Here is a 57,671-nt window from a genome sequence, read left to right as displayed (position 1 = left end):
ATAGTTACTACTTGGTACTTCAATGACTTTTTTAATATCCTCATCTATATTTATTGGATTATCAATATTATTGATTCTTAGCTTAATTACTTCTATAAACTTACCAATATCTATTCCTTCACTTTTTATTAATGTTCCACTTCTTCTAGTACATAAAATATCTATTGCAATATCATCTAATACACTTTGCATATTAAGGTCATTATATATTGACCTTGAATATTTGTGTAATATTACTGGAATGACATCTATTATAAGTTCATCATCTTGTTTAAGGAACCTAATAATAGAAGCTGCTGTAATAACAGCATTATTATCTTTTTGTCCAAGTACATAAAATTTTTCTGTTAATTGTGATGATTCAAATTTATAGAGATCAAATTTTAATTTCTTTATTAATTTTTTTTGTTGTTTATTCCATTGCTCTTCTTTTTCCTTATTAACATCATAATCAAAGATATCTAAATCTATTACTTTATCTTGCATATGATGTAACAATACCAACTTAATATTTTTATTGGAATAGAGTTCTGTATTAGTTAACATATTATTAGAGTCCCGATTAGTTGAATATTTTTCAGAATCATCTACTAGTTTACTTTTCTTATTTATTGTATTAATTTGTATACTCTCCTTGATTACACAATCCAATTTTCTTTTAGTCATGTTTAACCACCATGAAATAAGTTTAAAAAAATTATATCATCCTATTGCCATAATTTTAGTATTAAAATTATTAACTGTAAATTTATTTTAAATGCATTGAAATAAACATTAACAACTCAAAAATTATTGATAATCTTACGAAATAGTTAAAAAATCAAGAAGTTCTGAGACCTATACCAAACCTAATTACTAATATTATTGATTTATCCTTTACTATAACGACTCTTAGCAAAAGAACTATCTATAGTAACACTAATAGATTTAGCAATCATATTAACCTTCAGTTAATTCTTGACTCATATATTTTTATTTTTTGTAGCAATCTAATGCTGTATCATGAGCAATAATTTTTAATATCTCACCTTACAATTACTATATTCCTGTAATATTAACTTAACTGTTTAGTTCCATATTGTGATGCGTGAGTAAGAGGAATAAATTATACTGCATTATTATATAAATTTAATTTTTTATAATTTGCAGTTATATTTAAACAATGTGTGTGTAATTGTCTTGCAACATTTGGTATTTTAAGATAAGTAGCAACAGTTAAGAAGACCTGTAGAGTTTCTAAAATTGTTCTCCATCCTTTCTCAGGAGGTTTAGCTCCTACCGTTTGTATATTATGTAATCGATCAAATAATTTAATTAATAGTAAATCTTTTTTCTTCTGCTGATACAATATTTCAACCATTTCTGCTGAACTAATTTTTTTATCATTTTTAACTCGTGTTAAATCTTCAACCTGATTAGCAATTTTATAGCCAAATTCTTTTATAATCATTTCTTTAGTAAGCAATGTATCTTCAATACAATCATGCAATATGCTAGTTACTATGATATCCGTTCTAAATAAATAATCAGAAATCATATATGCTACTTCTAAAGGATGTGAGTAATAAAATTCTCCTGTTTCTCTTTTTTGCTTTCCGTGATACTTTTTAGCAAAATAAATTGCTTTTTTAATTTTATTAAGATCAATTCTATTTCTAGAAATCTTATTAATAAGCATGATCTTCGTTAATAGTCTTTTACTATATAGGCAATTTGATAGAGCTGTAATTTTTATTTTGTCTAGCTCAAAATCTATACCTTTAGGTTTTAACTTTCCTATAATAGGATCTATAGTTTTTTGATGATTTTCTTGACTTCTTGCCATATATCAATCCCTACTATAATTTTATTTAAGTGTAGCAAGTAAATCGCAATAATCAAGAAAATCATTATTATTAGTGAATGCATAATCATCAAAACCTTATAAGTCTCAACATTATGTATCATAAATCAGATCATCAAGAAGAGGTAACTTAATTGGTATATTACAGACAATAGTAGTACTTTTACCTTTTTCACTTGTTACTTTAATCTCTCCATTTAACTCACCAATTAGACGCTTTACAAAACTTAATCCTGATCCAAGTCCATGATATTGCATAGCAACATCAAATTTATCAATCTTTTCATGAAGATGTTGCCTGATTTCTTTACCAATACCACTATCATGCACTATAAATTGGAATACCATTTCTCTGTGTTGTTGTTCTAATTCTGAAACGGCTGGACTAATAGCAAACATGTTCACTGTTACCACAACTTTGCCTTCTTTAGTAAATTTAATAGCATTATCTATTAACTGCTCTAATATTGCCCCTATTCGATAAGTATCACTAATTATAGCATTTGTTAAATCATACTGAAAATTACAAGATAAATTTAATCCCTTACGTTGAGCTATTGGCATCGCTTTATCAATAATCTTATTTACTAGCTGTTTTGGATCAAACTTATTTAAAACTATAGGAGGTAATCCAGAATTATTCTGTAGATAACTAAGTATATTGTTATAATAATCTAGTAATTCTTCAGCACAATTTACTACACTAGCTAAATAATCCTTTTTTCAGGATTATCTTCTATTTCATAAAGAGCTGTTACTAATGAAAAAATTCCGTTACATGGAATCTTTAATCCATGTACCATATTTTGAACTACATCTCTTTTAAATAACTCAGATTCTTTCAATTTATTATTTGCTTCTTGTAATTCTAATTTATATTTAATTATATCAGCATAATTTGTGATCGTCGAGTTAATGATATTCTCTTCTTGCTGATATTGGTATTAATGTGACAGATATGGGAGATAATTGAAGATTCCAATTTGTTTTAGTAAGATTAGTAATATTATGATTATCTTTTGGTTGATTTTGATTTCTAATTGTCATAACATTTCCTTGCTGTTAAAGTTCAGAAAACAGCTCAGAGGTTAAGGTGATAAAATTTTGTTGTTTTTAACTTAGCCTCTGAACTCAGAACTGCACCATGCAGCTCTCAACAAGGACAGATATCACTACAATTCTTTGAAGTACAGAGGATTTAAAAGCTTTTTGACAGATTTTTATACAATTAGGCAAACAGTTGCACAAATGAGACACAGCTAAATTACTATTGTTTATTAGCTCAACTCTTTATCTATTACATCTAAATCCAAAGTAGCATTAATTATGCTACAAAAAACATCAGAAATCCCTTGTAATACAGTATTTTGCTGGCATTTAAGCCTACTTTATATTATAATTATAGTATAAATATTTTAATAATGATTTCATGTCAGTAAAAACTTTAGATAAACCGCAACCATTCTTACAATGGGTTGGCGGTAAAAGAAAAATAGTTGATCAATTAATGTCCCCTTTCGGGGATAAGAAATCCCTCGCCTTCAGGCGAAGGGAAGATATAATGAAATTGCTTTAGCAATGAATTTATGTCAAGAACTATGAGAAGTTATAGAAAGAATAGTCATAGTCAGTATGATTTAAAAGTGCATCTTATATGGATACCAAAATATAGGAAGAGAGTATTGATAGGCAAAGTAGCGGAAAGGGCTAGAGATTTACTAAGGCAGATTTGTATGGAACATGAAGTATATATAATTTCAGGGAAAATATCATGTGATCACGTGCATATGTTTATCTCATATAAGCCGCAAATATCTCTTAGCAAGTTAGTACAGTATTTAAAAGATAGTAGCTCAAGAATTTTATTGCAAGAATTTGCTCATTTAAGAAAACAATTTTGGGGTAATCATTTGTGGGCTAGGGGCTATATAGCTGTCAGCTCAGGTAATATAACTGATGAAATGATACAGCACTATATTGATGAACAAGAAGGTGAACCTGTGAATGATAATCGATTTCTAATCGATTCCACTTTATAACCCCTCAGCTTATAGCTGAGGGTTGTTTAGTTAAATTTATTCCTGCGAAATTAAACAACTACTATGAACCATTTCTTGGTGGTGGGGCTTTATTTTTTCAAGTTAGAGATAAATTTAAACAATGCTATTTATCTGATATTAATCTAGAGCTAGTAACGTCCTATAACACAATAAAGAAGAATCCAGAGCAAGGTCAGTAAACTATTAGACTCTCATAAAGAAAAACATTCTAAAGAGCATTATTACCAAGTTAGAAGTAGTAATGACAGTAATGACCCAACGAAGATTACTGCAAGATTTATCTATCTTAATAGATATTCATTTAAAGGCATTTACCGGATTAATATTGATGGAAAACCAGCTCAAACTTTCTCTGGTAGGAATTATAGTAAATCTGATCTTGCCTTTAGATTAAAACAGTGTAGTCAGCTTTTAGCTGGCACATTTATTTGTGCTATGGATTTTTCTTTCATTGAACCACAAAAAGAGGATTTTGTTTATTTCGATCCACCTTATCACAAATCTGGTGAGAAATTTTATACTAGATTGCCATTTGATGAACAAGGACAAACGAGACTAAGAGATTTTGCTAAGGAACTAGATAATAAAGCTGTTAAGTTTATGATTTCTAATAGTGATACTCCTTTTATTAAAAGCTTGTACAAAGATTTTAACATTAATATTATCAAGGTTACCTATTCTATGCCCCAAACAAGAAAAACTTCTGATGAAGTAATTATTACAAATTACTAGTTTTTAAGTAGTAATCTTGTAATTATCATTCCATCCAATTAATTCAAAACTACAATTTTGAGTTTGAAAAGCAGTTTTTAAGTCTTGCATGTGACGATTTCTAATGTAATAATCGTAAAAGGCGGAAGTAGATTTGAGAGTTACTTTTTTATTGATGTCGTCTTCTTGTACCACTATTAATTTACTAAAGGTAGCGATATCAATATATTTATTGTGTCGTTCAATTAAAAACTTTCTAGCTTTATACCATAATGAATCAGGATTTAATTGCTTAGCTAGTTCAAGCAAATAAGCATTGTTTTCATCTTTAGTATTATTTCCTTGTGTTGCTGATATAGATTGCTTGCATGGTGTAATTTGTAACTTTGTTATTTTATTACCATACACCATTTGTACTTGCTGTAATATTTTAGTTTTAATATGTTCTGATAAGGCAATATCTTTTAACAATTTGAACTGAAATTGATTTTCTACCACTTTACCAAATGCACAAGAAGTCAGTAATGAATAAGCTGTATCAGTATCAAAAATGCCAGAAATTTTACGTTTTAACTGAGCATGCCGACTAGTATCAGTACTATATTCTATCTTTTGTAAGTACTGCTCTTTAGCTTTATTGTCATTACTAGATTTAAATTGGAAATTGCTAGAATTAGCTTTAGTAGTTTCTCGTAGTTCATGGCTTAAAGCTTTAGCCATATAGTTCAACAGCACTTATCTTATGACCAAAATGATGATTTGAATATTCCCCAGCTAACTTTAATAACAATTTATTGATAAAGTCTAAGTTAAATTCTCGATTTGATTTAATCTGCAATAAATCAGCATCTTCTTGAGTTAGAGGATAAAAATCAGCTAATCTTTTTCTTCTGAACCAGCTATTTTTATGGTTTACAACTGGAATGCCTAAAGTATTAAAGCAATTTGATTTTACTACTGTCTGACGTTTCTGTAAAACTTGCGGAATAACTTTTTGTAATGTTGTACTGAGTGGCAAAGCAGTTGTCATAGGATTTTCAGTAGATGCTCTAGTATTATCAACTACTTGTTGTTCATCTGATAGTTTTTGTTCAGATTGTAAATTTTGTTCAAGCTGTTGTTGTGGTAATTGTTGGTTAATATTGATTTGATTTTGTTCATTTTTAAAAGTTTCAGATTTGGTATATCTAGATTTATTAGATATATCTTTATTATTATCTATATATATAGAGTGGTCAAAACTTTTTTGGGGTTGAGCCAAAAAATCTTTGGGGTTAGCCCCAAAAGTTTTTTGGGTTGAGTATAAAATTTTTTCATTTTCAGTAGAAATTGATTGAGAATAAGGCTGGAAATTTTTAGCAAGTTTAATACAAGGAGTATTACGACATTTAATGCCATATTTAACAACTGTTGCGTTGTAAACTTGAATAAAACCACTTTTTTGTAACTCAACTAGGCATTGTCTTACACGTTCTTGACAAACACTCAAGTGTTCTTGAAAGAAATGATAGGTTTCCTTAAGTTCATCAATGCTATTATTATGATAGATTTGCAAGCGAAAGACTATTAGAGATAAAAGATGCCTTGCAGTTTTACTTAATATTTTTCCATTATGAGATGAGAGATTATTCCATTCAGGTGGGATAAAATTGCCAACAAAATTATAGAAAATGATTGCATTTTGATCATCAAAGTTATGCATTGCACAATCATTAGTAAAATGCGATGAGCATATAGTGAGCATACGGAGTATGTAGGTAAAATTAGCAGATTAAGAAAAGCTTGGAGATATGGTGGTGGGCGATAGAGGATTCGAACCTCTGACCTTTACGATGTCAACGTAATGCTCTAACCAACTGAGCTAATCACCCTTAGAGGTATCTGTAAAGTAATTTTAACTGATAATTAAAGAACTTATTATAGCGAAAATTAATAAGTTTTTTGCTAGAATAGCTAGTTACTATTTCAAAAAAACTTATAATTTGTAGCAAAAAAGAACTTAATTAGCTTTAAAACTATTTTATAGATAGCCTCTTATAATTTTAAATTCTATATTTATTGCATAATGTACTAGATTTCAAGCTTTATTTCCATTATTTATAATATTTTATTATTTAGTCTATAATTTTATGGTGGATTTAAAAACTAAAGCCTTTGATATTTCTCAAAATTTTACTATTTCTCTTGATGGTCCTGCTGCTTCAGGTAAGGGGACTATCGGTTTAATACTGGCAAAGAAATTTTCTCTTAAATATTTTCAGTCAAGTATTGTTTATAGGCAGCTTGCTTTTGACTGTATTAGTCAAAAAATAGATATCACTGATATAGATGCAGTAATTGCTTTATCTAAAGAATTAAAGCTCGATAATACTAGACATCTTTCCAAAGTCGCTTATAGAGAGGAATTTAAAGGAGACACGGAACGCAGCACCGCAGCGTACACAAGCGATCGCGCAGATGTGAGTCTAGGCTCGACGTATAAATTACCTCTAGAAGTAGAATTTGGGAAGATGTCTAACCTTGACTTAGAGAATGAGAATATAGGAGATATAGCATCGCAAATTGCTGTAATAAGTGAAGTTAGAAATAATTTAAACAAATACCTGATTAATCTAGTAAAAACAACGCCTAGAATCATTATGGAGGGTAGGGATATAGGCACTGTTGTTGCACCTGACGCCGATTTAAAGATTTTTATAACTGCAAATCCTCAAATTAGGGCTGAAAGACGATATAAACAGTTGCAAGCAAAAGGAAAAACATGTATACTCGATGAGATTTTACGGCAAATAATTTTGCGAGATAAAAGAGATAAAGAGCGAAAAGCTGCACCGTTATTACCAGCTTCAGATGCTTTAATTATCGATACTTCAGAGCTTTCGGCAATGGAAGTCGTAGAAGAAGTAACAAATTACATAAAGAATAAAATAACTTGAAAGTAACCAGTCTTGTTGCCTGGCTCAAAAAACTTATCTGTCACCCCGTGGCTTGACCACGGGGTCTAGCTTAAAATACTAATTGGTATTTTAAATTGTTTTTTTGGATACCGTGGTCAAGCCACGGGGTGACATTTTGAGTACTTTTTGGTCCATGCAACAAACTTCATACAACTTTCAAAGTGCTAGGTTATTTTATTCAATTTTATTAACCTTTTAAAAAAAATTTATTAGTTTAGGTTCTATGAACATTTCTAATTGATTTGCTATTTTGAGGTATTTTTTAGCGAAAATTAATAAGATTTTTGCCGGAATAATTATTCACATTTCAAAAAAATCTTATAATTTGCAGCAAAAAATAACCAAAATTAAATCTTTTTAGAAATGTTCATAGAACCTAGGGCACTTTAGCTAATATTACGAGAAAAATATGCCAATAAAACTAAAACAACGATTTGTTCCACAACTTGCAACAATTAATCACGAATTTGAAGAAGATTTTTCTAAAATGCTTGAAACCGTTGATACAAGTCATATAAAAGAAAAAACGGTAGTTAAAGGTCAAGTAATCGAAATAAAAAACGATATGATTATTGTTGACGTTGGATTAAAAAATGAAGGTAGAATACCTAAGTCTGAATTTTTAGCTTTACCTGAAGTTGGGGACGTAGTTGAAGTTTTCATCGAAAAAATTGAAGGACGTAACGGCAGAACGATATTGAGCCGTGAAAAAGCAGTTAAAGAAGAATTATGGGGACAACTAGAAATCATGTGTTCCAAGGGCGAATTTGTCGACGGTACGATTTTCGGTCGTGTGAAAGGAGGCTTTACCGTGGATTTATCCGGTGTAGTAGCATTCTTACCGGGAAGCCAAGTTGACGTTAGACCTATTAAAGATCCTACTTCTATAATGAATATCAAGCAACCGTTTAAAATTTTAAGCATGGATAAAAAGCTTGGTAATATAGTAGTTTCAAGAAGAGCTATCTTAGAAGAATCACGTTCCGAAGCTAGAGATGAGATGCTATCTAAAATTAAAGAAGGCATGGTGTTAGAAGGAACTGTAAAAAACATTACTGATTACGGTGCATTTATCGATCTTGGAAGTGTTGACGGTTTATTACATTTAACCGATATTTCTTGGGGAAGAGTTAACCATCCTTCAGAAATGTTAGAATTTAACCAAAAGGTTAAAGTAATGGTTATTAAGTTTGATGAAAAAACCAAAAGAATATCACTTGGTATAAAACAACTTGATTCTAACCCATGGGAAGCAATTAAAGAAGAGTTCCCGGTCGGCAAAAAAATGACGGGTAAAGTTACAAATTTTGCTGATTACGGCGTATTTATAGAGTTAAAAGACGGGCTAGAAGGACTTGTTCATTCAAGCGAAATTAGTTGGTTAAAATCTAATCAGAATCCTAGAAAAACGCTAACTATCGGTCAGGAAGTAGAATTCGTAGTTTTAGAGGTTGATACCGAAAAGCATCGTGTTTCTTTAAGTATTAAACAATGCCAAGAAAATCCTTTAATAAAGTTCGCTGAAAATAATCCTGTTGGTACTGTAATTAAAGCACCGATTAGAAATATTACGGATTTCAGTATTTTTGTTGCACTCGGTAATAATATGGACGGCATGATTCATGAAAGTGATATTAGCTGGGAAGATAAAGGAACGGATCTATTAAAATCATACAAAAAAGGTGACGAAATAGAATGCAAAGTTCTAGCCATTAATATTGAAAAAGAACAAGTTAGTTTAGGTATAAAACAATTGTCGCCGAATCCATATCAAGAAATCAGTGATGAATATAAAAAAGGCACAATAGTTAAAGCCCTTATAGCAGAAGTTAAAGATGATGGACTCGAAGTATTATTAAACAATAAAGTAGCAGGTTTTATTAAAAGAACTGAACTATCGGATGAAAAAGACGAGCAGAAGCCTGAAATGTTTAAAATAGACGAAGAAATAGAAGCAAAAGTTGTTTCTATCGAGAAATCAACCGGTAGAATTTTATTATCGGTAAAAGCTCATAAAATAGCAGAACGTCAAAAAGCTCTCAAAGAATATGGTTCTAGTGATAATACTACCAATATGGGAGATATACTTGCTAATGCTTTAGAAGATAAGAAGTAATAATCTATAAGTCATTGCGAGGAGAAACTGTAAGTTTCGACTAAGCAATCTCAGGAGTTCTATGCTACTTCATGAGATTGCCACGTCGGTTCTCGCAATGACGAAAAGCTATTTAATTCATCAATTTCAGGAGAAAATATTAATGTCGTATGTACCGATAGTAATTGAACAAACATCACGCGGTGAACGTGCTTATGATATATATTCAAGATTGCTAAAAGAACGTATAATCTTTGTATGTAGTACTGTTGAAGATCATATGACAAACTTAATTGTTGCACAATTATTGTTTCTTGAAGCAGAAAATCCTAAAAAAGATATATATATGTATATCAATTCCCCCGGAGGAGTTGTAACCGCAGGTCTTGCGATTTATGACACAATGCAATATATAAAACCTAAAGTGGCTACATTATGCATAGGTCAAGCTTGTTCTATGGGTTCACTTTTACTTTGCGGAGGCGAGAAGGGAATGCGTTATAGTTTACCTCATAGCCGTATTATGATCCATCAACCGTCAGGAGGTTATAAAGGACAAGCTACCGATATAGAAATCCACGCTCAAGAAACCCTAAAAATCAAAAGGTTACTTAACGAATTGTATAGTAAACATACTAGACAAGAGTTAAAACATATCGAAAAAAGTATGGAACGTGATAATTTCATGTCACCGGAAGAAGCAAAAAAATTTGGAATAATAGATAATATAATTTCTTCTAGAGATGCTATGACAATGTCAGCAAAATAAAGATTAAATTTTATAAAAAAATCTTATAGATTTAGTTTTATTATTATATAAGAGATAGTCAATTCAGTGGGATTTGCATATAAGGAGCGAAGAGTTAAGTCTAAATAATGGGATAGCGACGAGTGACGATGTAGGCGAGTCCAAATCAATTGACTATATTGGGGTCATAGCTCAGTTGGTAGAGTGTTTGAATGGCATTCAAAAGGTCGGGGGTTCGATTCCCCCTGGCTCCACCACCTTACAATCAACCTTTTCGTACTTTGCTAATTTTTCCTCCATACTCTGTATGCTCACTATATGCTTATCGCGTTTTTAAAAATAGTACTATAATTGTCTTGAATACCTCTTCTAAACTAATGTTTAAGTCGAGGCCTTATGCTTACTATATGCTCATCGCATTTTACTAATGATTGTGCAAAGCATAATTTTGATGATCAAAATGCAATCATTTTCTATAATTTTATTGGCAATTTTATCCCTCCTGAATGGAGTGATCTCTCATCGCATAATGGCAAAATATTAAGTAAAACTGCAAGGCAACTGCTATCTCTAATAGTCTTTCGCTTGCAAATCTATCATAATAATAGGATAGATGAACTCCAAGAAACTTATAACTTCTTTGAACAGTCTTTAGGAGTTTGCCAAGAACGGGTTAGACAATGTTTGCTGGAGTTGCAGAAAGCTGGCTTTATTGATCTTCGTAAAGCAACCATAGTCAAATATGGCATTAAGTGTCGTAATGTCCCTTGTATTAAACTGGCAAGAATTTTCCAACCTCATTCTCAAAAAATTTCTAGTGAAGATGAAAAAATTTTAGACTCAACTCAAAAAAACTTTGGGGCTAACCCAAAAGAATTTTTGCCTCAACCCCAAAAAAGTTTGGATCACTGGATCACTATATATATAATAATAAAAATATATCTAATAAATCTAGATATGGCAAATCTGAAATTTTTCAAAATGAAAAAAATCAAGTTGATGCTAATGAAATTGATAATAACCAGCAATTACCACAACAACAGCTTGAACAAAATTTACAATTTGAACAAAAACTATCAGATAAACTACAAGTAGTTGATAATACTAGAGCATCTACTGAAAACTCTATGACAAATGCTTTACCACTCAGTACAACATTACAACAAATCGAGAATTTAACTTAGACTTTATCAATAAGTTGCTATTAAAGCTAGCTGAGGAATATTCAAATCATCATTTTGGTCATAAGAAAGTGCTATTGAACTATATGGCTAAAGCTTTAAGCAATGAACTACGAGAAACTACTCAAGCTAATTCTAGCAATTTCCAATTTAAATCTAGTGATGAAAATAAAACTAAAGAGCGGTACTTACAGAAGATAGAATATAGTACTGATAATAGCCAAAAGGCTCAATTAAAACGTATAGTGTTTTTGATACTGATACAGCTTATCAATTGTTAACTTCTTGTACATTTGGTAAAGTTCTAGAAGAGCAATTTCAGCTCAAATTGTTAAAAGATATTTCCTTATCAGAACATGTTAAAACTAAAATATTACAGCAAGTACAAATAGTGTATGGTGATAAAATAACAAAGTTGCAAATTATGCCATGCAAGCGATCTATATCAACAACACAAGGAAATAATACTAAAGATGAAAATTATATTTACTTGAACTAGCTAACCAGTTGAATCCTGATTCATTATGGTATAAAGCTAGAAAGTTTTTAATTGAACGATACAATAAATATGTTGATATCGCTACCTTTAGTAAATTAATAGTGGTAAAAGAAGATAACATCAATAAAAAAGTAACTCTTAAACCCATTTCAGTTTTTTATGATTATTACATTAGAGATCGTTATATGCAAGCTTTAAAAGCCGCCTTGCAAGCTCAAAATTGTAGCTTAGAATTAATTAGCTGGAATGATAATTACAGTATTATTAATTAAAAACTAATAATTTGTAATAATCACCTCATAAGAGGTTTTTCTTTGTTGTGGCATAGAATAGCTGACCTGGATAGTATTAATGTTAAAATCTTGGTACAAATTTCTAATAAAAGTCGTATCACTATTCGAGATCATAAATTTAACAGCTTGATTATCTAATTCCTTAGCAAAATCTCTTAGTCTCATTTGTTCTTGTTCATCAAATGGCAATCTAGTATAAAATTTCTCACCAGATTTGTGATAAGGTGGATCGAAATAGACAAAATCATTTTTCTGCGGTTCAATAAAAGAAAAATCTATAGAACAAATATATGTATTAGAACATAGCTACACTTAATATATTTCGCGATTTGCTATGATTGATTACTCGATTATATGTAAGTAGTAATGTATCATCACCTAAATTAATGGCATCAATGGCACTATCAGGGTTTAATAAGTTTACTGGTTCTAAATTACTCCAATATATTCCATTATTTATGGATATTGATCTGTGTATGTAAGTAGACATTAAGGAATCAGTTTTTCTAGGTCTTACTAACATTATGATTTTATTTGGTAAATTACTACTAACTAAAGTTGGCTGTATAAAACCTCTGTAACCTTTTTGAAAAATTTGAGGGTTGGATGGTAATATAGGATTACTTAAATTCCATGTATGTAAATCTGATGAATATTCTATATATGAAAAATCATCAATACAACTTTCTCGAGAACACGGAGATAAAATATTATTTTCATAAATTAGTGGCTTATTACGTGCTGGTCCTAGAATACCATGTAATAGTTCTGGTTTTTGCCATGTTAATCCCTGATCATAAGAACGAGATAATATTCCACTCCATGTTCTTGGATAAGGTCCAATTTTACTAAAAATGAGTAACTGATTATTCAAGAAAGTAATTACTGGATTTCCACAACTGATTATCCCATTATCTTGCTTTAGAGGGATATGATGATCACGGAAATATTGCGGTGAAACGATTCTTTCTGGAGTAGTCCATTGATAATGATTATTACTTTTAAATCCTAAACTGATCCAAATGCTATTATTTTCTTCTGACTTACCTGATTCAGATCGTGTTTTACCAAAAAATGATGTTATTAATTTTTTATCATCAAAAGCAAATATGGTCGCAGCATGAACATCTTTTAGATATGAATTATTTAAAATAAATTCTTCTATTTTTGTTTCTAAAATAAACATGATGTTTTATTTTTTTCTAAATTATTGAAATAATTTAATCCAAGTGTAAATCCTATTATTATTGGAAATAGTATCATTTGTATTCCCCAATGGCCAAAATATTTTGTTAAATATACAAGACCAAAAGATATAATAATATTCATGGAAACAGTCGATAAAGCAAAAATTATACTTGCTGTTCTAAATCGTTTAAACACTGGAAAATGTTTTAGAAAAATTGGCATAGCTGGATGTTAAACAAAATCCTGACGATCTTCAGGAGGTGCAAAATTACATCAAGGCCCTTGATTATGGACTAAAGCGTTTGAAGAGCTGCCTTTATCGCTACGTCTAATCAAAGAAATTCATGAGCAGTTAATGCAAGGTGTTAGGGGGTTTCATGCAACACCGGGAGAATTTAGACGTAGTCAAAATTGGATTGGATCTCCTGGGTGCACTCTGAATACAGCAAAATTTGTACCACCACCCCCTGACAATTTAATGGATTGTTTAGGGAATTTAGAAAAGTTTTTACATGATAGGCAGTTGCCGCCGTTGATTCACATTGCACTTTGCCACTATCAGTTCGAAGCTATTCATCCCTTTTTAGATGGTAATGGACGTGTTGGGCGATTACTGATTACCTTACTGCTGGTTGAGCAAAGAATGTTGCCTTCTCCTCTGTTATATTTAAGTGCGTTTTTTGAGGCAACACGAGATGAATATTACAAGCAGCTTTACAACGTTAGCTCAAAAGTCACATGGTATGAGTGGTTTATTTATTTTTTCAATGCTGTAGCTGTTCAATCTGAAGATGTCTTGTCACGTGCTGAACGTATCAATGAATTATTAAATCAATGGAAAATTGAAGTGGCAAGCAGTGGCTCCCAAGTTCCTATGAACCTTGTGCAACATTTTGCTGTGAATCCCTATTTTACCACTAACAAAATTGCAACAGAGTTAGGTATTGCATATAGCACTGCACAAATGGCAATTCAAAAGCTTGAAGCAATAGGAATTATAAAAAAGACAAATGATAATAAACGGGACAAAGTATACTGTGCCACTCAAATATTAGACATTTTGGAAGAACCTACGAAAATCAGGACTGACGCTTACTTTATCGTCTAAAAATCAGGATTATCAAAAATATCCCTACCAATTTTAGTCCATTGGTCTTTGATATGTGGGGACTTTGTTAATTCATTTTTTAAAGCAATTAATGCCCCAAATAGACTATTGGTAGGTAAGTCATCGAGCTTTGCTTTAGCAATCAATCCGCCCAGTTCAATTAAGCGACGAGTACGCATTTTTCTTTCTATAATTTTAAGTTTAGCTTCTTCAGTAATAATTTTAGCTTTCTTTTGCTGTAATTTTAATCTTTGTTTTATGACATTATCCATATGAGTTTAATATTTTAGATATTATTGTTTACATGTCATGAATGCACAATAAATTTAAGAAGTCCAACATATTTATTTAAGTACCAATAAAAAATCCTTCATATTTTTTTCTGAACCAGATAATTGATACAACAAAAAGACTACAAGTGATAATAAGATAATAAATGGATAAGAAAATTTAAGAATCCCCGTTGCCCACCAAACCGTAAAATTAAGATAAATAAAGATAATTACCATTATTTTAAGTAACAGCTGAAAAGCTACGGAGGGAGAGGTTATTAACCTAACTTTAGATTAGGTTAATACGCAATATATAAACCTGAAGGTTTATTATTTGCTTGCTGGTTCATATGTTTCTGGATTTCAGTGGATGATTTTAAGATTGCATGGTAATGTCAACGATGGATTGAATAAGATCGAGACTTACTAAAATAGCCAAGTATTACGCTGGGAACAAGATGGTAAAATAGTAATGAAGATCAATGGCAGTAAAGCTGGTATCTGGCATGATTTTAGTACAGGAGATGGAGGAGATTTATTTACCTTAGTACAAAGAGAAAAAAATTGTGATTTTATAGAAGCTAAGAAATATTTACAAGACATGGTTGGTATGTCAACCAACAAAAGTAAAGATATAGCAGTAAATTTAGCAGTAAATAAAAATCAACAAATTAAAACTCAAACAGAGCAAGATGATGAAATAGTAAAAATTAAGAGGGCCAAAATATTATATGAAAAATCAGATTCTTTAAAATATATCATGCCAGATCATGTAGCCAAAAGATATTTATCAGAATATCGTGGAATTAAAGAAGTATTAACAAGATACCAACTAAGCTTTGATCTTAGAACCAATATGATGTGGGACAGTAATAGCAAACAATATTATCCTGCCTTAATTGCCTTTGCTAGAAGTAAAGATGGCACTATTACTGGAGGACAAGCAATTTATTTAAATAAAGAAACAAATAATAAAGCTGAAATTGAGGTTAATAAATGTTCTTTTGGAAAAATTAAAGGTTCTTTTGTCGAGATTAATAAAAATAACGAACAGCAGAACGTACAAAGCAGGAACTTACAAATCAGTAAAGATGGCAACAATTCAGCAAGTAATGTAACGATTATAGCCGAAGGGTTAGAGACGGCTTTAAGCATTGCGGAAGCTGATATTAAAGGCAAAATTCTTTGTAGTTTAGATCAGGAACTATGAGCCTATCAAAGGAGAGAGAATAATAATTGCTGCCGATAATGATGGTAAAGAAGTAGTATCAGTGCATACCGTAAATAAAGCACAGGAGGAATTAATTAGCAAGGGAGCAGCGGTAGCAATAATACAAACCAGAAAAAGGTAATTTTAATGATATGTTAAAATCACAAGGAGCAGAATCTATAGACAAGCTTATAGAGCCTGAAATAGCAAAATTAACAGCAGCTAGCAATGTAGCTGAACTTAAATCATCATTGAAAGCACATAATAATAGAAAATCACAACTTCAGTCCATAGAATTACTATTTTCAAAAATGGCAAATAACGATAATAGTGAACTAAGTAATGTGCAGCAGCAAATAAAAGCTTTAGTAAAGTTTGGCACTATAGAAGATATAAATACCGCGTTACAACTATATAGAGAAAAAGGTCTAGATTCTTGTATGCTCTATAGTCACAAGATTTGCGTAGCAGCAATAGAGCAGAAGATACAGCAAGATCTACAAATAATGAAGAATAAATTTGATCCTAATTATAATCTTGGTTATAAAAGATTTTGTGATATAGTAGTACATGATTTTCAAGGCAAAAGTCATCTCGTTTTTGAAGATTATTTAGTAGCTATCGGAAAAGATAAGCAAGTCATGCAGTATATAAATCAAGCTTCCGAAATAGGTAAAGCAATAAGAACTGAGATAAAACACTGCTCTGAGATCAAACTTAATCAAGGCATCAGACTTTAAGAGTATAATAAGCAGTGTTGCTATACGAATTAAATAATAAATAAGTTATATGGCAAAAAAATTAAAACATGATGCTTTAGTAAAGAAGATTCTAACTGAGAAGATAGCAGCCCAGGAATTTTTAGAACATTATTTGCCCTCAGATTTTAAGGATTTAATAGATTTAAGAGAAATAACAGTAGAAAAAGAGTCATTTGTCGAAGATGATTTAAAAAGAAAATATAGTGATATAATTTATTCGGTAAAAACTAGAGATCAAGAAAAAGCATTTGTCTATGTACTAATAGAGGCTCAATCTAGTTGTGATTATTGGATAGCGTTAAGATTATGGAAATATATGCTGCTTCTATGTGAGCGTCACATGACAAATAAAGAGAAATTACCATTAATTTGTCCATTGTTAATATATAATGGTTCTGAAGTATATAGCGCGCCAAGAAATTTCTGGGAATTATTTACAAAACCAGAGCAAGCAAAGAAACTAATGGTGAAAGATTATCAACTAGTAGATTTGCAAAGTCAGTCTGATGATGAGATAGCAAAGAAGAAGCATCTTGGGATGATGGAGTATTTTTTAAAGCACATATACCAAAGGGATATGCTAAAACTATGGGATGAGTTTTTAACTAGATTTAAACCAAGTTTAATATGGATAAGGAATCAGGATATATTTACTTAAGATCGTTTTTATGGTATACTGATGCTAAGATCTCTGAAGAGAAGCAGCAAGAATTAGAACAAATAATAGTTAAGCATTTATCAACAGAAGAAAAAGATAATATTATGAGAACAATAGCACAAAAATACATAGATGAGGGCATTCAGCATGGCATAATTCAAGGCATTGAAAAAGGAAAAGCTGAGGGGATTCAAATTGGTCAAATGAAAGGAAAAGCTGAGGGAAAAGCTGAAGAAAATATCAGAGTAAAAACAGAGGTAGCAAGAAAAATGCTATCTCAAGTGTAAACCTTCAGATTTGATCTGACATATTAAGATTGAAATTAGACGAGTTTGTGGGTATGTAGATAACTAAGGAGTTATCTATCATATCCACGAACTAAATATAAAACTCAATTAATAGGAACAATATGTCAAATTATGATCAAAAAATAATCAAACCTAAATTAGGATTATTAGAACTTGTAAAACAACTAGGTAGTGTTAGTACTGCGTGTAAAGTAATGGGCTATTCAAGAGATAGCTTTTACCGTTTCAAGGAACTATATGAGATGGGCGGAGAAGCGGCTCTTGTGGATATGAGTCGTAAGAAACCTATAGTAAAGAATCGTGTATCAGAACATATAGAACAAGCAGTAATAAATCTTGCTATAGAGAATCCTGCTCTTGGTCAGCTTCGTGCGAGCCAAGCACTAATAAAGCAAGGTATTATAGTGTCATCCAGTGGTGTACGTTCTATCTGGCTACGCAACGATCTTGAAACTCTAAAGAAACGACTCAAAGCTTTAGAAGCTAAATCTGCACAGGACGGTATCTTACTGACAGAAGAGCAGATATCTGCTTTAGAAAAAGCAAAACAAATTAAAGAGGCTCATGGAGAAATTGATACTCAGCATCCCGGTTATCTTGGTGCACAAGACACCTATTATGTCGGTAATATGAAAGGAGTAGGTAGAATATACCAACAAACCTTTATTGACACTTATTCTAGAGTGGCTATTTGCAAACTCTATACTGATAAATCTGCAATAACATCCGCTGATATTTTAAATGATAAGGTAATACCTTTCTTTAATAATCATGATGTACCACTACTGAGAATCCTTACAGATAGAGGAACGGAATATTGTGGTAAGGTAGAACATCATGCTTTTGAGTTATATTTGGCTATAGAAAATATTGATCATACTAAAACTAAGGCACGTTCTCCTCAAACTAATGGAATATGCGAAAGATTACATAGAACTTTAAAAGATGAATTTTATGATATAGCTTTCCGTAAAAAGATTTATAGCTCATTAGAGGATTTACAGATTGACTTAGATCAATATTTAAACAAATATAACAATACTAGACCGCATTCTGGAAAGTTCTGTTATGGAAAAACTCCTATGCAAACTTTCAAGGATAGCATTAAAATTGCTCAAGATAAGTCTATTAATTCTTACTTATCTGACAGCACTTTTGCTGCTTAATCAATCTCTACCTGTCAGATCAAGTGTACGGGCTGTTGAAAAAATCAACAAGGTTGCAAATACTTTAATATTTTTTTATCTTTAATAGTAGTAGATAAAAAAACCAAAAAATAATTTTAAGTATCCGTTTAAAATTTTGTACTATCGCAATCATCAGTATTTGAATCTGTGTTTTCTGTACACTTCTAAATTTTGCTCCTCGTAAACCATGATTCTCCTTAGCTTCACCAAATAGACCTTCTATTTTCCACTTTCTCTCAATTAGTTTTTTCTTAAAATCAATTCTATTCTGTCTGACCTTTACCTCATCTATTTCATCCTGATAAGGATTACGATAAATAAATCGTCCTCTATTACTATAATTATCAGAAATACAACCTGATTTTAGAGAGCAATTTTTACAATGCCCTCCTGTAATACGATAACGTTTTATTTGTTTTTTATCTAATTTATCATACGGATAAAGATAATGTCCCTGTGGACACTTATATCTATCCTGTTCTCTATCATATTGAAATTCCCCCCTACTTATTTTTCCTTCACCAAGATTATCTACATGTAAAGGTATATAAGTTGTAATTCCAAGTAATTTAAAATATCCATAGGTTGGACCTCTACCATAACCTTTGTCTGCTATCCATTCTTTTACTCTAAAAGAAAAATTATTTAATATATTCCAAACTCTACTTGGAAGTACAATACACTCATGTTGTGATCCTGTACTTACATAACAATCTATTATAATACGTGAATCTGAATCAATTGAGTAGTGGGTCTTATAACATAGCTTTTTATAACCATTAGTTCTTGATACAAGACTACAATCAGGATCTGTCCTACTGACATGAGTTTGATTAGATATTTTCCTTACTTTTTTCCCTTCTCGGAAATCATGATAACGACGTTCATATTTTTTTAATTCTCTCTTTTGTGAATCACCTTGATCTTTTCTTAATATTAGGCTATTCATAGAGGCATTAGATTCAACTAAAGAGGCATCTGAAATAATTGTTTCTCCTTTTATAATATCTAGTTCATACCATTGCTTAATCAAGCTTATAAATATTTCTTGAAATAGTTCTACCCCAAATCTATCTCTTATCCTACTTAATGATGAATGATCCGGTACTTTATCCTCTAAACTTAAACCACAAAACCACCTATATGCTATATTTAACTGAATTTCTTTACATAATCGTCTATTTGACTTTATACCATATAAGTAACTTATTATTTGCATCCTAAAAAATAATACAGGATCAATTGATGGACGTCCGTAATTAGCACAATAACGATTCTTAGTTATTTCATAGATAAAAGAAAACTCTAATTCTTTAGCTTCATGAATCCTCACTAATAAATGATCATTAGGTATCATGTGCCTTAAGCTAAGGCTATTACATCTCACACTTTGATCAAGCTTATAACCCTGCATCTTTACACCTTCATTTAAGCATAAAAATACAGCTTATTCCTTAGATTAACTCTTTTCTACTTCTTTTTATAACTTTTTCAACAGCCCGTGTAGAGTTTTACATCTAATGTTAATCTCTTTTAACACCCAATAAATGCAAAAGTTGTTGATGCGATATTCATCTTGATAACTTCTTGGGCTTCTTTCATTAAGGATCAGATATCTTTATCATATTGGCTATCTAGCAACTTATCTGATTGTGATTATTAGAAAGGAATTGCTTTCACGAGATTTTCCCTATGCTTAAGAGTATTTCGTCACATTGTCAGGGTAGCTCTTTTTCATACCCTTAGATTCATCTAGTGACATAGATGGTTTCCTGCCTAGCGGAAACAACTCTTTGATACAACCTCGTGTCATACACTATTATATGGCTTTTTGGTTATTTAGGTATATGTTAAATATTGATGAATATCATATGAAAGTAATAAAAAACAAAAAATTTCCTTTCATATATCCTTTAGTGTTTTATAATGGCATACAAAATAGAGTTAATTTTATTCTACATTTTGACCAAATTTGGTCAAAATGATAATAGAAATAGAAAAAATACTTAAATCACAATTAATATAGCCAAAAATTTAATCAAAGCCGGTAAAAAACTGACTTAATAGCTACCTCAACCGGATTAAGAAGGAAGAGGGTGAGAAACTTAAATAAATTACTCATACATGTATTTATTATCATTTATATTAGGAGGATTAAATGTATTACTCCGTCAATTACGTTTATCAATTAGCTCTATAGAGTTTTATAAAGACGTATATATAAACTATCAAGGATACGGAATAAGATATTTATTTACCGTGTCTTTTATTTCGTCAATAATTTATTGTATTTTTATATTAAATTACATAATAACTTTAAAAGATTATTTTAACGGAATACAATCATCAAAAGTTACAGACAACATTGAATATATTATCAATCAATTACCGGAAATTAAATATAATAATTCAAAAATTTCAGTTGAAGAAGTAGAGCCTATATATTTATATAGTAAAAATAACAATAAAATAGTCGTCATTGATACAAAAAATCAAGTTTCTAATAAAGAAAAAAGCAAAATACCGTTTGTACTTGAAGAGAATAAGCTGAAGATAAATTTAATTGTAGCCAATACTAAGAAAAATTTCCCAAGTACTGTTAACTATTCTGAGATATTCAAACAAAATGAAGTAATTTTAACTCCTGAAATAATAAAAAAATATTTTGCTGATAATTTATTATATGCACCAAATTTATTTATTTATTTCGGTGTGCCGACTATTATATTATTTTGGTTTGTAACATTCTTATTAGAGAGAAGTATTATAGTTTTGTTAGTATATAGCTTAGCTAATTTACTTACTACTAAAACTTCAATACAAACTTCTATAAGGTTAGTAATGTTTTCAAGCGGAGTCCTGATAATATTACAACCGGTTATTATTATATTAATACCGGAATTAAGCATATTATTACAGCTACTACAAATGTTTACAACTTGTTTAGTATTTGTTGCTATTTGGCAAATTAACAAGAGCCTGTCGAGTTATATATAAGGAAGAATTTATTTAAAATTATTTATGATACTTTGATCATCTTTTCTACTTCTCCCAGACCCTACACAATTAAAGAAAGCATGACGAGCTTGAATCTCATTTGAAAAAAATCCAGCTTCAGCAATCTTTATTTATTGTGCATCTTTATTTATTGTGCTACAAAATTGCTGAGCAAGGTTTGTAGCTTCTTGTAAATCATTTAAAGAGTAATTTATAACTACGCTTGCTGGTGTAAAACTTATTACTGTTGGATGATAGCGAGGAGATTCAGGAGTTATTATACATGAAGTTAATTCAAAACAAATAATTAAATAAAATCTTTAATTTGCCTAAAATATAGATGTTTTTTGTCATAACTATAATAGTTTATATTAACAAGCTAATTTTTTATTAAATAATATAATTATATACTTGACTAAATTACTTGGGTATTGTAGATATAAAACAATTTTAAGTTTTAAGGTTATATGATGCTGACGACGAAAGGAAGATATGCCGTAATGGCAATACTTGAAATGGCTTCAAAATCAAGTGCTGAACCGGTCACTTTGAATGAAATTTCCGTAAAACAAAATATATCGCTTAACTATTTAGAGCAGATATTTTCTAAACTTAAAAAAGCTGATCTAGTTAAGGCTATTAGAGGATCGAAAGGTGGGTATATTTTAATAGGTAACTTAGAAGAAATAAAAATTTCTGATATTATGGACGCCGTTAACGAAAATTTTATAATGACTACCTGCTATAAGAAATCAGTTAAAACTTGCGTACCTGATACAATAAAATGTAATTCGCATAAATTATGGAAAGGTCTTGGGAAGCATATTAGAGATTATTTTGAAAATATATCCATTAAGGATGCTTTAGAGCTAAGTATTATTTAAATATATGATATATTTAGACCATAATGCTACTACTTCTATCGACCCTAAAGTTAAGGAATTCATAATAAGTTTGATGGACAAGGAGCTTAACCCTTCATCAGCACATAGTTTAGGTAGATTTGCTAAGAATATCATAGAAACGGCACGTTCGCAAATAGCGGCGGCTCTTGGTATAACCTTATCATCTAGAGAATATGATATTACCTTTACGTCATCGGGAACTGAAAGTAATAATTTAATAATGAAAAATTTTTATGACGGCGATATTTTTATTTCAGCTATTGAACATTTATCGATCTATAGCCGTATAAACTACGCTCCAAATATTAAAGTTATAAGAGTTAATACGCAAGGGCTAGTTGATTTAGAACATCTAGAAGAGTTGTTATCTCAGAGTAATACTAGTAAAAAACTAGTTTCCGTAATGATGGCTAATAATGAAAGTGGGGTTTTGCAAGATATAACCAAAATAAGTGAAATAACTAAAAAGTATTATGCAAGATTTCATAGCGATTTAGTGCAAAGTTTTGGCAGAATACCCATAAATATCAAGGAGTTAGGTTTAGATTTTGTGACGATTTCAGGACATAAAATAGGAGGGGGGCAGGGTGGTGCTGCTTTAATCTCTAACTCTAACTTTCAAGTTACTCCAATGATTATAGGAGGAGGGCAGGAAAAATCAGTACGCTCAGGCACTGAAAATGTTTTAGCTATTGCAGGGCTTGGTTTGGCAGCTGAATTAACAACAAAAGATATCTCAGAAAAATATATAAAAATCAAAAGCTTACAGGAAGTTTTAGAGAAAAAATTAAAAGAATATCCAAACGTAAATATTGTTAGTAATAGCGTAGCGAGATTACCTAATACTACCTTAATTACTATACCGAATACGGATGCACAAGTGAAATTAATCGGGTTTGATTTACGTAATATTTGCGTAAGTTCCGGCTCTGCTTGTTCATCGGGAAAAATATCTAAATCACACGTATTAACCAATATGGGTATGAATGAAGAAGAAGCAAAATCTTCGATTAGGATATCTTTAAGTCATACTAATACGGTAAGTGATATAGAAACTTTTATAGAAGCTTTTGAGGAGATTTACGATGTCATTCCCGCATAGGCGGGAATCCATAAAAAATAAAAAAAGACTGAACCCCGTGGTCAAGCCACGGGGTGACGAAAAACAAACTATTTAACATGTAACCATATGAACCCACAATTAAACAATTTAACCTTACCGATATATATGGATTATCAGGCAACAACGCCACTAGATCCAAGGGTAATGGAAGCAATGTTGCCCTATTTTACTACCAAGTTCGGGAATCCTCATTCACGTAGCCATTCTTTCGGCTGGGAAGCAGAAAACGCCGTTGAAGGGGCAAGAAGTAGGGTAGCAAGGTTAATAGGAGCGGATACTAAAGAAATTATTTTTACCTCTGGTGCAACCGAATCTAATAACCTTGCAATAAAGGGAATAGCAAAATTTTACGGCAATAAAAAGAATCACATTATTACTATAGTTAGTGAACATAAATGCGTACTTGACGCTTGCAGGCATTTAGAGCAAGAAGGTATAAAAATCACATACTTACCGATTAAACCAAATGGAATAATCGATTTAGAAATATTAAAAGAAGCTATTACCGATCAGACTATGTTAGTTTCAGTTATGGCAGTTAATAATGAAATAGGTGTTGTTCAGCCTTTAAAGGAAATCGGGAAAATTTGTCGTGAAAGAGGCGTTTTCTTTCATTCCGATATTGCTCAAGGTTTTGGTAAAATTCCAATTGACGTTAACGAGTTTAATATTGATCTTGCCAGTATCTCAGGACATAAAATTTACGGTCCGAAAGGAATAGGGGCCTTATATGTAAGGAAAAAACCTCGTGTGCGTGTTACGCCGCTTATAAACGGTGGCGGGCAGGAGAGAGGTATGCGTTCGGGTACGTTACCGACTCCTTTAATCGTAGGGCTTGGCATGGCTGCTGAAATAGCGTATAGTGAGATGGAAAAAGATACTAAGCATGTAAATTACTTATTCGACAGATTTTTAAATAATATACATAGCCGAATTTCAGAAGTTTATTTAAACGGTGATAAAAATCAAAGATATAAAGGTAATTTAAATTTAAGCTTTGCCGGAGTTGAAGGAGAATCAATTATCCTTGCCATTAAAGATTTAGCGGTTTCCTCCGGTTCTGCTTGTACTTCTGCCTCTTTAGAGCCGTCATATGTTTTACGTTTCATGGGAATCGGTGAAGAGCTTTCCCATACTTCAATCAGGTTCGGCATAGGTAGATTTACTACCGAGCAGGAAGTTGACTACGCAGTAAATTTAATATGCTCAAAAATCGATAAACTAAGGAACTTAAGCCCTCTTTGGGAAATGATGCAAGAGGGGATTGATTTGAAAAAGATTAAATGGGCTGTACATTGAGAATATCGTCATTGCGAGCAGCCGTTAGGCTGCGTGGCAATCTCGTCAAATATCCTGAGATTGCTTCGTCAAAACTTGCAGTTTTTCCTCGCAATGACGGCTCGGGTATTCACGCAAGTATAACATACAAAACCAAATTTTAGAGAATAACAATGGCTTATAGCAAAAAAGTGATAGATCATTATGAAAATCCTCGTAATGTTGGATCGCTTGATAAAGAAAATAAAAATGTCGGGACGGGACTAGTTGGAGCTCCTGCTTGCGGTGACGTTATGAAGTTACAAATCGAAGTTGATGATGACGGGATTATTACAGATGCTAAATTTAAAACATTCGGCTGCGGTTCAGCTATTGCTTCAAGTTCTTTAGTAACGGAGTGGGTTAAAGGAAGATCGGTAGAAGATGCTGAGACTATTAAAAATACCGAAATAGCAAAAGAATTGTCACTTCCACCGGTAAAATTACATTGTTCACTACTTGCTGAAGATGCAATAAAGGCAGCTATAGCCGATTACAAACAGAAAAAAGACTCTTAAAAAACATGAAAAATGTTATTTCATTAACCGATTCTGCTGCAAAGCAAGTAAAATTGCTAATAGAAAAACGAGCCAAGCCTACCTTTGGTATTAGGGTAGGGGTTAAGTCAGGTGGTTGTGCTGGTCAGACTTATTCCGTTGAATATGCCGATAGTAAAAATCAATTCGATGAAATAGTTGAAGAAAAGGGCGTACGGATACTAATCGACCCTAAAGCATTAATGTATATTCTAGGTTCTGAAATGGACTATGTAGAGACTAAATTCAAATCCCAATTCACTTTCACCAATCCCAACGAAAAAGCTAATTGCGGCTGCGGCAAATCTTTTAGCGTATAACACTTTAAAATCAATAAAGGTTTTAAAATATGTGTAACTGGATTTATAATAAAATAGAGGGGATAAAGATTGAGCAAGAGTATGGATATTTTTCAAGAGATATTCGCAAAAATGTTTTCATACTTTTGTTTTTCTATGAAAATATATGATTTGAAAAATAGTCATATAGACAAGTTTCAGGATAATGAAATTGTATTCTATGAAAACCCTAATGGTAATTGTTTTTTAGGTAATCAGCTGGATATATTAGGTAAATTGATGGATTCATGATAGGGGTAGATTACAAATTATTTTAGAACCCTATACGGAAATATCTTTAAAAGAAAGTTGGCTATTTAATAACAAAAAGGCTTTAACGCAATTAAATAACGGTATTAAAGATTCCGCTAAAGGGCAAGTTAAATTTATAGAAGATTTCAGTAAATATTTAGATGATGACTTTTAAAATATTACACCAATAGCTTTATTTTAAGAAAAATCATGCGAATCACCGGAAAATGAAATCTCCCAGCCTACTTCGACATGATTAGGATCGCTTATATTATTATATTTAACTAAATCCTGAACAAGAAGTACCGTAATTTTGTGAAATTTTTGATAAAGTGTCTCCTGATTTCACTGTATAAACTTTAGCGGTGCGATTTGGCATATTAACTTCTAAGATTATTTTTGATAGCTTAAAAAAGCTATCAATCTTTTGTTTAGAAATCAAGAGTAAAATAATTATAGTAGTTTTAACTATTGCTAAAAATCATTATTTCAGCTAATTTAAAGCTGTTTCTTTAAATTAGATTAATATGTCACAAAAATTAGGTTTCTGGGCGGTTTTTGCCTTAGTAACCGGCAGTCAAATCGGTACTAGCGTTTTTATATTGCCGTTAAGTTTAGCACCATTCGGTATATACAGCATTTGGGGCTGGGTACTTTCATTATTCGGTGCTATGAGTATAGCACTTGTATTTTCTACACTTTGTGCAAAATTTCCTAAAACAGGCGGTCCGCACGTTTATGTACGGGAAAGTTTCGGGGATAAGATAGCTTTCTTCACCGGCTGGACTTACTGGGTTATATCCTTCGTCAGTACAAGTATAGTTGTTATCTCTGCAATAGGTTATCTAACACCTTTTTTTAAATCACAAGCGATTTTGGATTTAACATTACAGATAATATTATTAGCTGCTATTACGGTTTTAAATTTAAAAGGTCCTGAAGTAGCAGGAAAAGCAGAGTTTTATTTGATTCTCTTAAAATTTGTTCCGCTGCTTGTAGTAGGTTTATGTGCATTATCTCATTTTAATATAGATAATATAACTATAGCTGAAGAAGTAGAAAGTTTAAGCATTCCGAGTATTATGGGAAGAGTTGCACTTCTTACTTTTTGGGGATTTATCGGAGTAGAATGTGCAACTACTACAGCAGGAGCGGTAAAAGATCCGGCAAAAACCATTCCAAGAGCCATAATAGTTGGAACTTTCTGCGTAGCAGTTTTATATATTATCAATAGCGTAGGTATAATGGGATTAATCCCTGCTTCTGAACTTATTAGTTCTAAAGCTCCTTATGCCGATGCCGCTTCATTATTATTCGGGGGTAAATGGTCAAGCGTAATTACGGTTATAGCCTCGATTATATGTATAGGTACACTCAATGCTTGGGTACTAACTAGCGGACAAATTGCTCTAGGACTTGCAGAAGACGGGTTATTACCGAAATTTTTTGCTAAGAAAAATAGCAATAACGCTCCAACTCACGGAATTATTGTAAGCTGCCTTGGCATTGTGCCGTTATTAATCTTTACGGCAAATGATAATTTTGCCAAACAGATTACACAAATAATAGATTTCTCGGCAATAACATTCTTATTCGTCTATTTAATTTGTAGCTTAGCATTTTTAAAAGTAATTCTTAGTTCAAAAGAAAATTTTTCTTATTATTATTTACTTATAGCCATAATATCGATTATCTTTTGTGCTTGGGTTATCTATGAAACACCTGTTAAAACTCTAATTATAGCTAGCTCCTTTACTATTCTCGGTATTCCTTTATATTATGGATGGTATACTCGGTGAATTTCAAAAATTGGCGTTGTCGTCTAGCAAGTTCTGCGGTACTCACGTATTAAGTAACGGCTTCCGTTCCTCGCCTTGCAGACCTATTACTCTTTTTGAAATTGACCTTCGTCTACCAATTTTTCATTATGACGGCTCAGCCTCCAAGCGGGCAAGAGAACGACATAAGAGATATAAACATGACAAAAATCCGTATTAATCTACTTAGAAATTTATTCACAGAATATGATATAGACGGTTATATAATTCCGTCTAACGATAAATATATGAGTGAATATGTTCCAAGCTACGCAAAGAGACTTGAATATATAACAGGTTTTACTGGTTCAAACGGTATAGCTATTATATATAAAGATACAGCATTATTTTTTACTGACGGACGTTATTTAGAGCAAGCAAGTAAAGAGCTGGATTTAGAGCTTTTTAAGATTTTTGACTTAAAAGATATATCTAAGTTTGGTAAAGATGCAAAAATAGGATACGATTCTGAATTATTTACTTATCCCGCTATATCAAATTTAAAGTTCAACTTTCAGAAAATTAACGGAAATTTAGTTGATAAGATTTGGCAAAATCAGCTGCTAGAGCCAAATTCTAAAGTTTATTTGCATGATATTAAGTTTGCGGGCGTTAGTCATACTGATAAAATAAGTAAATGTCGTGAAATTGCATTGTCATCCCGCGGCTTGACCGCGGGATCTAATAAAAATAAAGCAGTTAATAATAATTGTTTTTTGGATCCCGCGGTCAAGCCGCGGGATGACACCGAGCAATCTGCCTTAGTTATTCTCGATAGCTCTTCCATATGTTGGTTACTAAATTTGCGGGCTAGTGACGTTACTTATACGCCTTTAATGTTTGCAAAAGTTATACTCACTTCTACACAATTATATTTGTTTATAAATCCTACAAGAATCGATGCCGAAATTATTAATGCTCGTCCTGAAATAACGATTTTACTGGAAGAAGAATTTGAAAATGTTTTAAGAGATAGCGAAAATATTTTTATTGATGATACTATAGCCTCTGTTCATATAATGGACTTAGTAGCTGATAAAAAAGTACAAAAAATTACCGATCCGTGCTTAATGCTTAAAGCTTGTAAGAACGATGTAGAAATTAAGCATGCAATCGATTTTCATATTAAAGATGCAGTAGCTTTATGTGAGTTTTTTGCTGATTTGGATAGAAGTATTCGTCATTATTGCGAGGAGGCATTGTTGTGTGGACCGGTAAAATCCAACTGGATCCCGTGGTCAAGCCACGGTATGACAAAGACTATAACCGAACACACCCTTGGTTTAAGGCTTACAGAGTATCGAGCTAAACAAGAGGGATATGTTTCGGATAGTTTTCCTGCTATTTGTGGATTTCAGGAAAATAGTGCCATTATTCATTATAGAGCTGATCAAAAAACTGCTAAAAAAATTATAGGGCAGGGGATATTACTAATAGATTCCGGGGGTCAGTACCAAGGTGCTACTACCGATATAACTCGAACAATAGTGATAGGTACGCCGAATGATGAGCAGAAAAAGCGTTATACGCAAGTACTTAAAGGACATATTGCTTTAGCTAAAACCAAATTTCCTAAAAATATCGTTACAGGAGCTAATCTTGATATACTAGCTCGGCAATATTTATGGCAAGAAATGCTAGATTATCCGCACGGTACGGGTCATGGGGTAGGGAGCTTCTTAAGCGTTCATGAAGGACCGCAAAGCATAAATCTTCGTAATAAAACAATACTTAAAGCAGGTATGATCTTATCTAATGAGCCTGGATTTTATATTCCAGGAAAATACGGAATTAGAATCGAAAATTTAATGTATGTAAAAGAAAATAATGGATGGCTTGAGTTTGAGACCTTAAGCCTAGTGCCTTATGCTAGTAAATTGATTGATATGAAACTACTTAATATTGATGAAATAAACTATATCAAGGAATATTATAATAAAATTAGAGCTAAAATTTATGATTTATTATCTCCGCAAGCGAGGAATTGGCTTAATAATGAAATAAATATTGTAATTGACGTTTCCGCTATTTATTAGTATAAAGTCTGTACATTTTTCTACATTGGGACGTCGCCAAGTGGTAAGGCAACGGTTTTTGGTATCGTCATTCGGAGGTTCGAATCCTCCCGTCCCAGCCATTTTTACAATTAAGTAATTGTTCTATAATCGATATTATGGAAAATGGAGTTAATTTAAGTTTAGTGATTGGTGCATTCGATTGGATTTGAACCAACGACCTTTGCCTTCGGAGGGCAACGCTCTATCCAGCTGAGCTACGAATGCAGACGATTAATAAGAGCGATCCAAAATAAATCTAATAATTGAAAACAAATAATCTTTATAAATATTCTGAATTACCGGAATTTTATTTAATAACTTATTTGTTTCATTTTCTAAGTTACTCAAATAATTAATTGTTTCATTGTAGATTTCATGCTTTACCATTAAGTCACGTATTTGCATAAACTCATCATTAGTACGCTTATCACATTTAATTATATTTTCGAGCCAAAGCTGTGTGTCTTGCTCTAGCTTATTATATAAAAAAATCAGCGGTAACGTAACTTTTCCTTCTAAGAAATCATCACCGATATTTTTGCCTACCTGTTTATCATTACCCCAATAATCAAGTAGATCATCTATAACCTGAAATATCGTACCGAGTAATTTCCCAAAGTCCTGCATATCTTTAGAAACATGGTCTAACTGCTCTGCTATAATAGCTCCAACTTCACAAGAAGCTCCAAATAGTTCGGCGGTTTTAGATTTAACTATTTGCTGATATTCTTCGATAGTTATAATGCGTCGCTCATTTAGCTTAACTAGCTGTACTACCTCCCCTTCGGAAATAATCGCTGAAGCTTTAGCTAGAACATTCATAGCTTTAATAGAACCGGAAGCTATCATTAACTTAAAAGACTGACTAAAGAGGAAATCACCCACTAAAATACTTGTTTTACTTCCCCAAATAACGTTAGCCGTAGGTTTGAATCTTCTTAAAGTGCTGTCGTCTACCACATCATCATGAAGCAATGTGGCGGTGTGAATGAATTCAACGGCACTTGCGAGCTTTATATGATTATCGCCTTTATAATCAAACATTTTAGCGGTTATTATAGTTAAAAGCGGACGAATTCTTTTACCGCCTGCCTCTAGTAAATATTTACCGACCTTTTCTATTAACTCTTCATCACTTTTTAAACAGCTAATGATTAAATCGTTTAACTTAGTTACTTCATCTTTTAAATCTTGCTGTATTTTTACTATAATATTCATGGTATTTTTATAAATTTTTCCGTCATTGCGAGAAAAAATTGAAAATTTTGACGAAGCAATCTCGTGCCAAAATCCTGAGATTGCCACGCTCCTTTCAGTCGCTCGCAATGACGATTAACTAAGTTCATCGAGTATACATTCCTCTAATATTTTTTGATTAACATTAGGAATTAATTCCATAATTTTTTCTTTTACGTTTTCTCCCGGTTTCACTTTTTTTACTGCTGCTTGATATAAAGATAAATAATATAAAGGTATAAGTTTATTTATATCATCTATATTACCTATTTTAGCTTTGTTTAAATCGGATAAATCAAATACATATTCAATACTAACGTCAATTAAATTAGATGAATTCGGGTGATCGGAAATGGTTTTTAAAAATGATTTTAGAGCATCTCCGTATACTTCTTTGCTCTCTTTGGATAAGTTTTTAAAATCCCCTACCCCATATACATATAGACTTAAAACATCTATTATTCTAGAGTAATCATTAATTACTATCGTACCTTTACTGTAAGAATCTTTAAGAGCATTTACTATAGTTTCATTTGTTATATTAAATCCCGATGCGTTTGAATATAGACTTAAAGCATTTATCTGTGCTCTAGTTAATTTATTTAATTCAGTAACTAAATTAATATTTAAATTAAAATTATATTGCCTATCTTCAAAAATACTAAAATTATTATTATTTAAAATATAGCTTAGTTCATTATTAAAATCTTTATATAGCTTATTATCGAAAAGTTTAAACAGATAGGTTTGCATATCGTAATATTTCTTTATAAATTCTAATGAACCTATTATAAAACCCGGTTTTAGCTTAAATTGCGAATCTACCAAAAGATCAATATTATTATTGCCGAAATCGTTTAACTTACCTTTATATAATAAATTAATATTATTTTCAAAGTTATTACTATTTATTTTTGCATTAGTAACTTCAATTGTTAAATCTTTAGCAATATCTTTAAAATGCAAACTACTAGTACTAATCAAGAAGTTACCAGAAAATTTGAAATTATTATTCCAAGCGGGTCTATATAATAATAAGCCGGCAGGTATTATTCTATCTTCAAGGTTACTTTTTACTATTTCGGTTTCATAATAAATTTCTAATTTTTGCGGTATATTATCAAGGAAATCCTGTTTACTTGTATAATACTTACTTTTGTCAAATAACATAGTAAGTATAGTATGATCTTCTTCATATAATTTTTGATTATCGACTAAGTCAAAAATTTCTGTTTTACCGGAAGTAAATTTAATATTTTCTATTAAATTTATAACTTCAAATAAATCTTTTTTTGATCGTACTATTTCAAATAATTTAAAATTTAACTGTATCTTTGCTGATAATATGCAGTTATCATTATAAAACCTTACTCCAAACCATCTTTCAACCGGCTTAAATCGCCCGAATGCTTCTCCGGAAAAATTTATAAATAATTTCTGCTTAAGTAAATCATAACCGATATTTATCGGTGTGGTAAATTCAATTGCTCTATTAATACTCTCTTCTTGCCAATTAATTACCGAAATACCTAATTTAAAAGGAAAACCATAGGGCTGAACTTTGGAAAATTTAATAAGATATTGCTGATTAGGATTATTATCAGCCTCTTCTATATTAAGGTTGGTACCGGCATATTTTTGATTTATAGAGTGTGATAAAGAGAACATAATAGTAAACCACAGCCCACTATATGCGAGTATAATAAAGATAGTTATAAATAATATTATTTTAAGAATTTTTTTCATCTTTAAATCGGCTTTGTTGCGTGGATCGGTTTTTCCAGTATTATCCCGCAACTTGATCGCGGGATCCAGTTTTTTTAATTTGTTATAGATACCGTGGTCAAGCCACGGGTATGACACTTTAGCTACTTACACAGCTCTATATATTCCTTATTCAATTTTATAACGTTCCAAATCCATAAACTCATCATAACTATAAAAATTACTAATAAATATATTATAATAGAATCAAAGGTAGCAGTTGGAATAATAATAAATATCAAAGACTGTATAAATGCTCCAAGCGATTTACCGAATTTAGTACCTATTACCTCTACGGCAGCTTTTCCCTTAGTTCTAAGCTCTAAAGATAAAGGAATATACGCCATTTCTTTTGTTGAATCGAATAATGAATATTTGGACGATTTACTAAGTATGTTCTGAATTGCTCCAACAATAATCGCTGCATATAGAAGATTAAAATCACCGAAACATGCTCCTATTTCTTCAATAAAAATTATAAAGATAAAAAACACCAAGCCGGTAATAGACAACATAATAGGAGTTAATAATGCAGAAATGAGCCAACCGAGTCTTCTAAGAATATTGCTGCCTATTACCATGAAAGTAACGCATGATATTCCCATCCAAATATTAAACCTGCCCATAAAGTTAACATAGTCTATAGTGTTCGGATGTAATTCTTTTATTTTTGCTTTCCAAGGTCCTTCGACTATATTTATTAATAATCCATAACAAATTATTAGTAAAGCAATACGACCTATATATTTTGAGTGAATTACTAATTTGATACTTTCAATTACCGAAAGTTTTGTTTTCGTTTTAGCCGTAACTTTTTTTGTATCTAAAACATTTATGGAATCCGTTAAAATAAATCTATTTATTATTCTAAATAGAAGCATAGCAATTATTCCTGCAGTAACAATAATTGACATGATTGGCTGAAGCATTATAGTATTTCCGGCAGATGAATTAAAAGAATCCGGTAACAATTCTGAATCAATGACGTTCTGCCCGCTTGAGAAAAAGACAAGTACGCTGCCTGCTATTATAAGACCGATATTGCCAACCATTCCAAGAACTGGATAGAATCTTTTAGCTTTAGAAGTATCAAAAATGTGATTGGCAAACTGCCAAAACATTAAGTTTATGACTACTGCACTCCATAATTCCGAGAAAATATACATCAGCGCATAACTCCATTTACTACCTATTTTAATGAACCATTTAAAATTAGGGTATGAAGCAATTAAATTATTTATCATTTCATCATTAGGATGATAAATATCTTGATTTGGATAAATAATATAGGCAAATAATAAGAAAAATAGTAAAAAGCTGCCGACTATAATGTAGAAAATATATTCAAAATTTAATTTATTACTAAGCTTAACATAAAGTACGGTAAAAATTACGCACGAGGGTAATACTAACCATAATTTTAAGAAACTAATAATTTCAGCCCCCATAGAGGGTACTACTAAACTATCTTTGATAGATCTTAAAGCCCCAAAATTAAAAAGGATACATAACATCATTAAAGCCATAGGTATAAATAGCTTTAATTCTTTCCTTTCTATAGGCCAAATTATTTCTTTAACTTTTTCAAAGAAAATTTTAGGCGGTAACATTTTTATTGTAACCTTACATATTAAAGTTAACTTTTAAATCTCTTAAGTGCTAAAGTCAATTAAAATAATTAATTTATACTACTCCAAGGTGTTATTTCTCTATATCGCCAGTAATATTTTGTGATCTTATCTAAATAGAACTTTTTATAACTATAAGTTCCAATATCCATAATACAACGTATTTTTATGCATTCTGTAATTACTTTTGGAAAACCAAAGCACTCCTGATCCGTATATGGCTTTTCGTTTTGTGTACCCTTGTGTGTTCTACAATGGTATACAAAACTATAATACTAATCTATGGGAGTTATTTGAAAATAGTGAACTTGTAAAAAATATATGGATTAATGATTATCAGTTAATTAATGTTCAAATCGGTATAGATTATATAGAGCTAATTTTGTCCTACACCTTGAATAAGATTAAGGAAAATGATAAAATAGAAATAGAAAAAATGCTTAAATCGCATTTAAATCCTGAATTAGGAGGAAAACTTATGAATAGCTTAGCTCATAGCTGGAAAAATTACATTACATGCCGCAAATAAACAGAATACTCACATTTTTGCATATTAAGCCTATAGGAACTTAGAGCTAAAGGCATATATACTCGATCAACTTCAAAAATTGGCTAAGTCGCCTCATAAGTTCTGCGGTGCTCACGTATTAAGTATACGCTCCGCTCCTCGCCTTATAGACTCCTTGCTCTTTTTGAAGTTGATCTTCGTCTATCAATTCTTCATTTACTCGAAGTATATAAATTCATGTTAAATAACTCTCGTTTATGTATTATTTGGTTGTTTGGGCTTGTTAGCGGTTTTAATCTAATGATTACCGGTAATACTTTAAATTATTGGCTTGCTAAAGAAGATATAGCATTGCAAACAATCGGTATATTATCATTCATAACGCTTCCCTACTCTATTAATTTCTTGTTAGCACCGATTTTTGATGCAGTGCAAATTAAATATTTAAACAAAATATTCGGTCATAGATTATCTTGGATTTGCTTAACTAGTAGTGCATTGATATTTCTTATATATATTTTCAGCTTTCTAGATCCTAGTACTAATCTATTATTATTTGCTTTCACGGCTTTAATTATTTCTTTTTTTAGTGCCGCCCAAGATACTATATTAAGTGCTTTAAGAACGGAAATAGTACCTAAAGAATCGCTTGGGTTTACTTCAGGAATATATATATTCGGTTATCGAGCCGGTATGCTTTTAGCCGGTTCTGGAGCTATTTATTTATCTATTTATTTAACATTTAATGAAATATATAAAATCTTTGCCGGTTTAGTATTTATTTATTTAATTTTATTGATAGTAGGAATTAAGTATTGTTATTTAAACGAGAACATACATATACAAATAATCAAGAATGATATAAAAAATAATCAAAATAAAAAAAACATAATAAATAATTTTATATATAATGCGTTAAAACCTATAGGTTCTGTTTATTTCATTATTCTTATATTAATTTTCCTAGTATTATATAGATTACCGGATAACTTAATTAATGTTATGATTAATCCGTTTTTGCTTCATCTTGAGTATGATGCTTTTAAAATAGCAAGTGTTGGAAAGTTTTGGGGCGTTGTAGGAGCTATAATCGGTGGACTTGTCGGCGGTGTTATTATGAAACATAAAAATATATTAAATAGTATATTTTTATTTGGTATTATTCATGCTTTAGGACATATTTTATTTATTTTTCTTGAAATAAACGGTAAAAATTCTTTATTATTATTTATTACGATAGGAATAGAAAGTATTACCGGTGGTATGACGATGACTGCTTATATCGCTTTTATTTCTTCACTCTGTCAAGGTAAATTTCGAACTACTCAATATTCTTTTCTTTCATCGATGATGGGAATTTCACGCTCAATTTTTCCTATAATTTCAGGCTATATGGTAGTAAATTTTGGTTGGCAAAATTTCTTTTTATTTACTACTATTATAACTATCCCGTCTTTATTAATATTATTAAAAATAAAAACTAAATTACAATAATGAATGATATATTAAGTGCTTTTTTACATGGCATCGTTTTAGCTCTCGGTTTAATAGTGCCGCTTGGAGTACAGAATATTTTTATATTTAATCAAGGAGCAAAACAGCCAAAATTTAGCAAGGCTTTACCTAGCATAATTGCAGCCTCAATATGTGATACTATTCTTATATGTATGGCAGTTCTTGGGATATCTTTATTAATTCTTGAAATTTCTTGGTTAAAATTATCTATATTTATTGTTGGATTTATTTTCTTAATTTATATGGGATATAATACTTGGAATCAGCCTCCTATTGATCTTACAATGAATTCCGGGGCTTTTTCAGCTAAAAAACAAATTTTATTTGCTATATCGGTGTCAATATTAAATCCGCATGCAATTATGGATACGATTATAGTAATAGGTACTAGTGCTTTAAAGTATAACGGTATTGCAAAAATTATATTTACCTTAACTTGCATACTTATATCTTGGATATGGTTTTTTTCTTTAGCAGTTGCAGGTTATAATATCAGAAAGCTAAATAAAAGTAGTACGATTTTAACCATAATTAATAAAATAGCTGCTATTATTATTGGGGCAGTTGCTTTTTATATTGGAGTACAAATATTGTATGAAATCGGTTTTATTAACTAGAAATATTGAAGAAAATAATGAAACTATAAAGGAAATAAGTAAATATAATTTAGATTTACGTTATATTCATTGTCCTTTAATTAAATATAAAACTCTAGATTTTAATATCGATATTTTAGATAATTACTCAAATATAATAATAACTAGTAAATATGCGGCAAATATCTTAGCCGGTCATAACTTAAAACAAGATGTTTGGGTAGTAGGTAGTAAGTCAAAACGATTATTAGGCAAGAAAGTAATTTATACTGCTAAAAACGTGGAAGATTTGATTAAGCATTTTCTTCCTGATTTATATGAGCAGACTATATATTTATCTTCAAATGAAATTACTAAAGATTTGCCTAATAAAATAGCTAGACATATCATTTATAATGTAGAATATTTGAATGAGCTGCCCTTATCTATTATAAAAGAATTTAAAAGCAATATTGACTTTATACTTCTTTATTCTCAGAATAGTGCTAAGACTTTTGTAAGATTATTACTTCAAAATAATTTACTAGAATACTTACAAGATAGTTTAGTTGTAGCTATAAGTTTGAAAGTCGCAAATATAGTTAGACCTTTTATAAAAAATGTGGTTTATTGTGATGATCAGAACCCTAACGATGTAATCAAGTTATTATCCGAAAATGCAAAAATTCGATAGTTTATTTAAAAGCAAAAATATCTTTTTTATAGCAATAGTAATATTTGTCTTATCTTCTTTTACTCTTTATCATAATAGATCCGATATTTTAAAACTGTTTAAAAGTGAAAATAAAGATTTAAGCCAAATTTCTGATCAAGCAGTAGAAAATAAAGAAAATACTACCCTGGAAGAAAAGGAAGCAGCCCCTCTATCTACCAAGTCGCTTTTAAATTACGTAAGTTCTTTAAAGTTTCCTGAAGCACCGACTAATTTAGTAGAACCAAAATTAGAAACTGTAGTCAATTCAGCTTCATTCGGATACAAGGAACAAGGAGCGAAGCCTATAACTAATAGGAGAGCGACGAGTGACGATGTAGGCGGATGGGGATCAATTGACTATATTAATTACTTATTAAATGTAAATCTATTAGTATATAATTTCATGCAGGATAAGGATTATAGTAAAGAACTAAGACTAGTAAAATCCCGCCTGCTACCTCAATATATAAGGAATATTTTAAATAACTTAGAAGCATATAATAATAATTATCTTTTTTCTAAATCAAGTAGTACGGAAGTAATTTTTCCTACCAACCATAAGTGGCTGGAGAAGTTTATCAAAATTGAGAAAAAACCTTCTGCTATGATGGTAAAAGAACAAGATAAAGCTCTAATTTTAGAGAAATTAAACTATTTAATCGATTTTCTTTATTCAGAAAAATTTATGCAGGAGTTTGTAAATAAAGATGTTTAGGTTATTATTAATATGTGCTACTTTTTTACTGCTTTATTTCGGGTTTACTTTAATAGAGAGCTTTGATTCAAAAGTTTTTATTAGTTTATACGATTATAATATTGAGATTACTTTGTTTTTTAGTCTTATTTTAGGATTATTATTACTAATTTCTTGTTTTATTGTCATTAGATTTCTAATATTAATTATCGATTTACCGTCTAAAATACATAATATTTTTAATAAACGAAAAATTAATCATGATAGATATGCTTTAATTTTAGCTTTTGCCGAATATATTATGGATAATAAAGCTAAATCTGCTTCTATTGTCCGCAAAAATTTATCTTCTGAAGATCTAAAAGATTCACAAGAATTCCATAATTTAATCTTAGCCGTAACTGAAGAGGATGTAGATAGAAAAATTTCCTATTTTCAAAAACTTATTACATCTAAAGAATTTGTTTTTTACGGTAGCAAAAACCTAGCAAAACTTTATTATGATAAATCTTTGTATGAGAAAGCAGAAAATTACGCAACAAAGGCTTATAATTTCAATGAACTTGATAGTGACAATTTAATTACTTTAATGCGTTGTTATGCTAGACTTTCTCTATGGACGAAATTTATTTTTATAACGAATAAGCTTGCAAAATTTCATAAACATGAGTCTATGCCGGAAATTGCTGAGTATTATTTATTAGCAGCGAAGCAGGAAGTAGAAGGTAATAATACGGCTAATGCTATAGATTATTTGGAAACGGCTGTAGATTTAAATTTTTATAACGACGAATTACTAGAATTTTACTTTAATTTAAATGATAAGCTTAATGTTAATAAAAAGATCAAAATATTAAAAGATGCTTTTTGTATTATCCCATCTTTAAAATTAGTGCAGCTATTTAAAAAATTCACTTCTCTATCAGATAGACAAATTTACGAAGAATTAACTCAAGAGTTAGATGCTAAAAAAGATGAAATATTAATTTTGGCAATGGAAGCTTATTTAGAATTGTAGACGTTGTGATATGGATCAGTTTTAGCGTCATTGCGAGGAAAAATTAAAAATTTTGATGAAACAATCTCAGGAGTTTGTTATTATTTCATGAGATTACCGTGCAGCCTACGGCTGCTCGCAATGACAGATAAGCCGAACCACACAACAAAAACTAATATAAAAATAGTTTCTTTTGGCTCTTACTAATTTCTTCATTTACATTATTATTATGGTGATGATAATTAGATTGGATTGTTATTAAATAATCATTTATTGCTTTAGAAAATTCTTCAGTTTTATAACGAAAGAAATGGTCAGCCCCATTGATAATTTTATAATCAACTTTAATATGGGATTGTTGCTTAGATAATCTATTTGCTAGGTCTTTTACATCATCTGCCGATACTATACTATCATTATCTCCCTGTAATATAAATCCTGGGATAGGACAAGGTGAAAGGAATGAAAAATCATATTTATGAATTGTATTAACCGGTGGCGAAATAGCAATAAAATGATTTATTTCCGGACGTCGCATTACAAGTTGCATAGCTATCCATGCTCCGAACGAAAATCCTAATATCAGATTAGACTGAGCATTTGGGTTATTCTGCTGTAACCAGTCGAGAGCTGCCCCCGCATCAACAACTTCACCGACTCCGTTATCAAATTTACCTTGCGATCCCCCTACTCCTCTAAAATTAATACGTAAGACGGTATAACCGTTATCTGCTAAAATCTTATAGGCATTATAAACTACTTTATTATTCATATTACCCTCATATAAAGGATGAGGATGAAGAACTAATGCAATAGGAGCATTAGGTGAGGTAGCTTTTGCATATCTTCCTTCAATTCGTCCTTCCGGACCGTTAAAATAAATTTGCGGCATAATTATTCATAATATTTAATTTGTTCGATATGATATTTTACCACTTTTTCTTATTAGTGCAACTATTCTTAATTAAAATATGATTGTATTGACGCATGCCGCCATATATACTAAGAGGATATTCCTAAATCAATGTATAAATAGCGGCGGTTTGCCTTTCAAACCACATATTAAGATTCCTAATGAAAAGACTATAAAAACTTTTGAGGATACAGATAAGCAAATTGGTTTAACTATCTCAAATAATATAAAAGAAATGTTTAATAAGTTAGGTATCTAATTTGTATCATCATTGCAAGCGACTAAAAACCTTGTTGTACGACTTTTAAGTTCTTGTCTAACACATCCAAGCATTTGCAGTTCTGCTACAATAATCAACTCCTTATATTTAGCTTGATCAGCAGTAGTTACTTTCTCTAAATGTTTAATAACGCTCCTTGCTGCTTCTTTATGTTCTATATCTTTTAGCGAAGTATGCGGCTCAAAAAGTGATCCTGGGGTAGATTTATTTTGGTAAGGGCTTTGTCTTTTTTCTCTATGGTGGTGATGTTCCTCTAAATCTAAAGATAATTTTAAAGGTTTATTAGTAGTAATTTTAACTCCTTGAGCGTTATAAAGCATTATTTGTTTACTATCGATAACCGCAATTAATTTTAACGGTGCTGTACTTACCATAAATACCTATAAGAACTAAGTTGTAATTTTATGATAATACTAATTATTTTTAAAACCTAATATTAATTTAATAATTTTTGCTTTTCACTGTTAATAATTTGCTCAACCTTGTCATTAAGTATACGTACGTCAGTTTGTTCTATTTCTTCTTTTTCTATTACACCTATAATCTTTACCTTTATAGTTCCAGGCTGCTTAAACCAAAACCCTCTAGGCCAAAATAAACCGGCATTATGAGCCATCATTACAATTGGAACTTTAGTAATTGAAGCAAGCTTTACGGCACTTGGCTTAAATTTCACCGTTCTATCAGGCGGAACTTTAGTTGATTCCGGAAATATTATTAACCATAATCCTTCTTTTATTTTTTCCTGACCTTCTCTTAAAATCTGAGCAACCGAGCTATTAGTACCACGGTCAACCGCAATAGGTTTAACCATCCGAAGTCCCCAACCAAGCAAGGGTATATTAAATAATTCACGCTTTAATACCCAAGAATGTTTAGGAATAATCAACTGCATAAATATTTGATCCCAAAAGGATTGGTGATTAGATATGACTATTGAGATTGTTTCCGGTAATTTCTCAAGCCCCTCTACTTCATATTTTAAACCGCAACAAATTTTTGCAAGCCATACAAAAGCATAAGAAAAGATAATGGCAATTCTATATCTTATTTGATAGTTGACATTGAAAAATGTTACGGGTATGTAACATATAAGAAAAAAAATAAATGTAAATAACGATAATAATCCGTAAAATGATAAAATTCTTAAACGCCACAGCATAATTATTAAGATAATTATATTAATTAAAATGGTATTTATAACATAATTTTACAATGAGTAAAATAAAAAGGTATTAAATGAAAAAAACTGTTCTTTCCGGTGTGCAAGCAACCGGTTCTTTACATCTCGGTAACTATTTAGGTTCAATTAGAAACTGGGTTAAAATACAGGAAGAATATAATTGTTTTTTCTTCTTAGCAGATTTGCATGCTATCACGGTTGATATTAAGCCATCAGAACTTAATAATTCAATTATGGGGGTTCTTGCTGTTTATTTAGCAGCAGGGCTTAACCCCGACAAAGTAACGATTTTTGCCCAAAATATGGTGAAAGAGCATACTGAACTTGCTTGGCTACTAAATTGTGTTACACCACTTGGATGGTTAAAGCGAATGACGCAATTTAAAGATAAAGCAGGTAGCGATCAAGAAAAGGTTTGCCTTGGACTATTTTCCTATCCGGTACTTATGGCAGCGGATATCTTAATATATAAAGCCGATATAGTGCCTGTAGGTGAGGATCAGAAGCAGCATTTAGAGCTAACAAGAGATATTGCAGGTGTGATAAATAGGAGATTTGATAAAGAAATTCTAAAAGTCCCGGATATTTTAATTAGTGAAACAGGTACAAGAATCATGAGTTTACGGGATGGATTAAAGAAAATGAGTAAATCTGATATTTCGGATTTTTCCCGTATCAATTTAAAAGACGATAACGATCTTATTCATCAAAAAATAAAAAAAGCTAAAACCGATCATTTAAGCTTTGTTAGCTATGATAAAGAAACAAGACCGGAAATTAGTAATTTATTAGATATTTATAGAAGTTTATCCGAAGAAAGCTTAGAAAAAATAATCGATAATTATCAAAACCAAGGTTTTGCAAAATTTAAAGAAGATTTGGCAGAAATTATTATTACAAATCTACAACCGATACGTGATAAATATTTAGAATTAATGAATGATAAAGAATATTTATTAAAAATACTGCACAAAGGAGCAGAAAAAGCAAGAATTAGAGCTTCTGAAACGGTTAACGAAGTGAAAGAACAATTCGGATTTGTAATTTAAATTTATATTGCAAGATTTCCCTTGAAATATATAAGATTATTTGGTATGAATCTTCTTGGATAGGTGGCCGAGCGGTTTAAGGCACTAGTCTTGAAAACTGGCGTACGGGCAACCGTACCGTGGGTTCGAATCCCACCCTATCCGCCAGCTCAGTTTATAGTATTATGCCCTTTTATTTTCTTTAGTGCTTAGTATATTTATCTAGTAAAATCCTAATCATTTTTTGATAAGGAACATGTGCAGTTGCTGCTTCTGATTTAAAAAATTCTACGCTCTCTTTACTTAAAGAAATGGTTACTTTTACAGAATCATCTTTTAATAACAGTTCTCTAGGATGTGGTAAGAAATCTTTTACTATTTTTACTTCCCCTATTTCCCCATCAGTGTATTTTATTCTCTTACCTTTACGCCAGTATCCTGCTCCAAAAATTCTTATATGATTATCTCGGAACATAAAATGGACTGTTAAAATATTACCATCAACTTTACCTAAACAAAAATATCTTTTTTCTGTAATACTATGGTCTACATCTTGAAGAATTATCCTTTTTATATCTAGAAAAGCTTTTTGAGCTTCATAAAAGCTTAAGTTATGATTACCAATATTAATTTTATTTTTTTCTTCATCCCATTCAAAAGAAGAATGCTTTTTTAGCCTTTAATCGATTAATTTAATAATACTTAGCTCTATACTAAATGTCCATATATTTATATGGGTAATAAACCATATTTTAATTTCAAAGTAAGACATAACAAGGCTTAAGCGTAGAATCAAGGCTAATCTAAACTGGTTAAAGGTTCGCATAACGTACCACGCTCTCCGCCAGCTCATATTCTACTTAAAATCAAACTACTTCCAACAAAATATAAACAGAAACATAATAACTTAACAATAACCTCTTAGTATAAAGTATTTATAGTGATATTATATCTGTAATATTGCTAAAAGTTACACACCATGACTAATCAAGGGTATTGCTGTATGGATCGAAAATTATAACAAGCTCGCCTATGTCATTCCTGCGAAAGCAGGAATCTAGAAAAAAGTAAGATTTATCTTACTTTTAGCTTTAAAGTGCCATAGAATTTACTTCTTTTCATTACTAGATTCCTGCGATCAACGGAATGATATCAAACACCTTGAATAATCCATGCAACAAAGCTCTAATCAAAATGAAAGTGCAATTGAGAACTATTCTAAATTTGCTACTTGGGGATTTAAATTATGAGTCAACTTAGTCTTTTTGATGACCAAATAATTGTTTCGGGACTAAAATAGAGTTCAGCATTACGGTTATAATATGATTATAAAAGCCGTTCTATAGATCAATCATATTATTTAGGGCTTTTACCTAAATGGTTACAGGTTATAGCTGATATACTTTATAAACAAAATATTTTTAATGAAATCCCAAATCAAGTAATTATAAATGAATATATGCCGGGACAAGGCATCGCCTCCCATATAGATTGTATACCTTGCTTTTCAGATACCATATGTTCTCTAAGCTTAAGTGGGGGCTGTGTTATGGAACTAACAAATTATAAAGAAAAGCGTTTTATTGCTCTTCAACCTAGAAGTTTATTAATTCTTAAGAATGAAGCAAGATATAAGTGACAACACGGAATTGCAGCTAGAAAGAGTGATAATAAAATAATGCGTAATAGACGCATATCTTTAACTTTCAGGAAAGTAATTTTATAAAAAATTAATAGCTCGCTTGAATTAAAGCCTAATACTCCAACAGGTAGAAAACAAGGAGCAAAACAAATTGAAATTTATAAAAGAGTTTTTGAAACAGATAGAGCAAGAGTAATATATTATGACCCCAATAAATACAAAGGCTAAAGTAATTTTGCAAGACCGATTAGACTATATTATTAAAAATAGTTTAGGAGTAATCTTAAAGCAAAAAAGTTTTTATTGGTTAAAAATCCTTAAATATATTCCCTAAATATCTATTTATCCAGTTGCTCCAACATCATTTTAGCGGCTTTTATACCTGCTTCTTTTGAAGTTTTTATATTGGTGGTTTCAGTATGGAAAGTTATTTTACTACCGTCAAGGTTACCGAGCATAAAATCGGTTTGTATATTAGACATCTTCCCAAACTCTACTTCTAGGGGTAATTTGTACGTCAATCCGGTACTCGCATCCTCACGTACGCTTTTGTACGCTGCGGTGCTGCGTTCCGTGTTTTCTTCAAATTCTTCCCTATAAGCGAGTTTGGAAAGATGTCTAGGATCCGCATCTAAATATTTAGAGTAAGCAGCAATCGGGGTACGGCAATTAGCATCTAGATATTCTAAAAAAGCTCTTTCAGGTTTTATTAGTTCAAAGGTAGGAATATGATTAATTTGGTTGCATATCTCAAGCATAGCATTATCATCTTGTCGTATTTCAACTGCAATGACTCCCTGCCCTATACACGGTAACATCTGTGAATACTCTATCAAATGACAATATTCCGGATTAAATGCCCCTAACCTTTTCAGCCCTGCATATGCTAAAATTGTCGCATCAACTTCGCCGGTCATTAACTTTTTTATTCTTGAATCAACATTCCCTCTAAAAACCGTTGCCTTTAAATCCGGTCTTATTTTTTGGATGAATGCTTTTCTTCGTACTGCCGAGCTACCTATTACGGCATTTTGCGGCAGTTCTTCTATGGATTTATAATTTAAACATACAAAAACATCTCTAGGATCTTTACGCTCTAAAACGGCAGCAATTACTAGCTCTTCGGGTATTCTACCAGGTACGTCTTTTAAAGAATGAACGGCTAAGTCAATTTTTTTATCAAGCAAAGCTTGCTCTATTTCCTTTAAAAATAAAGCTTTGCCGCCTATATCGTATAATGGTTTATTTTGGATTAAATCCCCGCTAGTAATAATTGGTACTATTTCACAATTAATATCAGGAAAAAATTGTTTAATTTGCTGAATAACTAAATTAGTTTGTATTAAAGCAAGCGGACTTTTTCTTGTACCTATTCTGATAGAATTTGTCATTTGTTTTCTACTATTTCAAAAGGGCTAGTAAAACTTAAAACATTACTGCTTATAATTACTTCATGATTCATAATAACCGGATGATTTACCTCTCCATGCCCTATTCCTACCGCTTTATAAGCTTCTATATGCGGAATATGATTTAAACAAAACTTTTTATAGCTTGTTCTACAAACTCATCCCCTTTAGTAAAATCACCGAAAATTATCGCCTCTATATCGTCAAATATACCGGCATTTTTTAATTGAACTAGATTACGATGCACGGCATAGGCTTTTTCATTAACGTCTTCAAGCAGTAATATATTACCCTTTTTTAGGTTAATAGAAGTTCCTATTAATTTGCTAAAAACCGTTAAATTTCCGCCTGTTATTTTACCGGTTATATTTTCCTCACTAATTTTCTTTATAGGTATAAGTTGTATTTCACTCTTTTCTCCTTTAAGAACATTTATTATAGATGTAATATCCTGATTAGTAGGCGGTAGTAACGAGGTTAGTACTGAACCGTGAATAGTTGGGATATTATAATGGTTATTTAGTAATAAATGCAAAACGGTAATATCGCTATAGCCTATCAGAATTTTATCGCCTTTTTGCTTTAAACAATCTTCTACAAATTCACCGCATCCATATCCGCCACGAAAAGCCCAAATTATTTTAACCTGTTCATTTTCCATAGCTTCTTTAAATGTTCTTAGCCTTTCCTCTTTAGGAGCAACGAAAAAAGCAATTCATCACCTGAAAAAATCTTATCATCTACTAAAGTTTTAAACCCTTGTAAAGTTAGTATTTCAATAGCTTTCTTTAGTTTATCCTGTGCATCAGGACAACCTGACGCCGGTGCTATAATTGATATCAAATCTCGTTGTTTGTTAAAAATAATCTTTTTCATAATAATGTCATACCGTGGCTTGACCACGGTATCTAGATAAAAATGTTGAAAAGTGCGTGTTATAAGTTGTTTTTTGGATGCCGTGGTCAAGCCACGGGATGACAGCAAAAAGTACTGGATTCCCGCTTTCGCGGGAATGACATTAAAATCATAATAGTTATACGAAGATCAACTTCAAAAAGAGCAAAGAGTCTATAAGGCGAGGAGCGGAGCGTATACTTAATACGTGAGCACCGCAGCTCTTATAAGACGACGTAGCCAATTTTTGAAGTTCATCGAGTATAAGGCATCGTAAAAATAAAAGTAGTCTCCCCCAGTTTATCGTTTTCTGCCCAAATTTTCCCGGCGTGCAGTTCTATTACTTTCTTACATAGAGCAAGCCCTACTCCTCTACCTCCTGCCGTTGTACGTGTTTTAGAGCTTACGACAAATACGCCGAATATACTCTGCAATTCCTCTTTTAGTACTCCTATTCCATCGTCTTTTATACTAAACAAGATATTATTTTCTTGCATGTGTAGATCAATTTTTATTATTCCCTCACTACAATAGCTAATAGCATTAATTATTAGATTATCGAATGTGTGTTTAATATAATGAGGATCACAGTTAAATATTATATTTTCTTCAATATCAGATATAAAATTTAAGGTTTTGCCGTTTAGATATAATTTTTTACATATTTTAATCCTTTCATGTAGCAATTCGCTTAAGTTTATATCTTCTTTATTTAGTTCATAATTAAGACTAGATAATTTTGAAAAATCTAGAATATTATTTATCAAGCTATTTAATCTAATAGAGCTTTTAGCTATAATCTCTACGGCATTACGACGCTGATCTTCATTAAATTTATCATAATTAGCCCATAAGGTTTCACCAAGGCTAATAATACCGGTTAGCGGCGTATTGATTTCATGGTTTATATTACGTAAGAACTCATGTTTCAAATCAAGTAACTTCTCTAATTCCTGCTCTCTATAATTAACTCTATTACCTAAATGGGTATTTTTTAGGTTAACTAATCTCTCTTGCTCCTGCCTTGGTTTTAAGAATACTATTAAAAGGCTGCTAAATAAGGTTAGGAAATATACTACTTTAAATTGAAAACTATCTATGCTAATTAATAACTTCTCATCCATAAAATATTTATAAAACTCTATACTAGCAAACACGCCCGTAACGGTCATAAGTAAAGTAGCTTGCCACCTGAATATCGTTGCAATTATAAGTAAGTTAATTATCGAACACATTAATTGCATCTGATCAAAACTACTTGATATAACAAGTAAACTACCGAAAAATATTAATATAACAAAAGTAGCAACAAACCAAGATAAAGATATAATATAATAATTCTTTTTAAACTTTAAAGACCATAAAGGATAAGTGATTAATATTGCAGCAGTTATAAGTGTGGTATGGTAAATAATATTATATATATCCAAATGGTTCATTATTCTGCTACCCGGTGTGGTATATAAAGATGAGAACATCGATGTTAAAATAAATATACCGACATAACTATAGGTAATTTCTTGATTTGGTAGGGTACTTTCCCAATATTTAAAGATGTTAAAATTCTTAAGATCACGAAATAAAGTCAAAAATTTTCTTTTTCTCTCTTGCCTGATTATTTTAACGGCTAGCGGCTCTTTTAAAGAACTAAACCCTCCGGGTTGCTTTAAAATATAATGGCTTCCAAGGAAAAAGAGTAAATTTACGATAGTTGCGGGTAGTATCGGATAAATACCTAGAACTGCTCTTAAAGAAAATATTTGCCACAATATAATAGTTAATATTGCAGCAATCATACCGATAAAAAAACTTTTGGCACTTGATTTAAAACCGTATATTAACAAAATTAACGGCAAAGTGATTAGAGGTAAATAGATACTAGTTAACAATAGAAATAGATTTATTAAATCTTTCGTATAGAGTGATATAATAAAACCTATTAATCCTATAGTAATTGCGGTTATATAATTATAATTTAATGAAGCTTTTTTAATGATGTCATTAGTAAAAGTTACCGCTGCAACGTTAATATAAGAGTTAGTACTTGAGATTATCATTGCCATAATAACGCCGACGATTAACCCCTTAAATCCTATATAACTTTTAATAATCCGTAAAAACAGTTCATTAGTGTCAACACTCGGTTCTTGAGATAGTAATAATATTACAATCCAAATAAATAAAACGGATAAACAAAGACAAATAATTGCCGAAATAAAAAAAGTTTTTGATATTTGCTTTGTGTCTTTTGCCATCAATACTCTTTGAAAAATTGAAGGACCAAGCGACGGAATCGCAAAATATATAAAAATATTTAAAGAAATCCAAAATTTAGGACTAGTATAGTGAAACAATCCTTGTAAATCAGTCAGACGAGTTTGTACGTTTGAGTCTATAACTATATGCGGATCGCTAAAAACATTCCATACGACAATTCCTATTACCGGAATAATTGCACTATAGGTAAAAAACTGTACGGCTTCAGTAAAAGTAACCGATTTTACGCCGCCAAAAGCAGAATAACTTATTATTACGGTGGCTATACATAAATCTATATAAAAATTTGAAATATTAAAGAATAGCTGTAATATTAAACTTGCTACGTGGAATTGCATGGCAATCCTACCTATAGACATTAATATACTAACTATCGACGTAAGAATACGAACTTTGTTACCGTACGCTTCCCCTATTATTTCTGCTGCCGATAAGCTGCCCAAAAAATTCTCAAAACGAGGAGCTATAAAGTAACTAATTAATAACCAACTAACGACGCTACCGAATATACTAGGTAATAAGTAAAATAATCCATCCGTATATATTCTTGAATTATCGATTAAAAAAGTACTAGTACCGATCCAAGTAGCAATAATAGTTGCAACTATCGTACCTGTAGAAAAATTCCTTTTTCCTATAGCATGTTCGCGAATATTTTTTATATTTTTGATATTTAGAAGTCCAACTAGCAAATTAATCGCTAAAAAGCTAGTAAAAATGAGGAGATCTATATTTGGCATAGAGTTAAGTTATAGGGATTTTCTATGCAAATAATAATAAAGATAAAAAAAGAAACAAACAATATTTTTGTGGAGTTAAAAAAGTATGTCATTCCTGCTTTGGCATTGTTGTGTAGATCTATTTTCCCGTCATTGCGAGGAAATTACGTAAGTAATTGACGAAGCAATTCAGTAAAAAATTCTGATTTACAGAATTTTTTTATTATTTTTCTGGATTGCCACGCAGTCTACGACTGCTCGCAATGACGACGCGAGAATAACATTAAGATAAACTATCTTTTATTCATAAAGATTGAACTCTTCTACTGCCTGACCTAATAATGCTACATTTGCTCGACACGAAATTCATCGGAAATATGCGTCTCCATAGTAACACACCAAAAATTTTGGATTTGTGCTTTTTCAGTTGCAACAAATTTATTCATTATTTGAGAATTATTATGAAATACTTCCATCACTTTAGTGCTATTACTCCATAGCCCCCATTCAAAAACGGTATTACCGTTTTTATCTCAATCAGTTTCTGGGTTGGAAATCATTTTATTTAATACTTGTACTGCAGTACTTTCTAATACATTAAACTGCAAAGAGCTTCAAAAATATTTAGCTTGGAATTATTAAGCTCATTAATATTAGTTCCGTTTAATATAGACGGTATTTGTTGTATATTTCTTGAATTTAATAATTGAAAAAGACTCTTCATAAAAAAATCAAAATTTATATTATAATTTTACAATAAATTACCATGAAACATGGTTTTTTACTTGTGTCATTAAAATACATAAAGTATTAATAAATGTCAATGGATTATTTACTAATAATTTAAATTTTGTTAATTAATTTAATACCAAGGTGCGAGAGATAAGTTTATTTTAATCCCTTTAACGGTAATATCAGCTTCTTTATCGGCAAGATATTTTTCTTCTCTGATTAAGGCGATTGCTTTATTACGATAACTTGAGCATATTACGCCGATTTTATCGTTATCTGCGAGTATTTCTTCATCTTTAACTAATGAGGATAAATCTTCATCTGCTGTAATTTTATATATCTTTCTTCTTATAACACCTTGATATTTAGCTCTTGAAATAACTTCCTGACCAACATAACAGCCTTTGTCAAAACTAATTGCATTTAACTCCTCAGCACCATACATATTTGGAATAGATTTATCTGTGATTAAATCTTCTACTCCGTCTATTATTGCAAAATTATATTTATCTTCTAGGTATAATTTTTCATTAAAAGAAGCTGGATCCCCGCTTTCGCGGGGAGGTATTGTTGCATGGACCGATTCCACTCTTGTCATCCCGCAACTTGATCGCGGGATCCAATCTTGTTTAATTGTTTTCTGGATACCGCGGTCAAGCTGCGGTATGACACCGAACTCATATATAGAACGAAAACCGAGCATAGTATAGCGAGGATCACGAGACGTAACTAGCGTGTCTATATCTAATTTTTGATGTGAGTAGATAACTTTTTCGCTGCAATCTATTATTTGTATTTTAGAGCGAAATTTATAAAAGTTTAAATGCTCTATCAAAGCAGCTTTATTACTTTTATCAATATCAAGGTAAATTTCCTCAAGGTTAGGAACATACACAAAAAAATCAAATAAATATCTTCCTTGATTATTAAGCAAATAAGTATAGCAGTAATTATTCTTTTTTATGTCGTTAGTAATGAGATTTTGTAGGAACTTTACGGAATCTAAACCTATTATTTTGATAACTTCTCTATTACTTAATATTTCATACATAATTATAATATTATTGACTTTATAGGTTCTTAACTACTATACTCTAAATTTATATAAATTAAACTTAATAATCATGAGATGTTCATCTTACTGTACTTCTTCCGAATATAAGATGAGTGATCTAGTTACTAATTTAAAAAAGATTGGTCTTGAACCTCAACATTTTGACGATGTTTTATATATTCGGAAAGAGATAAATAAAGATTCTGATTTTATAGAGATATTTTTCTTCCCGTTTGGCTGTGTAACTATTTGGGGCGGCGATGAAATTCAAGAAAAAATAGTTTTAAGCGATACTGATTTAGTAACCGTGAACAAGCTTAAAGAGCCGGTGTCTGATTATATTTATTTTGAATATAATACAGAAGTCGAGAAAACATTTATTGATGAAGAAAAAAATAAAATAATCTTAGCCGATAAATCAGTTTTTGTTAAACTTTCTATTTCCCATGCTCTTGCACAATCGGTTAAACTTAGCATTCTTGAGCAATCCGTTAGTAACTTGATTGTTCAGACAACCCCTATACAACAGGAACTAGCTAGAACCGGTAGCGTATCGCTTTCTAAAAAGGAGATATTACAGCAAATAGGTATATTATTTAACGAGCGTTATTCAATCAGTTTGTATAGCGATATATTCGATACTCCGGAATTCTTTTGGCGTCGTCCGAGCTATGAGCCTCTATATCTTATGACAGCAGAGTTTCAAGACATAGAAATACGGCAAAATATAATGAATCATCGTCTTAATATGATTCATGAACTTTTAGACATTCTTTCAAATGACCTTAATTATAAACATTCTACCAAACTTGAGTGGATTATTATTATTTTAATCGGTCTTGAAGTTGTCCTGTCGTTATCTCATACTAATCTTTTCTTAAAAATTATCGGAGCTTTATAAATAGCTTCTATGCAAATTATCGATAATCAAAAAACATTAGAAGAATTTTGTAACCGGTTAGCAAATAAGGCATGCTTAAGCATAGATACGGAATTTGAGCGTCGCTATACTTATTATGCTCAGCTTAGTATAATTCAAGTTAAAGCAGAAGAATATTGCGGAATAATTGATGCATTAAGCAATTTAGATCTGAATATTTTTAATAAGCTGCTTGCAGATAATAATATTACTAAAATATTTCATGCTCCTCGTGAAGATTTAGAGATTTTCTATAATTTATTTAAAATACTACCTTCTAATGTTTTTGATATACAAATTGCAGCAAATATTTGCGGATTCGGTAAACAGCTAAGCTATGATGACCTTTGCTATAAGCTAATCGGTATTACTATCGATAAAACCCACCAAAAATCTAACTGGCTAAAACGCCCTATCACTAGTGATATGTTAAATTATGCAATGTTAGACGTGGAGTATTTGTATAAGATATATAAAGAGTTAAATAATATAATTATTAAAAATAATTTAACTAATAAATATCAAACTACTCTTAGTTCTTTATTAGATGTTAGAAATTATAAGGTTGAGCCGAAAGATGCTTGGAAAAAAATAAAATATAGAAGTGATGATGAGAGTTTTAACCACAAAATTCAAATGCTTGCAGCTTATCGTGAAGAGAATGCACAAACTATAAATATTCCTCGTAAGCATTTTATTTTAAATGAAGATTTAATAAAGCTTAGTAAATACCCGCCATTGAATCACAAGGATTTTAAAAATCTAAATTTAAAAAGCAAATATTTACACAAACAAAAATATAAAGATGAAATAATAAGTTTGTGTAATAACTTATAAGAAAAAAGCTACAAATCAAATAACTTGTAGCCTATATATGAATAGAAAAAAATTAGCCAACTAATGTAACTTGTATCTCACTATCTTGTACTACTTTGACATATTCGTTGTATACATCATCAGGCAAGTTACTAAATGCCTGATCTATGATAAGTGTCCCTACTCCTACCAATGCTAATTGAAAACAAATATCTTCAGTCTGAGTATCGCCGGATACTTGTCCTGTTTCTAGCCAATCTCTAACTGCTTGTGCAAAAAAAGCAAAAGGTACACCGATCAATACGACAATTTTTTTATTATATCAACCATTTTACCCTAAGTTGATTTTTGTAATAATATTGTATAAAATATTATATATATACAAATATAATATTTTATACAATTAAAAAAATTAAGGTTATTATACCGAAATCACAAATTTAAGCTTACGATCATGAGATTCAACCAGAAAATTATCTATTAATTGTTCTTTTAAACAAACTCCGGCGGTTAATATATTTCGGTTATTATTAAGATATCGGTCAAAATGTCCTTTGCCGTATCCAAGTCTATAACCCTCCTTACTAAACGCAAGCCCTGGGATAATAACTAACTCAGGAATAAAAAAATCATTATTTATAGGTTCATAGGTTTTAAAAGCCCCTAAAGCCAATTGATCGTTATAATGATAAGGACAATATTTTACCTCATTTTTTATAATTTTCGGTAAGAAGAATTTTATTTTAGGATGTAAGTTTGTTATTTCAAGTAAGTTAATTTCGTATTTTAGAGGAAAGTAAAGTCCTACTGTCTTTACTTTTAACTCCTGTAATAACCGGCTAATTTTATTGATTAGGGAGTTTTTGACTAAGTCGGAAGTAATTTTTTCTTGGTTTTTTATTAAAAGTTCTTTGAAATAAAGACGCAGTTCTTGCTTGTTCATATCATTGTCATACCGTGGCTTGACCACGGTATCCATAAAAATAACTTACCATTCTAATAATTTTAACTGGATCCCGTGGTCAAGCCACGGTATGACAATTTGAACATTTACATATTAATAGTCCTTTTATCCACACTAAGTGCTGCTTCTTTTATAGCTTCGCTTAAAGTTGGATGGGCGTGGCAGGTTCGTGCTATATCTTCTGAAGCTGCTCCGAATTCCATATAAGCGGTAAGCTCGGCAATTAATGTACCTGCATCGGCTCCTATAATATGAGTTCCTAAAACCCTATCGGTTTTACTATCGGCAAGAATCTTAACCATACCTTCCGTACTACCGATTACTCTTGCTCTACTATTTGCTAAAAACGGAAACTTACCGACTTTATAATTAATGCCTTTTTCTTTTAGTTGTTCTTCCGTTTCACCGACGCTTGCTACTTCAGGATAAGTATATATTACGCTTGGAATTAAATTATAGTTAACATGTCCTGCCTGCCCTGCCATAATTTCCACGGCAGCTACAGCCTCTTCCTCGGCTTTATGAGCAAGCATAGCTCCTTTTACCACATCACCGACTGCGTAAATATTTGAAATTGCTGTTTGGAACCGGTCATTAATCTCAATTCTACCTTGCTTATCCGTAATAATACCGACAGACTCAAGTCCTAGATTTTGCGTATAGGCTTTTCTGCCTACCGCTATCAACACAACATCGCTTGTTACTACCGAACTCTTACCGCCCTCCTCTATTGTCAGATTTACTTTTCCTGACTTTACTGCAGATAGCACTTTAGTATTCAGTTTAAACTCTATACCTTGTTTTTGCTGTAGTTTCATAAATTGCGTAGCAATTTCTTTATCAAGCATAGGTACAATGCTCGGTGCATACTCAATAACCGTTACTTTAGCTCCCAAACGACGCCAAACTGAACCAAGTTCTAAGCCTATATACCCTCCCCCGACAACTATTAAGTTCTCAGGTACTTTAGAAAGTTTCAAAGCACCGGTAGATGAAACAATAAATTCTTCGTCTATTTTGATGTTCGGTATTTCTATGACGCTGGAGCCTGTAGTAATTAGGATATTTTTGGCTTTAATTTGCTCTTTATTTACTTCAACGATATTACTAGAGATAATTTTAGCTTCGCCTTTTATCCTAGTAACCTTATTCTTAGCAAATAAGCTTTCTATACCTTTTGTAAGATCAAGAACTACTTTATCTTTATTAGCTAGCATTTTTTGTAAGTCTAGTTTTACATCTGCAGTAATACCTATACTCTCAAAATGCTTTAGAGCTTCTTCATATTTTTCAGAGGAATTAAGTAAAGCTTTCGACGGTATGCATCCTATATTTAAACAAGTGCCGCCAAGAGTATCGTTTTTCTCAATACACGCTACTTTCATACCAAGCTGAGCAGCCCTAATACTGCCTGTATAACCTGCCGGACCGCTACCTATTACCACTAAATCAAATTCTTGCATATTTTTACCTTATATTATCCTCCCTTTGTCACCCCGTGTCTTGACCACGGTATCCAGAAAACAACTTAAAATACTAATAATTTAGTATTTTTAACTGGACCCTGTGGTCAAGCCACGGGGTGACAACAAAAAAGCCTAGATTCCCACTTTCGCGGGAATGACATCGACTGCCATACGGCAATGCCTCTATCATCATTCCAACCCAACCATACACCACTATCACCTTTATAACAACTTTAATCTTATACTATTCTTATTCGGTGAAGCAATAAAACTAATTAAATTAATATTATCTTCAAAGCCGTTTGTATAATTTTGTAGTAAAGAAAACATCTTTTTAGAAATAGTGTAATTATGACTAGCATTTAGTGAATTTGACTCACCTATATTTTTTATTTCCCTCATTAAAACTAAAGGATTATCAAATTTTAGCTCTATATTTTCATAGTCAACAATTACTTCGGCAAATCCTGCTTGTGATAATAGCATTGGGACATGATCAAAATTAATAAAAGGAGAAATATGAGGAAAATGTTTAAAACCACTTGCTATTTCGGCATCTATTAAGGATTTACGTAAATTCTTTAAGCTATTTCCTCCGACAAAATTACCGATAAAAATACCGTCAGGCTTTAAAAATGTTCTTATATTAGATAGAAAACTTTGCACATCGTTTATCCAGTGTAATCCTAATGAATAAATAATTAAATCAAAAGAGTTCGGAGGAAATTCTAAATCTTCATCATCGATTAACAATTTGTGATTATGCTCAAAAAAATCAAGCAATAAAGGCGACATATCTGTTACGGTAATATCGGCACTTCGATAAGCATTTTTTAGTAAACCCGTAAGATAACCGCATTTAGCCGATATTTCTAGAATATCCGAAAAATCCTTATCAATCATCTCTAACCGACTTATTATATCATTAGCTGCATGCTTGATAAATAAGCTGTTACTTATTCCCGCTACTGCATTATTTCGGTGATTTTTTAGCTTTAGTCTGTTGAATATATAATCCTCTCCTATCTTGAATTTTCTCTCCTAAAATTGTTGGTGGCGGCGGTCGAGAAATAAAACCTCCTAAAAAATCTCCTAGCAAACTATTTTGAACAAGTTCTCTCTGTCTTGCAGTGCGAATATCATCCCTTTTAACTCTATCTAGTCCTTCAAAATTCTCCTGAATACCTACAACTATAGGTTTCGTATTTTTATTATTAGGCGATAAAGGTTCTAAACTCAACAGGCTTTTTTCTGAAGGATTTAAATCCGAAGTTAGATCCAAGTAGACAGGTTTTAGTTGTTTATCATTACTAGAAACTTTT

The 57,671-nt window shown here is 31.2% G+C and carries 55 protein-coding genes, 5 tRNA genes and 8 pseudogenes (1 of these 68 only partly in view); 38 read left to right on the top strand and 30 right to left on the bottom strand.

Annotation, left to right across the window (positions count from 1 at the left end):
• The 3 genes and pseudogenes from REIP_RS06200 to REIP_RS13745 form a co-directional block, all read right to left on the bottom strand.
• Positions 1-546, bottom strand: the 5' portion of a protein-coding gene (locus tag REIP_RS06200) for a hypothetical protein (RefSeq protein ID WP_156147444.1). It extends 873 nt beyond the left edge of the window; the window shows 546 of its 1,419 coding nt (coding positions 1-546); it begins with the start codon at positions 544-546; the stop codon falls past the left edge of the window.
• Between the two features lie 559 nt (positions 547-1,105).
• A complete protein-coding gene (locus REIP_RS06195) occupies positions 1,106-1,825 on the bottom strand; it encodes an HD domain-containing protein (protein WP_045804087.1) in 720 nt (239 codons plus the stop codon).
• Positions 1,826-1,936: 111 nt separating this feature from the next.
• Positions 1,937-2,890, bottom strand: a pseudogene (locus REIP_RS13745) (sensor histidine kinase).
• A gap of 382 nt (positions 2,891-3,272) precedes the next feature.
• Between REIP_RS13745 and REIP_RS12700 the strand changes: the two are divergent.
• The 3 genes and pseudogenes from REIP_RS12700 to REIP_RS06180 all read left to right on the top strand — a co-directional run bounded on the left by REIP_RS12700 (position 3,273) and on the right by REIP_RS06180 (position 4,635).
• Complete coding sequence (locus tag REIP_RS12700) at positions 3,273-3,419, top strand: hypothetical protein (protein WP_231569274.1); 147 nt, start codon at positions 3,273-3,275, stop codon at positions 3,417-3,419.
• A 22-nt stretch (positions 3,420-3,441) separates the two neighbouring features.
• On the top strand, positions 3,442-3,882 hold the full coding sequence (gene tnpA, locus REIP_RS06185) for an IS200/IS605 family transposase (protein ID WP_045804086.1): 441 nt from the start codon (positions 3,442-3,444) through the stop codon (positions 3,880-3,882).
• Positions 3,879-4,635, top strand: a pseudogene (locus tag REIP_RS06180) (DNA adenine methylase). The gene tnpA and the pseudogene REIP_RS06180 overlap by 4 nt, the downstream one beginning before the upstream one ends.
• 3 nt (positions 4,636-4,638) lie before the next feature.
• Here REIP_RS06180 and REIP_RS12695 read toward each other — a convergent pair.
• The 3 genes from REIP_RS12695 to REIP_RS06170 all read right to left on the bottom strand — a co-directional run bounded on the left by REIP_RS12695 (position 4,639) and on the right by REIP_RS06170 (position 6,485).
• Complete coding sequence (locus REIP_RS12695; protein ID WP_231569272.1) at positions 4,639-5,334, bottom strand: hypothetical protein; 696 nt, start codon at positions 5,332-5,334, stop codon at positions 4,639-4,641.
• Entirely contained in the window at positions 5,327-6,316 is a 990-nt protein-coding gene (locus REIP_RS12690) for a hypothetical protein (RefSeq protein WP_231569271.1), read from the bottom strand. The genes REIP_RS12695 and REIP_RS12690 overlap by 8 nt, the downstream gene beginning before the upstream one ends.
• 92 nt (positions 6,317-6,408) lie before the next feature.
• Positions 6,409-6,485: transfer RNA gene (locus tag REIP_RS06170), tRNA-Val, on the bottom strand.
• A gap of 258 nt (positions 6,486-6,743) precedes the next feature.
• On the opposite strand from REIP_RS06170, the gene REIP_RS06165 reads away from it, so the two are divergent.
• From REIP_RS06165 to REIP_RS12670, 8 genes are all read left to right on the top strand, one after another.
• On the top strand, positions 6,744-7,550 hold the full coding sequence (locus REIP_RS06165) for a (d)CMP kinase (protein WP_045804085.1): 807 nt from the start codon (positions 6,744-6,746) through the stop codon (positions 7,548-7,550).
• A 430-nt stretch (positions 7,551-7,980) separates the two neighbouring features.
• Positions 7,981-9,687 carry a 30S ribosomal protein S1 gene (locus REIP_RS06160; RefSeq protein ID WP_045804084.1) on the top strand — a complete coding sequence of 569 codons (1,707 nt, stop codon included), beginning with the start codon at positions 7,981-7,983 and terminating at the stop codon, positions 9,685-9,687.
• A gap of 142 nt (positions 9,688-9,829) precedes the next feature.
• Positions 9,830-10,435 carry an ATP-dependent Clp endopeptidase proteolytic subunit ClpP gene (gene clpP, locus REIP_RS06155; RefSeq protein ID WP_037231890.1) on the top strand — a complete coding sequence of 202 codons (606 nt, stop codon included), beginning with the start codon at positions 9,830-9,832 and terminating at the stop codon, positions 10,433-10,435.
• 160 nt (positions 10,436-10,595) lie between these two features.
• A tRNA-Ala gene (locus REIP_RS06150) sits at positions 10,596-10,671 on the top strand.
• A 139-nt stretch (positions 10,672-10,810) separates the two neighbouring features.
• Complete coding sequence (locus tag REIP_RS12685) at positions 10,811-11,509, top strand: hypothetical protein (RefSeq protein ID WP_231569270.1); 699 nt, start codon at positions 10,811-10,813, stop codon at positions 11,507-11,509.
• A gap of 172 nt (positions 11,510-11,681) precedes the next feature.
• Positions 11,682-11,876: a hypothetical protein gene (locus REIP_RS12680; RefSeq protein ID WP_231569269.1), complete on the top strand. Its 195-nt coding sequence runs from the start codon at positions 11,682-11,684 to the stop codon at positions 11,874-11,876.
• 47 nt (positions 11,877-11,923) lie between these two features.
• Entirely contained in the window at positions 11,924-12,094 is a 171-nt protein-coding gene (locus REIP_RS12675; RefSeq protein WP_231569268.1) for a hypothetical protein, read from the top strand.
• 8 nt (positions 12,095-12,102) lie between these two features.
• The gene (locus REIP_RS12670; RefSeq protein ID WP_231569267.1) at positions 12,103-12,366 is read left to right on the top strand and encodes a hypothetical protein; all 264 of its coding nucleotides are present in this window, start codon (positions 12,103-12,105) and stop codon (positions 12,364-12,366) included.
• A gap of 3 nt (positions 12,367-12,369) precedes the next feature.
• Here REIP_RS12670 and REIP_RS06140 read toward each other — a convergent pair.
• Positions 12,370-12,693 (bottom strand): annotated as a pseudogene (locus REIP_RS06140) (DNA adenine methylase); the annotation flags it as partial.
• On the bottom strand, positions 12,683-13,573 hold the full coding sequence (locus tag REIP_RS06135; protein ID WP_045804083.1) for an exo-alpha-sialidase: 891 nt from the start codon (positions 13,571-13,573) through the stop codon (positions 12,683-12,685). The gene REIP_RS06135 and the pseudogene REIP_RS06140, both read right to left, overlap by 11 nt.
• A 357-nt stretch (positions 13,574-13,930) precedes the next feature.
• Between REIP_RS06135 and REIP_RS06125 the strand changes: the two genes are divergently transcribed.
• Complete coding sequence (locus tag REIP_RS06125; protein WP_197069228.1) at positions 13,931-14,683, top strand: Fic family protein; 753 nt, start codon at positions 13,931-13,933, stop codon at positions 14,681-14,683.
• Here the strand turns inward: REIP_RS06125 and REIP_RS06120 are convergent.
• Complete coding sequence (locus tag REIP_RS06120; RefSeq protein ID WP_045804082.1) at positions 14,680-14,955, bottom strand: conjugal transfer protein TraD; 276 nt, start codon at positions 14,953-14,955, stop codon at positions 14,680-14,682. The two genes, REIP_RS06125 and REIP_RS06120, sit on opposite strands and share 4 nt — an antisense overlap.
• A gap of 430 nt (positions 14,956-15,385) precedes the next feature.
• Between REIP_RS06120 and REIP_RS12665 the strand changes: the two are divergent.
• From REIP_RS12665 to REIP_RS06105, 3 genes and pseudogenes are all read left to right on the top strand, one after another.
• Positions 15,386-16,905, top strand: a pseudogene (locus tag REIP_RS12665) (toprim domain-containing protein); the annotation flags it as partial.
• Between the two features lie 49 nt (positions 16,906-16,954).
• Positions 16,955-17,871, top strand: a pseudogene (locus REIP_RS06110) (Rpn family recombination-promoting nuclease/putative transposase).
• Between the two features lie 122 nt (positions 17,872-17,993).
• Positions 17,994-19,058, top strand: coding sequence for an IS481 family transposase (locus REIP_RS06105; protein ID WP_045804081.1), 1,065 nt, complete (start codon positions 17,994-17,996; stop codon positions 19,056-19,058).
• Between the two features lie 64 nt (positions 19,059-19,122).
• Here the strand turns inward: REIP_RS06105 and REIP_RS06100 are convergent, their stop codons facing one another.
• Complete coding sequence (locus REIP_RS06100; RefSeq protein ID WP_172686766.1) at positions 19,123-20,436, bottom strand: transposase; 1,314 nt, start codon at positions 20,434-20,436, stop codon at positions 19,123-19,125.
• Positions 20,437-20,902: 466 nt separating this feature from the next.
• On the opposite strand from REIP_RS06100, the gene REIP_RS06095 reads away from it, so the two are divergent.
• From REIP_RS06095 to REIP_RS06065, 7 genes are all read left to right on the top strand, one after another.
• Positions 20,903-21,064, top strand: coding sequence for an Rpn family recombination-promoting nuclease/putative transposase (locus REIP_RS06095; RefSeq protein WP_256377137.1), 162 nt, complete (start codon positions 20,903-20,905; stop codon positions 21,062-21,064).
• A 139-nt stretch (positions 21,065-21,203) separates the two neighbouring features.
• A complete protein-coding gene (locus tag REIP_RS06090) occupies positions 21,204-22,076 on the top strand; it encodes a DUF1189 family protein (protein ID WP_045804080.1) in 873 nt (290 codons plus the stop codon).
• Between the two features lie 467 nt (positions 22,077-22,543).
• A complete protein-coding gene (locus REIP_RS06085; RefSeq protein WP_037231814.1) occupies positions 22,544-22,960 on the top strand; it encodes a Fe-S cluster assembly transcription factor in 417 nt (138 codons plus the stop codon).
• A gap of 4 nt (positions 22,961-22,964) precedes the next feature.
• Complete coding sequence (locus tag REIP_RS06080; protein ID WP_045804079.1) at positions 22,965-24,083, top strand: cysteine desulfurase family protein; 1,119 nt, start codon at positions 22,965-22,967, stop codon at positions 24,081-24,083.
• 87 nt (positions 24,084-24,170) lie between these two features.
• Positions 24,171-25,403 (top strand): IscS subfamily cysteine desulfurase, encoded by a 1,233-nt coding sequence (locus tag REIP_RS06075; protein WP_045804078.1) that lies wholly within the window; start codon positions 24,171-24,173, stop codon positions 25,401-25,403.
• A 152-nt stretch (positions 25,404-25,555) separates the two neighbouring features.
• On the top strand, positions 25,556-25,939 hold the full coding sequence (gene iscU, locus REIP_RS06070; protein WP_023508216.1) for a Fe-S cluster assembly scaffold IscU: 384 nt from the start codon (positions 25,556-25,558) through the stop codon (positions 25,937-25,939).
• A 5-nt stretch (positions 25,940-25,944) separates the two neighbouring features.
• Positions 25,945-26,277 (top strand): iron-sulfur cluster assembly accessory protein, encoded by a 333-nt coding sequence (locus tag REIP_RS06065; RefSeq protein ID WP_023508217.1) that lies wholly within the window; start codon positions 25,945-25,947, stop codon positions 26,275-26,277.
• A gap of 550 nt (positions 26,278-26,827) precedes the next feature.
• Here the strand turns inward: REIP_RS06065 and REIP_RS11130 are convergent.
• The gene (locus REIP_RS11130; RefSeq protein WP_156147443.1) at positions 26,828-26,989 is read right to left on the bottom strand and encodes a LysM peptidoglycan-binding domain-containing protein; all 162 of its coding nucleotides are present in this window, start codon (positions 26,987-26,989) and stop codon (positions 26,828-26,830) included.
• Positions 26,990-27,074: 85 nt separating this feature from the next.
• On the opposite strand from REIP_RS11130, the gene REIP_RS06055 reads away from it, so the two are divergent.
• The 3 genes from REIP_RS06055 (at position 27,075) to REIP_RS06045 (ending at position 30,501) form a co-directional block, all read left to right on the top strand.
• Positions 27,075-28,346, top strand: a complete 1,272-nt coding sequence (locus tag REIP_RS06055) for an APC family permease (RefSeq protein ID WP_045804076.1) — start codon at positions 27,075-27,077, stop codon at positions 28,344-28,346.
• Positions 28,347-28,474: 128 nt separating this feature from the next.
• Complete coding sequence (locus tag REIP_RS06050) at positions 28,475-30,400, top strand: aminopeptidase P family protein (RefSeq protein WP_045804075.1); 1,926 nt, start codon at positions 28,475-28,477, stop codon at positions 30,398-30,400.
• A gap of 26 nt (positions 30,401-30,426) precedes the next feature.
• Positions 30,427-30,501 (top strand) — tRNA-Gln (locus tag REIP_RS06045).
• Positions 30,502-30,569: 68 nt separating this feature from the next.
• Here the strand turns inward: REIP_RS06045 and REIP_RS06040 are convergent.
• The 4 genes from REIP_RS06040 to tlc3 form a co-directional block, all read right to left on the bottom strand.
• Positions 30,570-30,646 (bottom strand) — tRNA-Arg (locus REIP_RS06040).
• A gap of 6 nt (positions 30,647-30,652) precedes the next feature.
• Complete coding sequence (locus tag REIP_RS06035) at positions 30,653-31,639, bottom strand: polyprenyl synthetase family protein (RefSeq protein WP_045804362.1); 987 nt, start codon at positions 31,637-31,639, stop codon at positions 30,653-30,655.
• 114 nt (positions 31,640-31,753) lie between these two features.
• Positions 31,754-33,403 carry a hypothetical protein gene (locus tag REIP_RS06030; RefSeq protein ID WP_045804074.1) on the bottom strand — a complete coding sequence of 550 codons (1,650 nt, stop codon included), beginning with the start codon at positions 33,401-33,403 and terminating at the stop codon, positions 31,754-31,756.
• A gap of 122 nt (positions 33,404-33,525) precedes the next feature.
• Positions 33,526-35,031, bottom strand: a complete 1,506-nt coding sequence (gene tlc3, locus REIP_RS06025; protein WP_045804073.1) for a nucleotide exchange transporter Tlc3 — start codon at positions 35,029-35,031, stop codon at positions 33,526-33,528.
• A gap of 262 nt (positions 35,032-35,293) precedes the next feature.
• On the opposite strand from tlc3, the gene REIP_RS09855 reads away from it, so the two are divergent.
• The 6 genes from REIP_RS09855 to REIP_RS05995 all read left to right on the top strand — a co-directional run bounded on the left by REIP_RS09855 (position 35,294) and on the right by REIP_RS05995 (position 40,074).
• The gene (locus REIP_RS09855; RefSeq protein ID WP_197069208.1) at positions 35,294-35,578 is read left to right on the top strand and encodes a hypothetical protein; all 285 of its coding nucleotides are present in this window, start codon (positions 35,294-35,296) and stop codon (positions 35,576-35,578) included.
• 216 nt (positions 35,579-35,794) lie between these two features.
• Positions 35,795-37,051: an AmpG family muropeptide MFS transporter gene (locus REIP_RS06015; RefSeq protein ID WP_045804072.1), complete on the top strand. Its 1,257-nt coding sequence runs from the start codon at positions 35,795-35,797 to the stop codon at positions 37,049-37,051.
• The gene (locus tag REIP_RS06010; RefSeq protein ID WP_172643960.1) at positions 37,048-37,689 is read left to right on the top strand and encodes a LysE/ArgO family amino acid transporter; all 642 of its coding nucleotides are present in this window, start codon (positions 37,048-37,050) and stop codon (positions 37,687-37,689) included. Before REIP_RS06015 ends, REIP_RS06010 begins: the two co-directional genes overlap by 4 nt.
• Entirely contained in the window at positions 37,667-38,341 is a 675-nt protein-coding gene (locus tag REIP_RS06005) for a uroporphyrinogen-III synthase (RefSeq protein WP_045804071.1), read from the top strand. Before REIP_RS06010 ends, REIP_RS06005 begins: the two co-directional genes overlap by 23 nt.
• Complete coding sequence (locus REIP_RS06000) at positions 38,325-39,077, top strand: palindromic element RPE2 domain-containing protein (protein ID WP_045804070.1); 753 nt, start codon at positions 38,325-38,327, stop codon at positions 39,075-39,077. Before REIP_RS06005 ends, REIP_RS06000 begins: the two co-directional genes overlap by 17 nt.
• On the top strand, positions 39,070-40,074 hold the full coding sequence (locus tag REIP_RS05995; RefSeq protein ID WP_045804069.1) for a tetratricopeptide repeat protein: 1,005 nt from the start codon (positions 39,070-39,072) through the stop codon (positions 40,072-40,074). Before REIP_RS06000 ends, REIP_RS05995 begins: the two co-directional genes overlap by 8 nt.
• 151 nt (positions 40,075-40,225) lie before the next feature.
• On the opposite strand, the gene REIP_RS05990 is transcribed toward REIP_RS05995, so the two are convergent.
• A complete protein-coding gene (locus tag REIP_RS05990) occupies positions 40,226-40,945 on the bottom strand; it encodes an alpha/beta hydrolase (RefSeq protein WP_023508229.1) in 720 nt (239 codons plus the stop codon).
• A gap of 151 nt (positions 40,946-41,096) precedes the next feature.
• Here REIP_RS05990 and REIP_RS05985 point away from each other — a divergent pair, with 151 nt between their 5' ends.
• Positions 41,097-41,225, top strand: a complete 129-nt coding sequence (locus REIP_RS05985) for a hypothetical protein (RefSeq protein ID WP_045804360.1) — start codon at positions 41,097-41,099, stop codon at positions 41,223-41,225.
• Here REIP_RS05985 and REIP_RS05980 read toward each other — a convergent pair.
• Both REIP_RS05980 and REIP_RS05975 read right to left on the bottom strand, forming a co-directional pair.
• A complete protein-coding gene (locus REIP_RS05980) occupies positions 41,222-41,620 on the bottom strand; it encodes a host attachment protein (protein ID WP_045804068.1) in 399 nt (132 codons plus the stop codon). The genes REIP_RS05985 and REIP_RS05980 overlap by 4 nt on opposite strands.
• Positions 41,621-41,682: 62 nt before the next feature.
• Entirely contained in the window at positions 41,683-42,408 is a 726-nt protein-coding gene (locus REIP_RS05975; protein WP_045804067.1) for a lysophospholipid acyltransferase family protein, read from the bottom strand.
• A 77-nt stretch (positions 42,409-42,485) separates the two neighbouring features.
• Here REIP_RS05975 and trpS point away from each other — a divergent pair, with 77 nt between their 5' ends.
• Complete coding sequence (gene trpS, locus REIP_RS05970) at positions 42,486-43,478, top strand: tryptophan--tRNA ligase (RefSeq protein ID WP_045804066.1); 993 nt, start codon at positions 42,486-42,488, stop codon at positions 43,476-43,478.
• 57 nt (positions 43,479-43,535) lie between these two features.
• A tRNA-Ser gene (locus tag REIP_RS05965) sits at positions 43,536-43,625 on the top strand.
• A gap of 15 nt (positions 43,626-43,640) precedes the next feature.
• Here REIP_RS05965 and REIP_RS12660 read toward each other — a convergent pair.
• A pseudogene (locus tag REIP_RS12660) lies at positions 43,641-43,932 on the bottom strand (hypothetical protein).
• Positions 43,933-43,941: 9 nt separating this feature from the next.
• Positions 43,942-44,082: pseudogene (locus REIP_RS12655) on the bottom strand (BrnT family toxin); the annotation flags it as partial.
• A gap of 717 nt (positions 44,083-44,799) precedes the next feature.
• Here REIP_RS12655 and REIP_RS12650 point away from each other — a divergent pair.
• Positions 44,800-45,096 carry an alpha-ketoglutarate-dependent dioxygenase AlkB gene (locus REIP_RS12650; RefSeq protein WP_269429028.1) on the top strand — a complete coding sequence of 99 codons (297 nt, stop codon included), beginning with the start codon at positions 44,800-44,802 and terminating at the stop codon, positions 45,094-45,096.
• A 341-nt stretch (positions 45,097-45,437) separates the two neighbouring features.
• Here the strand turns inward: REIP_RS12650 and hemC are convergent, their stop codons facing one another.
• The 5 genes and pseudogenes from hemC to REIP_RS05930 form a co-directional block, all read right to left on the bottom strand.
• The gene (gene hemC / locus REIP_RS05950; protein WP_023507796.1) at positions 45,438-46,490 is read right to left on the bottom strand and encodes a hydroxymethylbilane synthase; all 1,053 of its coding nucleotides are present in this window, start codon (positions 46,488-46,490) and stop codon (positions 45,438-45,440) included.
• Positions 46,487-47,384: pseudogene (locus REIP_RS05945) on the bottom strand (LD-carboxypeptidase). The gene hemC and the pseudogene REIP_RS05945 overlap by 4 nt, the downstream one beginning before the upstream one ends.
• A gap of 272 nt (positions 47,385-47,656) precedes the next feature.
• Entirely contained in the window at positions 47,657-50,419 is a 2,763-nt protein-coding gene (locus REIP_RS05940) for a sodium:solute symporter family transporter (protein ID WP_045804064.1), read from the bottom strand.
• Between the two features lie 323 nt (positions 50,420-50,742).
• Complete coding sequence (locus tag REIP_RS13235; RefSeq protein WP_269429015.1) at positions 50,743-50,874, bottom strand: hypothetical protein; 132 nt, start codon at positions 50,872-50,874, stop codon at positions 50,743-50,745.
• 386 nt (positions 50,875-51,260) lie between these two features.
• Positions 51,261-52,181, bottom strand: a complete 921-nt coding sequence (locus REIP_RS05930) for a YgfZ/GcvT domain-containing protein (protein ID WP_045804063.1) — start codon at positions 52,179-52,181, stop codon at positions 51,261-51,263.
• 112 nt (positions 52,182-52,293) lie between these two features.
• Between REIP_RS05930 and REIP_RS05925 the strand changes: the two genes are divergently transcribed.
• Both REIP_RS05925 and REIP_RS05920 read left to right on the top strand, forming a co-directional pair.
• Positions 52,294-53,085, top strand: a complete 792-nt coding sequence (locus REIP_RS05925; protein ID WP_045804062.1) for an RMD1 family protein — start codon at positions 52,294-52,296, stop codon at positions 53,083-53,085.
• A 9-nt stretch (positions 53,086-53,094) separates the two neighbouring features.
• A complete protein-coding gene (locus tag REIP_RS05920) occupies positions 53,095-53,940 on the top strand; it encodes a ribonuclease D (RefSeq protein WP_045804061.1) in 846 nt (281 codons plus the stop codon).
• Between the two features lie 52 nt (positions 53,941-53,992).
• Here REIP_RS05920 and REIP_RS05915 read toward each other — a convergent pair whose 3' ends face one another.
• Both REIP_RS05915 and REIP_RS05910 read right to left on the bottom strand, forming a co-directional pair.
• A complete protein-coding gene (locus REIP_RS05915; protein ID WP_045804060.1) occupies positions 53,993-54,220 on the bottom strand; it encodes a hypothetical protein in 228 nt (75 codons plus the stop codon).
• Between the two features lie 120 nt (positions 54,221-54,340).
• On the bottom strand, positions 54,341-54,862 hold the full coding sequence (locus tag REIP_RS05910) for a 5-formyltetrahydrofolate cyclo-ligase (protein ID WP_045804059.1): 522 nt from the start codon (positions 54,860-54,862) through the stop codon (positions 54,341-54,343).
• Here REIP_RS05910 and REIP_RS11115 point away from each other — a divergent pair.
• Entirely contained in the window at positions 54,855-54,965 is a 111-nt protein-coding gene (locus REIP_RS11115; RefSeq protein WP_156147442.1) for a proline/betaine transporter, read from the top strand. The two genes, REIP_RS05910 and REIP_RS11115, sit on opposite strands and share 8 nt — an antisense overlap.
• A 4-nt stretch (positions 54,966-54,969) precedes the next feature.
• Here REIP_RS11115 and lpdA read toward each other — a convergent pair whose 3' ends face one another.
• The 3 genes from lpdA to REIP_RS05895 all read right to left on the bottom strand — a co-directional run bounded on the left by lpdA (position 54,970) and on the right by REIP_RS05895 (position 57,631).
• On the bottom strand, positions 54,970-56,346 hold the full coding sequence (gene lpdA / locus REIP_RS05905) for a dihydrolipoyl dehydrogenase (protein ID WP_045804058.1): 1,377 nt from the start codon (positions 56,344-56,346) through the stop codon (positions 54,970-54,972).
• A 225-nt stretch (positions 56,347-56,571) separates the two neighbouring features.
• On the bottom strand, positions 56,572-57,291 hold the full coding sequence (locus REIP_RS05900) for a methyltransferase domain-containing protein (protein WP_331385746.1): 720 nt from the start codon (positions 57,289-57,291) through the stop codon (positions 56,572-56,574).
• Positions 57,292-57,322: 31 nt separating this feature from the next.
• Positions 57,323-57,631 (bottom strand): hypothetical protein, encoded by a 309-nt coding sequence (locus REIP_RS05895; protein ID WP_231569265.1) that lies wholly within the window; start codon positions 57,629-57,631, stop codon positions 57,323-57,325.
• Positions 57,632-57,671 lie beyond the last annotated feature (40 nt).

Origin of the sequence: Rickettsia endosymbiont of Ixodes pacificus (genome assembly GCF_000965155.1) — a bacterium.
GTDB lineage: Bacteria > Pseudomonadota > Alphaproteobacteria > Rickettsiales > Rickettsiaceae > Rickettsia > Rickettsia tamurae.
This window is presented reverse-complemented; position numbering and strand designations above follow the sequence as displayed.

Excerpts from the sequence above, each read along its gene's own strand:
- REIP_RS06195 (WP_045804087.1), bottom strand. The coding sequence starts at position 1,825 with ATGGCAAGAAGTCAAGAAAATCATCAAAAAACTATAGATCCTATTATA.
- REIP_RS12700 (WP_231569274.1), top strand. The coding sequence starts at position 3,273 with ATGTCAGTAAAAACTTTAGATAAACCGCAACCATTCTTACAATGGGTT.
- tnpA (WP_045804086.1), top strand. The coding sequence starts at position 3,442 with ATGAGAAGTTATAGAAAGAATAGTCATAGTCAGTATGATTTAAAAGTG.
- REIP_RS12695 (WP_231569272.1), bottom strand. The coding sequence starts at position 5,334 with ATGGCTAAAGCTTTAAGCCATGAACTACGAGAAACTACTAAAGCTAAT.
- REIP_RS12690 (WP_231569271.1), bottom strand. The coding sequence starts at position 6,316 with ATGCATAACTTTGATGATCAAAATGCAATCATTTTCTATAATTTTGTT.
- REIP_RS06165 (WP_045804085.1), top strand. The coding sequence starts at position 6,744 with ATGGTGGATTTAAAAACTAAAGCCTTTGATATTTCTCAAAATTTTACT.
- REIP_RS06160 (WP_045804084.1), top strand. The coding sequence starts at position 7,981 with ATGCCAATAAAACTAAAACAACGATTTGTTCCACAACTTGCAACAATT.
- clpP (WP_037231890.1), top strand. The coding sequence starts at position 9,830 with ATGTCGTATGTACCGATAGTAATTGAACAAACATCACGCGGTGAACGT.
- REIP_RS12685 (WP_231569270.1), top strand. The coding sequence starts at position 10,811 with ATGCTTACTATATGCTCATCGCATTTTACTAATGATTGTGCAAAGCAT.
- REIP_RS12680 (WP_231569269.1), top strand. The coding sequence starts at position 11,682 with ATGGCTAAAGCTTTAAGCAATGAACTACGAGAAACTACTCAAGCTAAT.
- REIP_RS06135 (WP_045804083.1), bottom strand. The coding sequence starts at position 13,573 with ATGTTTATTTTAGAAACAAAAATAGAAGAATTTATTTTAAATAATTCA.
- REIP_RS06125 (WP_197069228.1), top strand. The coding sequence starts at position 13,931 with ATGCAAGGTGTTAGGGGGTTTCATGCAACACCGGGAGAATTTAGACGT.
- REIP_RS06120 (WP_045804082.1), bottom strand. The coding sequence starts at position 14,955 with ATGGATAATGTCATAAAACAAAGATTAAAATTACAGCAAAAGAAAGCT.
- REIP_RS06105 (WP_045804081.1), top strand. The coding sequence starts at position 17,994 with ATGTCAAATTATGATCAAAAAATAATCAAACCTAAATTAGGATTATTA.
- REIP_RS06100 (WP_172686766.1), bottom strand. The coding sequence starts at position 20,436 with ATGATACCTAATGATCATTTATTAGTGAGGATTCATGAAGCTAAAGAA.
- REIP_RS06095 (WP_256377137.1), top strand. The coding sequence starts at position 20,903 with ATGGCTTTTTGGTTATTTAGGTATATGTTAAATATTGATGAATATCAT.
- REIP_RS06090 (WP_045804080.1), top strand. The coding sequence starts at position 21,204 with ATGTATTTATTATCATTTATATTAGGAGGATTAAATGTATTACTCCGT.
- REIP_RS06085 (WP_037231814.1), top strand. The coding sequence starts at position 22,544 with ATGATGCTGACGACGAAAGGAAGATATGCCGTAATGGCAATACTTGAA.
- REIP_RS06080 (WP_045804079.1), top strand. The coding sequence starts at position 22,965 with ATGATATATTTAGACCATAATGCTACTACTTCTATCGACCCTAAAGTT.
- REIP_RS06075 (WP_045804078.1), top strand. The coding sequence starts at position 24,171 with ATGAACCCACAATTAAACAATTTAACCTTACCGATATATATGGATTAT.
- iscU (WP_023508216.1), top strand. The coding sequence starts at position 25,556 with ATGGCTTATAGCAAAAAAGTGATAGATCATTATGAAAATCCTCGTAAT.
- REIP_RS06065 (WP_023508217.1), top strand. The coding sequence starts at position 25,945 with ATGAAAAATGTTATTTCATTAACCGATTCTGCTGCAAAGCAAGTAAAA.
- REIP_RS06055 (WP_045804076.1), top strand. The coding sequence starts at position 27,075 with ATGTCACAAAAATTAGGTTTCTGGGCGGTTTTTGCCTTAGTAACCGGC.
- REIP_RS06050 (WP_045804075.1), top strand. The coding sequence starts at position 28,475 with ATGACGGCTCAGCCTCCAAGCGGGCAAGAGAACGACATAAGAGATATA.
- REIP_RS06035 (WP_045804362.1), bottom strand. The coding sequence starts at position 31,639 with ATGAATATTATAGTAAAAATACAGCAAGATTTAAAAGATGAAGTAACT.
- REIP_RS06030 (WP_045804074.1), bottom strand. The coding sequence starts at position 33,403 with ATGAAAAAAATTCTTAAAATAATATTATTTATAACTATCTTTATTATA.
- tlc3 (WP_045804073.1), bottom strand. The coding sequence starts at position 35,031 with ATGTTACCGCCTAAAATTTTCTTTGAAAAAGTTAAAGAAATAATTTGG.
- REIP_RS06015 (WP_045804072.1), top strand. The coding sequence starts at position 35,795 with ATGTTAAATAACTCTCGTTTATGTATTATTTGGTTGTTTGGGCTTGTT.
- REIP_RS06005 (WP_045804071.1), top strand. The coding sequence starts at position 37,667 with ATGAAATCGGTTTTATTAACTAGAAATATTGAAGAAAATAATGAAACT.
- REIP_RS06000 (WP_045804070.1), top strand. The coding sequence starts at position 38,325 with ATGCAAAAATTCGATAGTTTATTTAAAAGCAAAAATATCTTTTTTATA.
- REIP_RS05995 (WP_045804069.1), top strand. The coding sequence starts at position 39,070 with ATGTTTAGGTTATTATTAATATGTGCTACTTTTTTACTGCTTTATTTC.
- REIP_RS05990 (WP_023508229.1), bottom strand. The coding sequence starts at position 40,945 with ATGCCGCAAATTTATTTTAACGGTCCGGAAGGACGAATTGAAGGAAGA.
- REIP_RS05980 (WP_045804068.1), bottom strand. The coding sequence starts at position 41,620 with ATGGTAAGTACAGCACCGTTAAAATTAATTGCGGTTATCGATAGTAAA.
- REIP_RS05975 (WP_045804067.1), bottom strand. The coding sequence starts at position 42,408 with ATGCTGTGGCGTTTAAGAATTTTATCATTTTACGGATTATTATCGTTA.
- trpS (WP_045804066.1), top strand. The coding sequence starts at position 42,486 with ATGAAAAAAACTGTTCTTTCCGGTGTGCAAGCAACCGGTTCTTTACAT.
- hemC (WP_023507796.1), bottom strand. The coding sequence starts at position 46,490 with ATGACAAATTCTATCAGAATAGGTACAAGAAAAAGTCCGCTTGCTTTA.
- REIP_RS05940 (WP_045804064.1), bottom strand. The coding sequence starts at position 50,419 with ATGCCAAATATAGATCTCCTCATTTTTACTAGCTTTTTAGCGATTAAT.
- REIP_RS13235 (WP_269429015.1), bottom strand. The coding sequence starts at position 50,874 with ATGGAAGTATTTCATAATAATTCTCAAATAATGAATAAATTTGTTGCA.
- REIP_RS05930 (WP_045804063.1), bottom strand. The coding sequence starts at position 52,181 with ATGTATGAAATATTAAGTAATAGAGAAGTTATCAAAATAATAGGTTTA.
- REIP_RS05925 (WP_045804062.1), top strand. The coding sequence starts at position 52,294 with ATGAGTGATCTAGTTACTAATTTAAAAAAGATTGGTCTTGAACCTCAA.
- REIP_RS05920 (WP_045804061.1), top strand. The coding sequence starts at position 53,095 with ATGCAAATTATCGATAATCAAAAAACATTAGAAGAATTTTGTAACCGG.
- REIP_RS05910 (WP_045804059.1), bottom strand. The coding sequence starts at position 54,862 with ATGAACAAGCAAGAACTGCGTCTTTATTTCAAAGAACTTTTAATAAAA.
- lpdA (WP_045804058.1), bottom strand. The coding sequence starts at position 56,346 with ATGCAAGAATTTGATTTAGTGGTAATAGGTAGCGGTCCGGCAGGTTAT.